At 62.5% G+C, this 57671-nt stretch carries 54 protein-coding genes (1 of these 54 running past the window's edge); 21 read left to right on the forward strand and 33 right to left on the reverse strand.

Annotated features, from left to right (window positions below; translation table 11 throughout):
* Positions 1-64 precede the first annotated feature (64 nt).
* The 3 genes from ACSBQT_RS14095 to ACSBQT_RS14105 all read right to left on the reverse strand — a co-directional run bounded on the left by ACSBQT_RS14095 (position 65) and on the right by ACSBQT_RS14105 (position 2447).
* A complete protein-coding gene (locus ACSBQT_RS14095) occupies positions 65-787 on the reverse strand; it encodes a class I SAM-dependent methyltransferase (RefSeq protein WP_410709288.1) in 723 nt (240 codons plus the stop codon).
* Positions 784-1221 carry a thioredoxin gene (gene trxA / locus ACSBQT_RS14100; RefSeq protein ID WP_039211761.1) on the reverse strand — a complete coding sequence of 146 codons (438 nt, stop codon included), beginning with the start codon at positions 1219-1221 and terminating at the stop codon, positions 784-786. The genes ACSBQT_RS14095 and trxA (ACSBQT_RS14100) overlap by 4 nt, the downstream gene beginning before the upstream one ends.
* Before the next feature lie 134 nt (positions 1222-1355).
* Positions 1356-2447 (reverse strand): LCP family protein, encoded by a 1092-nt coding sequence (locus tag ACSBQT_RS14105; protein ID WP_435001924.1) that lies wholly within the window; start codon positions 2445-2447, stop codon positions 1356-1358.
* Positions 2448-2996: 549 nt separating this feature from the next.
* On the opposite strand from ACSBQT_RS14105, the gene ACSBQT_RS14110 reads away from it, so the two are divergent.
* Positions 2997-3200: a cold-shock protein gene (locus ACSBQT_RS14110; protein WP_062240453.1), complete on the forward strand. Its 204-nt coding sequence runs from the start codon at positions 2997-2999 to the stop codon at positions 3198-3200.
* 488 nt (positions 3201-3688) lie between these two features.
* Positions 3689-4186, forward strand: coding sequence for a GNAT family N-acetyltransferase (locus tag ACSBQT_RS14115; RefSeq protein WP_410709291.1), 498 nt, complete (start codon positions 3689-3691; stop codon positions 4184-4186).
* A 71-nt stretch (positions 4187-4257) separates the two neighbouring features.
* On the opposite strand, the gene ACSBQT_RS14120 is transcribed toward ACSBQT_RS14115, so the two are convergent.
* Positions 4258-4902, reverse strand: a complete 645-nt coding sequence (locus ACSBQT_RS14120) for a GNAT family N-acetyltransferase (protein ID WP_410709292.1) — start codon at positions 4900-4902, stop codon at positions 4258-4260.
* A gap of 98 nt (positions 4903-5000) precedes the next feature.
* On the opposite strand from ACSBQT_RS14120, the gene ACSBQT_RS14125 reads away from it, so the two are divergent.
* Complete coding sequence (locus tag ACSBQT_RS14125) at positions 5001-5630, forward strand: HAD-IA family hydrolase (RefSeq protein ID WP_410709293.1); 630 nt, start codon at positions 5001-5003, stop codon at positions 5628-5630.
* Positions 5631-5696: 66 nt separating this feature from the next.
* Here the strand turns inward: ACSBQT_RS14125 and ACSBQT_RS14130 are convergent, their stop codons facing one another.
* Positions 5697-6539, reverse strand: a complete 843-nt coding sequence (locus ACSBQT_RS14130; RefSeq protein WP_410709294.1) for a MurR/RpiR family transcriptional regulator — start codon at positions 6537-6539, stop codon at positions 5697-5699.
* A 108-nt stretch (positions 6540-6647) separates the two neighbouring features.
* Here ACSBQT_RS14130 and ACSBQT_RS14135 point away from each other — a divergent pair, with 108 nt between their 5' ends.
* The 3 genes from ACSBQT_RS14135 (at position 6648) to ACSBQT_RS14145 (ending at position 10456) form a co-directional block, all read left to right on the forward strand.
* On the forward strand, positions 6648-7565 hold the full coding sequence (locus ACSBQT_RS14135) for an isoaspartyl peptidase/L-asparaginase family protein (RefSeq protein ID WP_410709295.1): 918 nt from the start codon (positions 6648-6650) through the stop codon (positions 7563-7565).
* A gap of 114 nt (positions 7566-7679) precedes the next feature.
* Positions 7680-9179: an AbgT family transporter gene (locus ACSBQT_RS14140; protein WP_435001925.1), complete on the forward strand. Its 1500-nt coding sequence runs from the start codon at positions 7680-7682 to the stop codon at positions 9177-9179.
* A gap of 242 nt (positions 9180-9421) precedes the next feature.
* The gene (locus tag ACSBQT_RS14145; RefSeq protein WP_435001926.1) at positions 9422-10456 is read left to right on the forward strand and encodes an amidohydrolase; all 1035 of its coding nucleotides are present in this window, start codon (positions 9422-9424) and stop codon (positions 10454-10456) included.
* On the opposite strand, the gene ACSBQT_RS14150 is transcribed toward ACSBQT_RS14145, so the two are convergent.
* Positions 10411-10872 carry an acyl-CoA thioesterase gene (locus ACSBQT_RS14150; RefSeq protein ID WP_435001927.1) on the reverse strand — a complete coding sequence of 154 codons (462 nt, stop codon included), beginning with the start codon at positions 10870-10872 and terminating at the stop codon, positions 10411-10413. The two genes, ACSBQT_RS14145 and ACSBQT_RS14150, sit on opposite strands and share 46 nt — an antisense overlap.
* A gap of 45 nt (positions 10873-10917) precedes the next feature.
* Entirely contained in the window at positions 10918-11418 is a 501-nt protein-coding gene (locus tag ACSBQT_RS14155) for an SRPBCC family protein (protein WP_173157459.1), read from the reverse strand.
* Between the two features lie 343 nt (positions 11419-11761).
* On the opposite strand from ACSBQT_RS14155, the gene ACSBQT_RS14160 reads away from it, so the two are divergent.
* Complete coding sequence (locus ACSBQT_RS14160; RefSeq protein ID WP_264800120.1) at positions 11762-11884, forward strand: hypothetical protein; 123 nt, start codon at positions 11762-11764, stop codon at positions 11882-11884.
* A 2-nt stretch (positions 11885-11886) separates the two neighbouring features.
* Here ACSBQT_RS14160 and ACSBQT_RS14165 read toward each other — a convergent pair whose 3' ends face one another.
* From ACSBQT_RS14165 to ACSBQT_RS14210, 10 genes are all read right to left on the reverse strand, one after another.
* A complete protein-coding gene (locus ACSBQT_RS14165; protein WP_039211752.1) occupies positions 11887-12717 on the reverse strand; it encodes a uroporphyrinogen-III synthase in 831 nt (276 codons plus the stop codon).
* A 23-nt stretch (positions 12718-12740) separates the two neighbouring features.
* On the reverse strand, positions 12741-13646 hold the full coding sequence (locus ACSBQT_RS14170; protein ID WP_410709299.1) for a LysR family transcriptional regulator: 906 nt from the start codon (positions 13644-13646) through the stop codon (positions 12741-12743).
* 24 nt (positions 13647-13670) lie between these two features.
* Positions 13671-14396 carry a cation diffusion facilitator family transporter gene (locus ACSBQT_RS14175; RefSeq protein ID WP_410709300.1) on the reverse strand — a complete coding sequence of 242 codons (726 nt, stop codon included), beginning with the start codon at positions 14394-14396 and terminating at the stop codon, positions 13671-13673.
* Positions 14393-14752, reverse strand: a complete 360-nt coding sequence (gene cmtR / locus ACSBQT_RS14180) for a Cd(II)/Pb(II)-sensing metalloregulatory transcriptional regulator CmtR (protein ID WP_410709301.1) — start codon at positions 14750-14752, stop codon at positions 14393-14395. Before cmtR ends, ACSBQT_RS14175 begins: the two co-directional genes overlap by 4 nt.
* 86 nt (positions 14753-14838) lie before the next feature.
* Positions 14839-15513 (reverse strand): hypothetical protein, encoded by a 675-nt coding sequence (locus ACSBQT_RS14185; RefSeq protein WP_435001928.1) that lies wholly within the window; start codon positions 15511-15513, stop codon positions 14839-14841.
* Entirely contained in the window at positions 15510-16847 is a 1338-nt protein-coding gene (dnaB, locus tag ACSBQT_RS14190) for a replicative DNA helicase (RefSeq protein ID WP_039211746.1), read from the reverse strand. The genes ACSBQT_RS14185 and dnaB overlap by 4 nt, the downstream gene beginning before the upstream one ends.
* Before the next feature lie 217 nt (positions 16848-17064).
* Complete coding sequence (locus ACSBQT_RS14195) at positions 17065-18447, reverse strand: FtsX-like permease family protein (RefSeq protein ID WP_435001929.1); 1383 nt, start codon at positions 18445-18447, stop codon at positions 17065-17067.
* Positions 18448-18458: 11 nt separating this feature from the next.
* Positions 18459-19877 carry an FtsX-like permease family protein gene (locus ACSBQT_RS14200; RefSeq protein ID WP_435001930.1) on the reverse strand — a complete coding sequence of 473 codons (1419 nt, stop codon included), beginning with the start codon at positions 19875-19877 and terminating at the stop codon, positions 18459-18461.
* Positions 19877-20632 (reverse strand): ABC transporter ATP-binding protein, encoded by a 756-nt coding sequence (locus ACSBQT_RS14205; RefSeq protein ID WP_435001931.1) that lies wholly within the window; start codon positions 20630-20632, stop codon positions 19877-19879. Before ACSBQT_RS14205 ends, ACSBQT_RS14200 begins: the two co-directional genes overlap by 1 nt.
* Positions 20633-20891: 259 nt before the next feature.
* Positions 20892-22208 (reverse strand): DUF445 domain-containing protein, encoded by a 1317-nt coding sequence (locus ACSBQT_RS14210; RefSeq protein WP_435001932.1) that lies wholly within the window; start codon positions 22206-22208, stop codon positions 20892-20894.
* A 286-nt stretch (positions 22209-22494) separates the two neighbouring features.
* On the opposite strand from ACSBQT_RS14210, the gene ACSBQT_RS14215 reads away from it, so the two are divergent.
* The 4 genes from ACSBQT_RS14215 (at position 22495) to ACSBQT_RS14230 (ending at position 25679) form a co-directional block, all read left to right on the forward strand.
* The gene (locus ACSBQT_RS14215) at positions 22495-23373 is read left to right on the forward strand and encodes a class I SAM-dependent methyltransferase (RefSeq protein WP_435001933.1); all 879 of its coding nucleotides are present in this window, start codon (positions 22495-22497) and stop codon (positions 23371-23373) included.
* A gap of 260 nt (positions 23374-23633) precedes the next feature.
* Complete coding sequence (gene argE / locus ACSBQT_RS14220) at positions 23634-24809, forward strand: acetylornithine deacetylase (RefSeq protein ID WP_410709307.1); 1176 nt, start codon at positions 23634-23636, stop codon at positions 24807-24809.
* Positions 24810-24870: 61 nt separating this feature from the next.
* Complete coding sequence (locus ACSBQT_RS14225; protein ID WP_410709308.1) at positions 24871-25089, forward strand: DUF2945 domain-containing protein; 219 nt, start codon at positions 24871-24873, stop codon at positions 25087-25089.
* On the forward strand, positions 25086-25679 hold the full coding sequence (locus tag ACSBQT_RS14230) for a DUF488 domain-containing protein (RefSeq protein WP_435001934.1): 594 nt from the start codon (positions 25086-25088) through the stop codon (positions 25677-25679). Before ACSBQT_RS14225 ends, ACSBQT_RS14230 begins: the two co-directional genes overlap by 4 nt.
* A 168-nt stretch (positions 25680-25847) precedes the next feature.
* Here ACSBQT_RS14230 and rplI read toward each other — a convergent pair whose 3' ends face one another.
* From rplI to ACSBQT_RS14270, 8 genes are all read right to left on the reverse strand, one after another.
* A complete protein-coding gene (gene rplI, locus ACSBQT_RS14235) occupies positions 25848-26291 on the reverse strand; it encodes a 50S ribosomal protein L9 (RefSeq protein WP_236853253.1) in 444 nt (147 codons plus the stop codon).
* Positions 26292-26322: 31 nt separating this feature from the next.
* The gene (gene rpsR / locus ACSBQT_RS14240; protein WP_025779604.1) at positions 26323-26562 is read right to left on the reverse strand and encodes a 30S ribosomal protein S18; all 240 of its coding nucleotides are present in this window, start codon (positions 26560-26562) and stop codon (positions 26323-26325) included.
* 47 nt (positions 26563-26609) lie between these two features.
* On the reverse strand, positions 26610-27239 hold the full coding sequence (locus tag ACSBQT_RS14245) for a single-stranded DNA-binding protein (protein WP_435001935.1): 630 nt from the start codon (positions 27237-27239) through the stop codon (positions 26610-26612).
* A 34-nt stretch (positions 27240-27273) separates the two neighbouring features.
* A complete protein-coding gene (gene rpsF / locus ACSBQT_RS14250; protein WP_025779601.1) occupies positions 27274-27564 on the reverse strand; it encodes a 30S ribosomal protein S6 in 291 nt (96 codons plus the stop codon).
* A 109-nt stretch (positions 27565-27673) separates the two neighbouring features.
* Entirely contained in the window at positions 27674-29047 is a 1374-nt protein-coding gene (locus ACSBQT_RS14255; protein ID WP_410709311.1) for a hypothetical protein, read from the reverse strand.
* 16 nt (positions 29048-29063) lie between these two features.
* Entirely contained in the window at positions 29064-31484 is a 2421-nt protein-coding gene (locus ACSBQT_RS14260) for a transglycosylase domain-containing protein (RefSeq protein ID WP_435001936.1), read from the reverse strand.
* 445 nt (positions 31485-31929) lie between these two features.
* Entirely contained in the window at positions 31930-33636 is a 1707-nt protein-coding gene (locus tag ACSBQT_RS14265) for an AMP-binding protein (RefSeq protein ID WP_435001937.1), read from the reverse strand.
* A 108-nt stretch (positions 33637-33744) separates the two neighbouring features.
* On the reverse strand, positions 33745-35220 hold the full coding sequence (locus tag ACSBQT_RS14270) for a CCA tRNA nucleotidyltransferase (RefSeq protein WP_435001938.1): 1476 nt from the start codon (positions 35218-35220) through the stop codon (positions 33745-33747).
* Between the two features lie 141 nt (positions 35221-35361).
* On the opposite strand from ACSBQT_RS14270, the gene ACSBQT_RS14275 reads away from it, so the two are divergent.
* From ACSBQT_RS14275 to ACSBQT_RS14305, 7 genes are all read left to right on the forward strand, one after another.
* Positions 35362-35850 (forward strand): NUDIX domain-containing protein, encoded by a 489-nt coding sequence (locus ACSBQT_RS14275; protein ID WP_135808011.1) that lies wholly within the window; start codon positions 35362-35364, stop codon positions 35848-35850.
* Positions 35847-38159, forward strand: a complete 2313-nt coding sequence (locus tag ACSBQT_RS14280) for a DUF6049 family protein (RefSeq protein WP_410709315.1) — start codon at positions 35847-35849, stop codon at positions 38157-38159. Before ACSBQT_RS14275 ends, ACSBQT_RS14280 begins: the two co-directional genes overlap by 4 nt.
* Before the next feature lie 3 nt (positions 38160-38162).
* Entirely contained in the window at positions 38163-39782 is a 1620-nt protein-coding gene (gene murJ / locus ACSBQT_RS14285) for a murein biosynthesis integral membrane protein MurJ (protein WP_410709316.1), read from the forward strand.
* A 22-nt stretch (positions 39783-39804) separates the two neighbouring features.
* Positions 39805-42324 (forward strand): virulence factor MviN, encoded by a 2520-nt coding sequence (locus tag ACSBQT_RS14290; RefSeq protein WP_410709317.1) that lies wholly within the window; start codon positions 39805-39807, stop codon positions 42322-42324.
* Positions 42325-42591: 267 nt separating this feature from the next.
* The gene (trxB, locus tag ACSBQT_RS14295; RefSeq protein WP_410709318.1) at positions 42592-43578 is read left to right on the forward strand and encodes a thioredoxin-disulfide reductase; all 987 of its coding nucleotides are present in this window, start codon (positions 42592-42594) and stop codon (positions 43576-43578) included.
* A gap of 123 nt (positions 43579-43701) precedes the next feature.
* A complete protein-coding gene (gene trxA / locus ACSBQT_RS14300; protein WP_039211718.1) occupies positions 43702-44019 on the forward strand; it encodes a thioredoxin in 318 nt (105 codons plus the stop codon).
* A 152-nt stretch (positions 44020-44171) separates the two neighbouring features.
* A complete protein-coding gene (locus ACSBQT_RS14305; RefSeq protein ID WP_410709319.1) occupies positions 44172-45260 on the forward strand; it encodes an N-acetylmuramoyl-L-alanine amidase in 1089 nt (362 codons plus the stop codon).
* 2913 nt (positions 45261-48173) lie between these two features.
* Here the strand turns inward: ACSBQT_RS14305 and ACSBQT_RS14310 are convergent.
* Positions 48174-49370, reverse strand: coding sequence for a ParB/RepB/Spo0J family partition protein (locus ACSBQT_RS14310; protein ID WP_435001939.1), 1197 nt, complete (start codon positions 49368-49370; stop codon positions 48174-48176).
* Here ACSBQT_RS14310 and ACSBQT_RS14315 point away from each other — a divergent pair.
* Complete coding sequence (locus ACSBQT_RS14315) at positions 49351-50259, forward strand: hypothetical protein (protein ID WP_435001940.1); 909 nt, start codon at positions 49351-49353, stop codon at positions 50257-50259. The genes ACSBQT_RS14310 and ACSBQT_RS14315 overlap by 20 nt on opposite strands.
* On the opposite strand, the gene ACSBQT_RS14320 is transcribed toward ACSBQT_RS14315, so the two are convergent.
* The 7 genes from ACSBQT_RS14320 to rpmH all read right to left on the reverse strand — a co-directional run bounded on the left by ACSBQT_RS14320 (position 50176) and on the right by rpmH (position 54308).
* A complete protein-coding gene (locus ACSBQT_RS14320) occupies positions 50176-51072 on the reverse strand; it encodes a ParA family protein (RefSeq protein ID WP_139467600.1) in 897 nt (298 codons plus the stop codon). The two genes, ACSBQT_RS14315 and ACSBQT_RS14320, sit on opposite strands and share 84 nt — an antisense overlap.
* 65 nt (positions 51073-51137) lie before the next feature.
* On the reverse strand, positions 51138-51818 hold the full coding sequence (gene rsmG, locus ACSBQT_RS14325; protein ID WP_410709322.1) for a 16S rRNA (guanine(527)-N(7))-methyltransferase RsmG: 681 nt from the start codon (positions 51816-51818) through the stop codon (positions 51138-51140).
* Positions 51811-52368, reverse strand: coding sequence for a protein jag (locus ACSBQT_RS14330; RefSeq protein ID WP_139909522.1), 558 nt, complete (start codon positions 52366-52368; stop codon positions 51811-51813). Before ACSBQT_RS14330 ends, rsmG begins: the two co-directional genes overlap by 8 nt.
* Positions 52369-52376: 8 nt before the next feature.
* Complete coding sequence (gene yidC, locus ACSBQT_RS14335; RefSeq protein ID WP_410709323.1) at positions 52377-53330, reverse strand: membrane protein insertase YidC; 954 nt, start codon at positions 53328-53330, stop codon at positions 52377-52379.
* 132 nt (positions 53331-53462) lie between these two features.
* Complete coding sequence (yidD, locus tag ACSBQT_RS14340; RefSeq protein ID WP_248283866.1) at positions 53463-53819, reverse strand: membrane protein insertion efficiency factor YidD; 357 nt, start codon at positions 53817-53819, stop codon at positions 53463-53465.
* Positions 53803-54168 (reverse strand): ribonuclease P protein component, encoded by a 366-nt coding sequence (gene rnpA, locus ACSBQT_RS14345; RefSeq protein ID WP_410709324.1) that lies wholly within the window; start codon positions 54166-54168, stop codon positions 53803-53805. The genes yidD and rnpA overlap by 17 nt, the downstream gene beginning before the upstream one ends.
* A gap of 2 nt (positions 54169-54170) precedes the next feature.
* Positions 54171-54308, reverse strand: coding sequence for a 50S ribosomal protein L34 (gene rpmH, locus ACSBQT_RS14350; protein ID WP_039211706.1), 138 nt, complete (start codon positions 54306-54308; stop codon positions 54171-54173).
* Between the two features lie 415 nt (positions 54309-54723).
* On the opposite strand from rpmH, the gene dnaA reads away from it, so the two are divergent.
* Positions 54724-56409 (forward strand): chromosomal replication initiator protein DnaA, encoded by a 1686-nt coding sequence (gene dnaA / locus ACSBQT_RS14355; protein WP_370035077.1) that lies wholly within the window; start codon positions 54724-54726, stop codon positions 56407-56409.
* 557 nt (positions 56410-56966) lie between these two features.
* On the forward strand, positions 56967-57671 hold the 5' portion of the coding sequence (dnaN, locus tag ACSBQT_RS14360; RefSeq protein ID WP_172173149.1) for a DNA polymerase III subunit beta. 435 nt of this gene lie beyond the right edge of the window; only the first 705 of its 1140 coding nucleotides appear in the window; the start codon lies at positions 56967-56969; its stop codon lies off the right edge, out of view.

Consider the following 57671-nt stretch of genomic DNA (forward strand, 5'->3'; position numbering starts at 1 on the left):
GTCACGATCGACCGCGCAGCCGCCTCGGTGCTGGGTTCCGGGTTCGGGTCCCCCGGTTCGGGCCTCAGACCCGGCGGGCCAGGAGGATCGCGTCCTCGAGTTCGGCCGGTTCACCCGACGGCGAGGTCACTTCTCGGATGCGGGTGTCGGCGAGTTCGATCTCCCACCGGTCGGGGCTGGCGCCGATGAGGAGGGCGAAGTCTCCGTTCGGGCTGACCAGTTCATGGTGGTGGTCCATGCCGTGTTCGAACTTCTCGCTGTGTTCGGCGGCCCACGGCGGCATCGTCGCATGGGAGACGAGCAGGAGGGCACCGCCCGGTGCCACGTGAGCGGCGACGCGGGTGAGGAGCTCTTCTCGGGTGTCGGGCAGCCGGGTGTGGAGGAAGGATCCGGTGACGAGGTCGAAGCCGCCTCGGCGATCTGGGTCTGCCGGTTCCCAGGTGGAGACGTCGGCGACGGCGAATTCGGCGGAGATTCCGCGGGATTCGGCGGCCCGGCGGGCTCGGTCGATGGCCGTGGTCGACAGATCGATGCCGGTGGCGTCCCAGCCGTTCTCGGCCATCCAGACGACGTCCGCGCCCTCACCGCAGCCGACGTCGAGGACGCTGCCGGAGGTCATCTCGGAGACGACGGCGACGAGGGATTCGTTCGGGTTTCCGGACCAGATTGCGTCGTCGGCCTCGGCGTAGCGCTCTTCCCAGGCGGCCACGGAATCGGGCACGCCGGAATTGCCTGCGGCGGCGCTGTCTGCGTGGGTGTGGTCGTTGTGGCTGCTGGTCGCGGTCACTTGTCGACGCCCGGGTCGGCAGGGATCGAATCGGGTGCGGCGCCGTCAGCGCCGTCGGTCTCTGCGGCAGCGGCCGCTTCCTGTTTGGCCAGTTCGGCACGGACTTCGTCCATGTCGAGTCCCTTGACGGCGGTGATGACCTGCTCGAGCTGCGGGGCGGCGAGCGCGCCGGGCTGGGCGAAGACGACGATGCCCTGGCGGAAGGCAACGAGGGTCGGGATCGAGGAGATCGCGAAGAGTCCGGCCAGCTGCTGCTGGGCTTCGGTGTCGATCTTGCCGAAGACGATGTCGGGGTTGGCCTCGGCGGCCTGTTCGAAGACCGGGGCGAACTGCTTGCAGGGGCCGCACCAATCGGCCCAGAAGTCGAGAAGGATGATCTCGTTGTCGTTGATGGTCGACTCGAAGTTGTCTTGCGTGATTTCGATCGTAGACATGCCATCCAGTCTAGGAGCCGCGGATGAATATCGCCTGGACGGAGGTCATCGACGGCTCCCTGCCGGCTTCAGCCGGGGCAACCAGCGCTGCAGCAGTCTGGGGTGGCGCGAGCCGGGTCAGCGGACGAGCCGGGTCAGCCGACGATGTCCGTGATCGGTTCGTCGTCGATGATGGAGGTGAACACGTCGTCCGCCTCGGCGGATTTGACCACCCGGTTGGGGTCCTCCGGTGCGGGTGCCCATGGCATGATCTCGAATGTGATGTCGTCCTCGGGCACGGAAGCCACCGTCGTGGCCAGGGAGGCGAGCGCTCGCATCGAGTCGAGTTCGTCGTCGACGCCGATCGTCGAGGTCACAGCGTCGAGGAATCCGTACAGGCGGTCGGGCCGGGTGAGGACCTGGCCGCTCTTGGCGCGGTCGATGATGGCCTCCATGACCATCTGCTGGTTGCCCATGCGGGAGATGTCGCTGCCGTCTCCCACGGCGTGCCGCGTCCGGGCCAGGGCGAGGGCGTCGTCACCGCCGATCGTCTGGTGCCCGGCGGGCAGATCGAGGTTCGCCTTCGGGTCCGTGAGAGGCTCGTCGAGGTCGACGGTGATTCCGTCGAGCGCGTCGACGATCGCTGAGAATCCGTCGAAGTCGACGTTGATGAAGTGGTCGACGCGCACCCCGGTGAGTTCCTCCGCCGCTGATACGGAGCAGGCCGGACCCGCATTGAGGGCCGAGTTGATCATCCCGTGCGTGGCCGCCGACGCGCCGTGGCCGGTATCGTCGCAGGCGGGAATGTCCATGATCGTGTCACGTGGGATCTGCACGGCGTCGATGCGGCCGCCGTCGGCGGCGACGTGAGCGAGGATCATCGCATCGCTGCGGGCACCCTCGGCACTGCCGAATCCTTGCCCCGAGGCGGCCCCGGAGTTCGCGCCTTCACCTGTGCCCAGGTCCTCGGAGGCATCCTTTGCCGAGGCGAGATCGCGAGTGTCGGATCCGATGATGAGGACGTTCGTCTCATCCGTGAGCTTCTCGGGGACGTCGCCGCCGTGGGCGCGCAGCGGCGACGAGGTGATATTCGCGCCGAGGTTGTGCACCGCCACCGCGATCGTGACGGGGGCGCCGATGATGAGGACCGCAGCCACGGCGACGAAGGTGCGCCGGCGCCGGTACTTCGCGGCGAGGCGTCGCTGTCGGCGGGGTCCTGGCTGCGGTGATGATTCTTCGTTGTCCACGGTTCGGGTGCTCCTGCGTCCGGGGTCACGGCGGATTGCATACAAAACGGAATGTATACAATCCTAGATGCCTGCGCGGTCGAGTGCACATCGCTGTGTTCCATCTCTCGACTGAAATCATTCGGCCGAAATCACCCGCAGAGCGATCACTCTGTTAAGCTGGACTTGTTCTCGCACAGAAATGTGCGGAGCAGATGGTGTCTGAAGAGCAGGTAGATTCGCTCGTCACCATGTGTTTGCCCGTCGGCGCGTGTCTGCCTTCCGCGCCCCTCATGATTTTTCCCAGTTCAGTCGTCTGACGACTTCCGTCCAGCACCTTCGAGTGCATCACCGAAACCGAGTATCCCCACGATTTCGTCTGAGACAGAGACCTCACATCAGAGAACTCATCCTCACCAGCGATTCCGAGTCCTCGGTTCACCCACAGATTTTCGTTGGATCTGCGTCTGAAGATCCAGTCCAGCCAGCGGGAAAGCCGGATCCAGCAATGGGTTCGACCATCACGATCGCAGCAGCGGTCATCAGTTAAAAAATAAGGATACAAAGATTATGGCAACAGGTACCGTGAAATGGTTCAACGCGGAAAAGGGTTTCGGATTCATCCAGCCTGACGACGGTTCGGCTGACGTGTTCACTCACTTCTCCGCGATCGAAGCCTCCGGCTACCGCGAGCTCACCGAGGGTCAGAACGTCGAGTTCGACTCGGAGATGGGCTCCAAGGGCCTGCAGGCGACTCGCGTCCGCGGCCTCTGAGACTCTTTGAGAGTCTCACCTAGAGACTTCTGAGATTCACCGGCGACCCTGCGTTCACACACTTGGTGTGAGCGCAGGGTCGCTGTCATCTCCTCCCCAATTACTACCTGACGGGGGCGCAGCAACCTGGCGCGAGGTTGCTGGGCCGCCCTCGGGTAGTTTCGGGAGAGCCAAGAGCTTCTATTGACAAGCTCCTTTGCTCTATCAAACGTCGGTGCCAACGATCATAGACCGTCACATCGGAGGAGCGATGCAGCACAAGGGACTCACCCGTTGGATCGTCGCGTACATCCTGCTCGCTGCTGCCTGCATACTGAGTTCCCAGGCGGCCCCGTTCCATGACTTTGCCGGGTTTCTGTGGCTCTTGGCCCTCGTTCTGCTGATCACCGCCACGACACTCGCGGTCATTCGTGATCGCCGGCGACGCCGATCAAGCTGAACACTCCGGCAGCCCCACGCACGTCGGCTCGCCCGGTTATCCTGAACTCATGCCGCCCCGCGACACTGCCCGTCTGCGCCTGCGGGAGATGACCGACGACGATCTCGACGATATGGCCGCCCTCCTCGGCGATCTGCGAGTGATGGAGTATTACCCTCACCCCAAAGACCGCACCGAGGCGGCTGAGTGGATCCGCTGGAATCGACGCAATTACGCCGAACACGGGTTCGGACTGTGGATCGTGGAAACACACAAAGGTGAGTTCCTCGGCGACTGCGGGCTGACGTGGCAGACCGTCAACGGCACACCACACCTTGAGGTCGGTTTTCATGTGAAGCCGTCCGCCCAAGGCAAGGGGTTCGCCACCGAGGCGGCTCTGGCCTGCGTCGATCACGCTCGAGAGCTCGAGGTCGCTGCAATGCTGACCGCCATCATCCACCGCGACAATCGACCGTCGCGGCGTGTGGCCGAGAAGCTCGGAATGCAGCGCAACCCCGAACTCCGACACAAGTCCCCGGTCCACGAGGTGTTCTCCCTGGACATGTGATCGCCCCTATTACTACCTGACGGGGGCCCAGATACCTCGCGCGAGGTTGCTGGGCCGCCGTCAGGTAGCAATTAGTGGTGGGCTAGGAAAGTGCAGAAGTCCTCGACTCCGGTGAGCTCGATGTCGTTCCGCCGCCGGGTCTCCCACGCCGAGCGGGTCAGGCGCCAGCGTTGGATGCGTCCCGGCTCGCCTCGGCGGATGTCCCAGTCGACGCCGTTGCGCTCGTATCCCAAGGCTTCAGACACCTTGTTCGATCCGATGCTGTCGACGAACGCATCGGAACCAGCTTCTCTCGCTCCGAGCCCCGCGAACGCGAGATGCAACAGAGCACTGCGCATCTCGGTACCGAGACCGCGACCGCGTACATCCGTCGACAGCCAGGAGAATGACGCGAACGTCCCGCAGGAGTCGAATTTCTCCGCAATGAGATCCTGCATCCCCACTGCCTCACCATCGACGAGGACAGCGAAGGCCAACCGGAAGTCAGAAGGAGAGAAGCGCCCCCGTCCACGCCATACGCTCTGGAGCCACCTGCTCACCCGCACGTCCGGGTCGGACTCGTAGAACGACATCGGATCGTCGTAGGGGGCGGGTTCCGCGAAAACCTTGCCGTCCCGCACGAGAGGGGCGAGCGCCGCGAGCATCTCATCCGCGGCACCGACGAGTTCGAGTCGGGGAGTCTTCACCCGGATCTGCAATGGCGGGTAGCCGATCATGCAACCAACCTAGGCCAGCCGGCCCGAATCCACAATGGTCCGGCAACTCCAGGTAGCGTGGGGTTCGACTCCAGGATGCCGATAGCAGGTGGTGGCCCATGACCGAACCCGATCGCCCGACCCCGACGACCGTCGTCTTCGACCTCGGCAATGTGCTCATCGGCTGGGACCAGACAGGGCCTATGGCCGATCGCATGAGTGCCGATGAATGGCATTCCTTCGCCGAAGCGGCCGACTTCCCCACGCTCAATACCGCAGCTGACTCCGGCGTTCCGATCACCGATATCGTCGCCCGAGCCGCCGAGGCGGACCCCCGCCACGGTGAGATCGTCGCCGGCTACTACGAGAACTTCGACAAGTCCCTGACCGGTCCGATCGACGGCATGGCCGAGATCGTCGCAGATCTCAAGACCGCCGGCATCCGCCTGGTCGGGCTGTCGAACTGGTCGGCCGAGACCATCCACCATGCCCCCGTCGTCGCCCCGGCGATCAGCGAACTCGAAGACATCGTCGTCTCGGGAAAGGTCGGCCTCGTCAAACCCGATTCGGCAATCTTCGAACTGACCCGGGACCGATTCGCCCTCGACCCGGCCCGGACTGTCTTCGTCGATGATCTGCCCGCCAACGTAGAGGCAGCCGAACGCCTCGGCTTCATCGGCCACGTGTTCTCAGGAGCCGCCTCACTGCGCACGGACCTGTCCGAACGAGGGCTGTTTAGGTCTTACTAAGACCTTGCATCCGGTTACTTATTGGACCTTCAGTCCGACTGAAGTGACAGTCTTAGATCCGAACCTTCACTTGAGTCTCTGCGAAGGTCGAAGGTCTTCCAGCGTCCGAAGTCGTTCTAGCGCACCGTCTATTTTGGTTGCGGCCTCGTGAACCACCGCCTCAACCAACGCCAGGCATCCCACTTGGCTATCAAAAAATGAAACGTCGACGGCGGCCTGCAGTACGACGTCGGAAATACCAGCGACCGGCGACAACCATTGGTCAGTGATCAACGCGACCGAAGCAGAGTTTCTCTTTGCGGCCTCAGAAACCTGGAAAAGATGCTCCTGATATCGCCTGACGTCAAGAACAAGCAAAACGTCTTGCCGCCGCAGATCGGTAACAACATGAAGGTCACGTCCCATCGGATCTTCCAAGAACGAGACGTTCGGCCTCACCTTCGATAGCTGCAGCTGAGCTACGCGGCCAACCAGCCCGCTGTAGTGTCCCCCAACAACCACCACGCGATTCGATACCTTTGTCAGCATCTTCACCAAGCGGTCGATTTCCGAACGTGGATTCTGCTGAAAAGTTCTAGTGATGAGATCCGCCCGGTCCGTCCCGCTCGAGGAGAACTCGTCTGAAAAACCTCGCCCAGCCGTCTCTGCCTCAGCCCGTATAAGCGGACTCGCCGATCTCGTCGTCAATTCGGTCCGCAGACGATCCTGCATTTCGACGAAGCTGTTGAATCCGAGCTGCGTACAGAAACGCACGACCGAAGCAGAACTCGAACTAGCCAAGGCCGCTAGTGACGATGTTGTCCCCAAACCAGCACTCGGATAGTCGGCCAGCAGAGCACGAGCAATCCGGCGACTGGCGGGACTGAGCGAATCAATCGACGAGTTGACCGTCTCCGCGACTGTTTCCATCGTATGACTCCCGAGAATGAAGCGTACATTTCAAATGTGATCCACATTGCAGTTATGAAACAACTATGCCAAGCTGATCTCGCTCAGCACAAATGAAAGGAACATCACATGACTGAAACCATCCTCCGATCGTTTGGCCAGAGTACCGAGCCGCTTCTCATCGTTCATGGCGGTGCCGGACATCGATCGACTCCCCTTACCTCGGATGGTACAGCCAGCGCGCATGTAGCGTTGGAGAAAATTCTCGAAGCAGGCTACTCAGTACTCAGCGCGGGCGGCTCTGCAGTCGACGCAGTCGTTGCCGCGGTCCGCGAACTCGAGGATGCCCCCGATTTCAATGCGGGCCACGGGGCCGCACTCACTGCGTCAGGAACCGTTGAACTCGACGCTTCGATCATGGCTGGTGACGGCCGCTCGGGGGCCGTCACCGGTGTATCTACCGCTCGCAACCCCATTTCGGTTGCTCGCGCGGTGATGGACAAAACCGACCACCTGTTATTCGCGACACCGACTCACGAACAGCTGAGTAAGTGGGACGTCGAAACAGTCGATCCCGAATACTTCATCACGGAGAAAAGGCGAGAGGAGCTCGCCGCCTTTCAGAAGCAGCCTGACGCCTTGCTCCAGCACGGCACAGTCGGTGCCGTCGCTCGCGATGCAGACGGGAATCTGGCAGCAGCAACTTCCACCGGTGGAATCGTCAATCAGCAGCCAGGCAGGGTAGGCGACACACCGCTGGTAGGTGCCGGGACATTCGCTGACGACGGAACAGTGGCTGTCTCTTGCACCGGCACGGGAGAAGTATTCATGACTGAAGTCGCAGCTCACAGCGTGCACGATCGAGTTTCTCTCGGAGGAGCCTCTCCAAATGAGGCGGCAGTCGCAGTCCTCGACCGAATCGCAATTCGCGGCGGGATGGGAGGAATGATCGTCATTCCGACGTCTGGTACGGGGCTCGCGGCTTACAACAGCGGCGATATGTTCTACGGGTCATTCGATTCCACAGGTACATACACGCACGTGTGAACGTCCAGCCCGGGGAAACCGGTAGCTGGAGTTGACGATTACTTGATTAGGAGAGATATGTCAGTTCAAGCACCCACTGACGAGGACAGGCAAAGTCGCTTGTCCCGAGGAGTGATGAAACTCCTCGAAGCAGTAGACCGTGCAGGCAACAAACTGCCTCACCCATTCTGGATCTTTGTGGGCCTTGCCGTCATCGTCGCCCTGCTCAGCGCACTGTTCGCTCGCTTGGATCTTTCTTCAGTTAATCCCACTGACGGCAAAACAGTGGCCGTCAAGAGTTTGCTCACGTCCGAAGGCATCCAGATGATGCTGGACGGTGCGATCGAGAACTTCGTGAACTTTCCCCCTCTGGGGTTGATTGTTGTGGTCGCACTTGGAGTGTCTATCGCAGACGCAACGGGGCTGTTGCCCTCCCTGATGCGGGGAATGCTTTCCAAGGTCAATCCCCGCTACGTGACCTTCATGATCGCAATCACCGCAATGGCCGCTCAGATTGCCGGAGACGCGGCCTTTGCTGTAATGATTCCACTGGCGATGATTGCCTACCGCGCGGTCGGGCGCAGTCCGATAATCGGAGCTGTCGTGGCATATGTTGCTGTAGGTGGAGCAAGCAGCGTTGGACTGATTCCCACCGGAACCGACGCGGTATTTGCCGGTCTGACGACCGCCGCGGCCCACACGATCGACCCGAGCTATAACGTCAATCCTCTATCTAACTACTATTTCTCGGCTTCATCGTCCATTGTGTTGGCTCTCTCCATCACTTTGGTTGTTGAACTGGTTGTGGCCAAACGAGTCGCGTCCCTCGAGGCGGCAGAACCTTCAATAGACGCAGATCCGCTACCGGACATGAAGCTCAAGCTTTCTGAGCAACGTGGCATGATCGGCGCGGGAATCGCCACGGTCCTGTTCTTCGGTCTCCTTATCCTGGCAACCGTGCCGGCGAGTTCGCCCCTCCGCGGAGAGGGTGGAAGTGTTGTCGATTCACCTCTGATGAACAATATCGCCGTCATCATGATGTTGTTCTTCAGCACTGTGGGCATCGTCTATGGTGTCATTGTCGGTTCAATCAAAAAGTTCAGCGACATCCCCGAGCTCATGGCTCCTGGCGTCTCTGCTCTCGTTCCAGTCGTGGTTCTCTTCTTCGCCGCTTCACAATTCTTGGCCTACTTCAAATGGACAAATATGGGGCAAGTCATTGCGATTGAGGGGGCAGGACTCCTCGACCGCATAGGTGCAGCTCCAATCGTCATTTTTGTCGTCGCCGTGCTGTTTATCAGCTGCCTCAATTTGGTGCTCACCTCGGGTTCGGCAATGTATGCATTCGTCGCACCTGTTCTCGTGCCGATGCTCATGCTCCTCGACATTGCACCAGAGACCACTCAGGCGATGTTCCGCATCGCTGATGCGCCGACAAACAGCTTGACCCCAATGAGCCCGTACTTCGTTCTTGCCCTCGGATTCATCCGGCAACATCGACCCACGGCTGGTGTCGGCACGTTGATGTCGCTGGTCCTTCCGATCGCCTTGGTCAATCTCGTCGTCTGGCTGGTCCTTTTCATCTTGTGGTACCTGGTGGGTCTCCCACTGGGGCCAGGAGTAGCCGCTCGGTAGCCTCGTGGTTGGTGCCGCGTTGGTCTTCTCGGCACCAACCGCGCACCGTTTGATCCGGCAGGTGCCCATCCTTGTGCACTTCCCGTCCGTCTCTGCATAGCTCTTCCACCCACCACCTGCAGTTGTCGCAGCGTTTCGCACAACTGAGAATTTGGTACCGTTCGAAGCGCCATCCACGCTGATCCTGTGAGAAATGTCCGCGCCTGGAGGGCCCACTCGCGGCCTGAGCACAGGAGCCCACGATGACGACACCTTCATTCCTCGACTCCATCGGTTCCCAGCTCGACTGGCAGCGCGAGGTCTACAAAGACCTTCACCGCGATCCTGAGGTCAGCTTCGACGAGCACAAGATCGCCGATCGTATCGCGGCCGAACTCACCGTTCTGGGGCTTGATGTCAGCCGCATCGGGGAGATAGGTCGCGTCGCGGTGATCGAGAATGCCGAAGGGCCCACCGTCCTAGCTCGAGCCGATATCGATGCTCTCCCAGTCACCGAGGACACCGGCCTCGACTTCGCGTCCGAGGTCGACGGAGTCATGCACGCCTGTGGACACGATATGCATGCTGCCGCCCTCCTCGGCGCGGTCCGACTGCTCAATGAGAATCGTGATGCCTGGTCAGGCACGTATATCGCGCTCTTCCAACCGGCAGAGGAGAACGCTGCCGGAGCAAAGGCGATGATCGACGACGGTCTGACGTCGAAGATTCCAGCACCTGATGTGGCCTTGGCTCAACACGTTATGCCGATGCCGGCGGGCAAAATCTATACCTCTGCGGGACCGGTGATGTCGGCCGGAGACTCGGTGAAGATCACTGTCTTCGGTCGCGGTGCCCACGGGTCGATGCCGCATCTGTCCGTCGACACTGTCGTGCTCGCGGCCGCGATTGTCCTGCGCCTGCAGACGATCGTGTCCCGGGAAACCGAACCCGGCGAGTTCGTCGTCGTCACCGTCGGTGCGTCGAACGCTGGGCCGAAGTCGAATATCATCCCTGATCGCGCCGAGCTGCTGCTCAACGTCCGCACCTACGACACTGCGGTACGCAAGAGAGTCATCGCGTCGATCGAGCGGATCGTCCGCGGCGAATGCGAGGCTGCCGGGACGCCGAAGGAACCGACCTTCGAGTACTTCGACCAGTTCCCGCTGACGGTCAACAGCGAGGCGGTCAATGACACCATCACCGAGGCGGTCCAGGAGGCGACACCTGCGACCGCGTCGGACCGCGATCTCTCCTACGAGAGCTTCCCGTGTGGTTCGGGCATTCGGTCTCGGTCATAGGTGATCGTCGTGTACCCGTGGGGAATCGGAGTGCCGTCCTCGTCGACTCCGACGAATACGATCTTGTCGATGCTGAGGATGGATCTGCGAGTGATCATATTGCGCACCCGGGCCCTCATCGTCAGTGAGGTGCGTCCGAAATGCGTGGCGAGGAGCCCCATCTCGATAAGATCGCCTTCCCTCGCCGAAGCCTGGAAGTCGATCTCGGAGATCAGCTTCGTCACAACTCGATGGTTGCCGAGCTGGATGATCGCGTAGATCGCGGCCTCCTCGTCGATCCACCTCAGTAGGCTGCCGCCGAAGAGGGAGCCGTTGGCGTTGAGGTCCTCAGGCCGCACCCATTTGCGGGTATAGAAGTTCATCCCCTCCACATCGTGGCGGGCGGAGCTCTCTGTGGGCTGTGCCGTCGCTGTCATGCGATCAGAGTAGCGAGGAGTTGTTTCGCCCTCGTTTCGTCCGTGTCACCGCTTTTCGACGTCATCCTTCATGGCGGTGAGGGTTTGCCGGATGTTCAATCGCTGGAAGTCCGCGAAGCTCCGGCCCCGTGTGACGATGTGGTCGAAGACCCAGGCCAGCCAGTCGGGCCAAGAGCGGCGATCGTCTGTCCACGACTCCGTCACTCGAGTCGCCTCGCCGAGGTCTTCGAACTCGTATGCCCAGCTCGCGTTCGGTCCTTCGATGCTGGGAGTTCGGGGCCCGATCCGGCGCACGGTGAAGGCGAACCGTTTGCCGGGCACAGATTCGGTGACGACGCATTCGGTCACCCACGTCGCCGGCCCGCGACGGTTCGTGCCTTCGAAGACATCGCCTGTCTGCAGCGGACCTGCAGTCGTGCGCGTGCTGGCTCCGGTGTTCTCCGGGCTCCATCGGGCCATCTGGGTCGGATCGGCGATCTGCTCCCAGAGCCCGGCGGCGTCGGCTTTGATCACCATACTGTCGCTGACCTGCATCGTTCGCGTCATCGTCGTCCCTTCTCGATGTGGTAGTGCACGCACCTGAAACCGGCCGTGCACATGGCCCCATTCAAACACGGGTCCTGAATTAGCCTGGGCACATAGCCGACTCTGCGATGAACGACGAGATCATCGCCTTCCGCCTCCGAGCTCATCACCTCGGTGAGCGACTCAGCCACAACTCACTTCTTGACGCCGCGGAAGCCTGCGGCATCCAGAACAGCCCACCGGGATCCGCTCTGACCGCACTCCATGCGCGGGGCGCCGACCGCATCCGACGACAGCGAAGGCGACCGGACCAGATCCGAACTGCTGCGCCGTTGACTGCACTGCTATCAACCGTCGACTGAGCATGACGATTGCAACCTTCGGCACCGTCTCGACGTCGGTGAAGAGCGCAGTGACCGCTGAGGCAGAGGCGATCGGCGCACTGCGCGAGTCAGACGCCGTCGACATCGAATTCGCGTCAGTTTGAGATCATTCGGCGAGTTCGCTGATCAGCACGCGAGCAAGGGCTCCGAGTCGGAATCGCTCGGGAATCACGGTTCTGATGCCCTGTTCATGCAGCGGTGCTGCGGTGACGTCGCCGACTGCTGCCGCCACCACCGATTCGTTGAACGCCTCGATCACGGCCGACAGCAGTCCCTGCTCCTCGGCCGCGGTGAGAAATGCTGCCGCCCCGGGTGCTGAGGTGAAGGCCACGGCATCGCACCTGCGCTCCGCGACGAGTCGGACCGCGTCGATCACGGCGGCCGGATCGGGTGCCGGACCCCAGCGGTAGATGACGAGGGAGCGGACATCGGCGCCAGCTGCGGCGAAGGCCTCATCAAGTCCGTCGGCGCCGGCACCGTGATGCTGTACGGCAATGCGCTCACCATCTACGCCCTCGCCGAGAAGGACCTGCTGGATCTCTGCGCTCGTCTCGGATTCCGCGACCCAGTGAGCGCTCAGTCCGGCCCCCTGAATCGCTCCGCGTGCCTTGGGGCCGCGGGCGTATATCCGTGCTCCGGCGAGCATCGAGTGCCATTCCTCGCGCAGACCCGCGGCTTCAGCCACGTCACCCCAGCCGGTGAATCCGACGCCGGTCGTGACCACGACGATGTCCGGCCTGTCCTCGATGAGTTCTCGGGTGCGGGTGACGAGTTCAGGGTCGTCGATATGCGGGATGACGGACAGGGTCGGGGCGTGCACGATCTTGGCACCGTGACGCTCGAGGGCGGAGGCGAGCTGTTCCGCGCGCCGCTGAGCTGTGAGCACGATGCGACGTCCGACCAGCTCGTCGCCGATGTCAGTTTGGGGCTGGTTCATGCTCATATCCTGGTCGCGCAGTCTCACCGGGGCAACTTCCGGCCTTCGAGAGCAGCCTGGTGGGCGAGCATCTCATCCTTGAGTCCCTGGACCACGGCGGCGATCGCCGGTCGCCGCATCGAATCGGGTCTGAGCACCATCCAGTAGGGCAGTCGCTCGGCCACCGAATCGGAGAAGAGTCGCACGAGGTCGGGGTGACGGTCGGCCATGAAACACGGGAGGAAGCCGATTCCGGCACCCGCACGCGTCGCTTCGACGTGAACGAAGACGTTCGTCGAGGTCAGTGCATCCTTCATCTCGGGAAACAGCCGCCTCGGCGCATCGAGGTCGTCGACCTGGAGCATTGAATCGACAAAATAGACGAGCCGGTGGTCGCTGACCTCCTCCACCGAGGCGGGGGTGCCGTTATCCGCGAGATAGTCACGCGAGGCGTAGAGACCGAGTTCGTAGTCACCGAGCTCGATCGCCTCTGCCCGATGCACGCGCGGTTCGCCGACGACGACCTCGATATCGAGACCGGACCGCTGCTGCAGGGCCTGCCTGGTGACGGTGACGATCTCGACGCTCAGCCCGGGATGCCGACGACGCAGCTTCGCGACCGCCGGGGAGGCGACATAGGCGCTGAACCCATCCGTCGCGGTCATCCGCACCACTCCGGACACCGTCTCCGGGCCCTGGCCGGGACTTTCGAGTTCAGCGACCGCGGTCTCCATCTGTTCGGCCACCGCAACGGCTCGTTCCCCGAGGTCGGTCAGCTCCCATCCGCCATCCGAGCGAGCCAGCACGCGTCCGCCCAAGGACTTCTCCAGGGCGGCGATGCGGCGGGAGACCGTCGAGTGGGTGAGACCGAGGTTGTGGGCCGCCGTCGTGAATTTGGCGGTGCGGGAGACGGCCAGCAGCACGAGCAGATCGTTGGGAGTGGTGTCCATGCCTGCCATAGTAGGCGGGCTTACTCAACGATCTGCGTCGGCAGCACAGCACGCGTTTCGGCACCCGTCGTCGACCGGATCATCTTCAGCACAGCACCCTTCTGCACGCTCACCGGTGAGAACCGCAGCCGGAACCGCGCAACAGGCGTCCCCTCGCCAGGCTTCGACTCCTTCCCGAACGGCGAAGACCGCGATGATGAGAGCTGCGACGGAATCGGCCCAGGCCCACCCGAACAGGCTGTTGAGCAGGACTCCGATCAGCACTGCGGCGCTGAGATAGGTGCAGATGAGGGTCTGCTTGGAATCAGCGACAGCCGTAGCAGATCCCAGTTCTCGTCCCGTCCTCCGCTCGAACCAGCTGAGGAACGGCATCACCAGCAGGCTGAGTGCGGCGATGATGATGCCGAGGGTCGAATGTTCCGGCTGGCGCGGGCCCACGATGGACAGAACAGCGTCCACGCTGACGTAGGCCGCGAGCGCGAAGAAGGATACTGCGATGACCCGCAGAGCGACCCGTTCCCGGCGCTGGGGTTCCGGTGCCGAGAACTGCCAGGCTACCGCTGCGGCAGAGAGGACCTCGACAATCGAATCGAGTCCGAACCCGATGAGGGCCGCCGAGGAGGCTGCTCCGCCTGCAGCAATGGCAACGAACGCTTCAATCACGTTCCAAGTGATGGTGATGGCAACGATGATTCGGATCCGCTTCCGCAGAACTGCCGCTCTGTCCCTTCGCAGCACCGTCTCGGTCATCGGCTCAGTCCAGCATCGCAGCAGCCGACCACCGTGCAGTCGGCATCGACACACGGAGCGTTCTCATCGACTGCCAGAGTCGTCTCGACAAGAGCAGTGAGGGCCGTTGCCAGATGAGGGTCGGCGATCTCATAACGCGTCCGCCGGCCTTCAGGTTCGGCCACCACGATTCCGCATCCCCGCAGGCAGGCGAGGTGGTTCGAGACGTTGGTGCGCGTCAGTCCCAGATCGCTTGCCAAGCGCGCAGGATAGCCAGGCTCGGACAGCAGCGACAGCAGCATCCGTGAGCGTGTGGGATCGGCCATCGCGCGGCCGAGGCGCTGCATGGCATCGACACGGGAAGCAATAGTCAGCATAGGCTGACTATACAGCGTGTGCTGACCTGTTGTCGCGGACCGCTCATGGCGGAATGAGTACTTCTCCGGCGTCTGCCGCCCGGTCGTCAGCGCACGTGCTGCTGTGACGGCGAACGCGTCCATCTCAGCAGTACGACGATGAGGCAGATGAGGAACACGATCCCCGAGGTGACCAGTCCGGTGACGAGGATTCCGATATCGGCGGGCAGATCGACGTCCTCGGCCGGCTTGGTCGGAGCCTTTCCTTCCGGATCGATGAGGACGGAGATCGTATCGCCCGTGTCGAAATCGTCGAATCCGTCCTTGCCGCGGTAGATCAGCGGTTCGGAGACTGGACCGCCGTCCGTATGCTGAAGCGTGTACGTGTGCGTATAGACCTTCCGGGCATGTCTGCCGTTCGAGTCATGCTCGGTCGTCACATCGACCTCGTGGTCCATGACGACCACCTCGGTGACCTCACCCGCCTGCGACAAGGCCACATCCTCGGCGAGCATCACCGTGCCGATGAGCGCAATGGCGACGAACGGCCCCGTGAACCAATACGCCCAGGCAGTGCCCATGATCGCTCTCATCGCCAGAGTGACACCGACGAAGAAGACGCACCCGAGGATGATGGTCACCAGCAGCACGGACGGGAACAGGTACCCGACGGCGAAGACCAGTCCGATGCCGACGAGGAACACAGCACCGGTGATGACAATGCTCAGCGGGTTCCGGCTGCCCTGATTCCAGCGGCTGCCGCTCGCACTGCCGCCCATCACTGCGGCATGTTGACGAACCGGGACTTCGCGCCCTGGAACGCCACGGGGATGTCCATCGTCGGACCGGCACGGTGCTTGGCGACGATGATGTCGGCCTCGCCGGCGCGTTCGTGTTCCTTGTCGTACATGTCCTCACGGTGGATGAGGAGGACCATATCCGCGTCCTGCTCGATCGATCCGGACTCACGCAGATCCGAGATCATCGGCCGCTTGTCCGTGCGCTGCTCGCTGCCTCGGTTGAGCTGGGACAGTGCGATGACCGGCACTTCGAGCTCCTTGGCCAGCAGCTTGAGCGAACGGGAGAACTCAGAGACCTCCTGCTGCCTCGATTCGACGCGTTTGCCCGAGGACATCAGCTGCAGGTAGTCGACGCAGACCATCTGCAGATTGTGCTGCTGTTTGAGCCGACGGCACTTTGCGCGGATCTCGGTCAACGCCATGTTCGGCGAATCGTCGACGAACAGCGGCGCATTGTTGATCCGGGCCTCGGTCGCGGCCAGTGTCGTCCAGTCGTGCGGGCTGAGTTCGCCGCGGCGCAGGTTCTGCAGCGGGATCTCCGACTCGGCCGAGAGCAGACGCATGACGAGTTCGTTCTTGCCCATCTCGAGCGAGAAGAACACAGCGGCCGCATCGTTGTGGATCGCGGCCGAACGGATGAAGTCGAGCGCCAGAGTCGACTTGCCGACACCGGGACGCGCGGCGATGACGATCATCGTGCCCGGGTGCAGACCGTTGGTGAGGTTGTCGAACTCGGTGAAGCCGGTGGGCACACCCGCGGTCTGCCCGTCGGTGTTGCCGTTGCGTTCGATCTCCTGGGCCACCTCGCCGAGGATGTCGGAGAGGATGACGTAATCTTCTGTCGTATGGCGTTCGGTGACCTTGTAGATCTCCGCCTGCGCGGAGTTCACGACGTCGTCGGTATCGCCTTCGGCGTCGTAGCCCATCTGCACGATGCGGGTGCCGGCCTCGACGAGGCGGCGCAGCACGGCCTGTTCGCTGACGATCGCGGCATAGTAGCCGGCGTTGGCCGCCGTCGGAACCGACGAGATGAGGGTGTGCAGGTAGGCGGCACCGCCGACGCGGGCGAGGTCGCCGGTCTTCGTCAGATAGTTCGCGACCGTCACCGAGTCCGCGGGCTCTCCACGGGAGTAGAGGTCGAGAACCGCTTCATAGATGGTTTCGTGAGCGGGCTTGTAGAAGTCGTCGCCCTTCATCGTCTCGACGCAGTCGGCGATGGCATCCTTCGACAGAAGCATCGCGCCGAGCACGCTCTGTTCGGCTTCGACGTCCTGCGGAGGGGTCCTCAGACCGTCATAGCCCTGGTCGTTGCTCACTTCAGTTCCTCTTCCTACACAGCCGCGTCGACGCGCACCCGCAGATGGTGCGCTCCAACTGTACCCGGAGACCCGAGGAGGGTCCCATCGGCCCGGTCACTCCCACCGAACCGGTGCCGACAATCCTAGGAGACGCCACTGACGCGAAACCGAGGCGGCCGACCCTGCGCGGGCAGCCGCCTCGGCGACGGTGCAGGTCACAGCATCGACAGGTGACCTATTCCCGCGCCCTCCCGGCCGTGGCCACGGAGTGCAGAATCGGCTTCGTCAGCTGCAGCCCGGCGCGGACGATGCCGATGCCGATGACCACTGTGAGCAGGATCGTGAGGAAGGTGACGGGCTTGAACACGAGCGCGGCTCCGGCCAGTGGCAGGACGAGCAGCAACCCGAGGCCTCCGGCCAGCAGGGACACCCAGATCGCCGGGGCCATGACGGCCCGCACCAGTACTCGGTGCAGCAGCCGGGTATCGGCGCCGGCGGCATAGAGGTCGGAGAAGGTGTCGGCTCGGTCGTAGATGTCGGCGACCTGGTTGATCACTGCGGACACCGCGATGAGCACGATCGCGATGCCCATGACGAGCAGTACCCCGGTGAACATATCGTGGAAGAGGTTGATATCGGAAGTGCCCATCGTCGCCGGGTCGTCCTCGGCGGCGTCGAGGCCGAGCTGCATCAGCGCCACCCCCGACCCGCAGACGGCCGCGGTGAACGAAGCCATCGCGAGTCCGGACACGCGTCGCCAGAACCGTTTGGGTTCGTCGGAGACCAGGCGAGCCGCGGTGAGGCGCTCCGGGGTGGCGGCCCGCCGACCGGACAGGTGAGCGAACCAGCGGACGAGGAGCCCGCCGAGGAGGTCGACGACGACCAGCGCGAGAGCGAAGAATCCGACCACCGCGCCGAGCACGATCCCCACGCCGAGACCGCCGCTCTGGGTGAGCGCGTACACGACCGGCAGCAGGCAGATCACGAGCACCGTGACGATGATCTTGGCCACGGGAAGCTTCCGCTCCAGACTCTTCGTCCGCACCCCCAACGGAGAGACCGCGACCTTGCGCAGACCCAGCAGGGCCGATCCCGCGCAGACCAGGGCCAGGAAGACGACCACGACGAGGATGAGCCACGCGGGCATGAGCATGTTCGCGTACCCGATGGGTTCGCCCATGAAGTGGATGAAGCTGACCGGCAGCGCCAGTCCGAGATACCCGAGCACCCCGAGGACGATGCCGGCCAGGGCCGGGATCAGCGGTTCGGCCACGGCGAGCGCAGTGATCTGGGAGCGTTGGGCCCCAAGCAGCGACATCGTCGACAGCCGTTCGTCCTGCCGGCGTGCCGACAGGGTCGCCGAGGCCGATGCCAGGGTGGAGGCGGGGATGATCAGCAGAGCCGTGGCCAGGGCCGCGAGGGTCTTGTACACGATGTCGAGGCCCTCGTCCGCGGGATCGGGGCTCGGTGGGATCTGGAAGAACATCCAGGTCCCCGCCGCCACGGTGAGGAACAGCGTGGCACACGCGAAGAACGCGGCGGCCACGAGCACGGAGCTCGCCGAGGTCAGCGATCTCCGTCCGAGGACGAGGGGAACTGCTGCGAAGGACGTGGACATCGGGTCTCCTCTCAGGCCACGGTCGCCTCGGCGGTAGCCCGGTTCTCGGGTGCCGCCTCGGCGAGGGTGCGGTTGTGGGGATCGATCTCGGTGACCCGGCGGACGAGCGGGCGGGTGACCTGCAGCCCCAGCCACACCATGGCAACCCCGGCCACGAGGACGGCGGCGACGGTTCCGATGGTGAACGGATCTCCGAGGTCGCTCACCGAAGCCATGAGCCAGGCGAGGATTCCGCCGAGGAACAGGGAGACGACGGTGACCAGCAGGATCGGCGACATCACGGCGTTGACGGTCACCCGGTGCATCATCTGCTGGGTCATTCCGGCGGCGTGGAGCTCGCGGTAGGTCGTGGCACGGTCGAGGATGTCAGCGGCCTGGTTGATCGTGGCCGAGACGATGACGAGGACGAAGGCGATGACCAGGGTGAGGATGAGTCCGGTGAAGATATCGTCGCCGAGGTGGACGTACGGACCCATGACCGCGCGGTCCTCGGCTGAGAAATCCTCCTGACCGCTGCGCATCATCGCCGTTCCCGCCCCGCCGACGACGGCGATGAACGTGATCATCGCCAGCCCGGCGACCCGGCGCCAGTACTGTCCGGGAGCGTCGGCGATCATTCCCGCCGCCATCACCGAGGCAGGACCGCGGGCGATTCTGCCGGCGATGCCGGCGTGGACACGGATGCACAGGACGCCGATGACGCTGATGAGCAGGAGGGTGATGCCGATCGTGGCGATGCTGTACATGATCGTCACCGCCACCGGCAGCTCCATCTGGGTGGAGATATAGGTCGCGATGGCCACGACGAGGATGAGCAGGATGGCCGTGATGACGCGGGCCAGGGGGAATCTCCGGGGCAGCGACCGGGTGCGCACGCCCAGCGGGGAGATCGTGATCTTGCGCAGGCCGATGAGTGAGGCGATCAGGCAGACGGCCAGGAGGCCGGCGACGACCGCGGCGAGCAGCCAGACCGGCATGAGCAGTGCCTGGTAGCCCAGGGGTTCGCCGACGAACGTGATGAAGCTCAGCGGCCAGGCGACCAGCAGGTAGCCGCCGATTCCGGCAAAGATGCCCAGCGATGCGGGGATGAAGGGTTCGGCGACGGCGATGAGGCGGATCGTGCTGGGTTGCGCCCCGAGCAGGGACAGGGTCGAGAGTCGTTCGTCCTGACGGCGGGCGCTCAATTTCGCCGAGGCGACCCCGAGGCTGGTCGCGGGCACGATGAGGAAGACCGTGGCGAGGACGGCGAGGAGGTGGTAGAGCTCGGCCACCTCGGCGTATCTGGAGACCTCGGGGCGATCGATGAATGCCCAGGCGCCGGCGGCCACGGTGAGGAAGATCGTCGCGCAGGAGAAGAAGGCGATCCCTACAAGGCGCGACGTCATCGAAGTCAGGGACTGTTTGGACAGGAGAAGGGGAAGGATGTTCATCACTGGGCGGCTTCCTGCATTGCCGAATCGGCGACGATGCGGCCGTCGGCGAGTCGGACGACACGGGAGCAGCGGGCGGCGACGTTCTCATCGTGGGTGACGACGACCAGGGTGGAGCCGCGGCCGACGGTGGAGCCCAGCAGCTCGGTGAGAACCTCGTTCGAGGTTCGGGAGTCGAGGGCGCCGGTCGGTTCGTCGGCGAAGGTGACGACGGGCTGGGTGACCTGGGCGCGGGCAATTGCCACCCGTTGCGCCTGACCTCCGGAGAGCTGTCCGATCCGCTTGTGTCCGTGCTCGCTCAGACCGAGACGGTCGAGCCAGGCCCGGGCGTGCTGGGTGGCGTCCGAGCGGTTCATGCCTGCGAGCATGGCGGCGAGCGCGACGTTGTCGATGGCGGTGAGCTCGGGCAGGAGCAGTCCCTGTTGGAAGACGAAGCCGAAGACCTCGCGGCGCAGAGCGGTGCGGCCGGATTCCTTGAGGGAGGTGATCTCGGCGGCGGCGCTGCGGTCGGTCGGCGAGAGTCGGATGCGGCCGCTGTCGGGACTGATGATGCCGGCCAGGCAGTGCAGGAGGGTGGTCTTGCCGGAGCCGGACGGTCCCATGATGGCCAGGGATTCTCCGAGGCCGATCGTGAGGTCGACTCCGGCGAGAGCATACGTCTGATTGAAGTGCTTCGTGACGTTTCCGGCGGTGATGATGGCGGGGTGCTGTTGGACGGGCTGCTGCGCTGCGGCAGGATGCTGTGAAGACGTCATGTCTCTATGTTTTCGCCCAATGGGCCTTGGCACTATGCGGTCAGCCCGTCAGCCGGTGCGGGATTTCCCAACCTCCGTTGACGGAAAACCGAGTTCGGGGCACCGGGCTTGACAGTCTTCCGACACCACCTCATCGACATGCGAGATCCGGGCTGGCTGCCCGTGGTCCCGCCCGACCAACCGAACAGGTCGACTCCTTCGACGTCTGGATCGTCTCCGCCGCAGAGGACCGGGCCACCTCGGTGCGCGTCTGCCGATCTTACCCAGGCAGCAACACGATGACGGTGTGGATCACGAGACCGACCAGCGCGCCGATGACGGTGCCGTTGATGCGGATGTACTGGAGGTCGCGGCCGACGTAGAGCTCGATGCGCTCGGCGGCTTCCTTCGCGTCCCAGCGCTCGATGGTGTCGGAGATGACGCTGGCGATCTCGGGGCCGAAGCTCTCGGCCAGATCACCGGCGGTGGTGGCGATCCGGTCATCGATGCGGCGGGAGAATTCCGAGTCCGCCTGCAGCCGTTCGGCGAACTCGCCGATGAGCTGCCAGATGCGGGCGCGGACTTCGCCGCCTTCGTCGATGATGGCCTCGCGCAGCAGCTGTTTGAGCGAACCCCAGATCTCGAGGACGGAGTCGACGACTCCCTCCTGGCTGAGCAGGTCGTTGAAGATCTCTTCGGCCCGCTGGGACAGAGATGAGTCGGATTCGAGGTCGTCGGAGAGGTCGACGAGCCACGCATCCAGCGCCTGTCGCGCCTTGTGGTATTCGTTGTCGCGGACGTCGGCGACCCAGCCGAGCACTTCGCGCTGCAGTCGGTTGGCCAGCTGTTCGTTGACGAAATCGGGGACCCAGGAGGGTGCCCGGTTGTGGACGATCTCATCGATGACCTGCGGATTGTCACCCAGCCAGCTGTAGGCCTCCGCGACGATGAGGTCGACGAGTCTGTGGTGAGCCCCGTCGAGCACGATCTGACGAAGCAGCTGAGCGAGCACCGGTGTCTTTCGGGTGGCCACGAGGCGAGGAATGATGACGTTCCTGGTCAGCGCCTTGATGGAGTCGTCATCGATGCGCGCGAGCACATATTCGAGGCCCCCTGCAGCACGGTCGACGACTATATCTCGGTTGGCGGGCTTGGCCAGCCATTTCCCGGCTCGATGGGAGATCTCGGCGGATCGGATCTTCGTCGACACCGCCTCGGCGTGGAGGAAATTCGCGGCGACGAAGGCCGACAGACTCGCACCGAGGGTGTCCTTCTTGCGCGGGATGATCGCGGTGTGCGGAATCGGCAGCCCGAGAGGGTGGCGGAAGAGCGCGGTGACGGCGAACCAGTCGGCGATCGCGCCGATCATCGCGGCCTCCGAGGCGCGGGAGACGAACCCCCAGACGCCGGTGTTGTCGGTGAAGAGGTGGGTGGAGAGGAAGATGAGCGTGGCGAGGATGAGCAGCGAGAGCGCGAGCGTGCGCATCTTCTTCAGCCCGCGAGCGCGCTCTTGATCCTCCGGCGTGAGCTCGGCCGGCCCGCCGGTTCCGCCGCCGGCACCGAAGCGCGGCACGGATGGTGTCTTCTCGATCGACATCGTTACCCCCTGCTCCACGACTTTAGCGAAACCCTGCGGCTCCACACGCATCCGCAGACGGGTTCGCACCTGGGAATTCCGCAGAGAGCCCCGCCGTCCGGGCCGCCGCATTTCCCACGAGCATCCCTCACCGTTGCTCTTGCTTCCCCGCGCTGCCCGCTATCCGCCCCGTCGCTCTCATATCTCCCCGGTGCACCGGGTGGAGATGCCACGACTCATGAGAGATGCGCCGTCGTGACAGTCGCCGAGGCGGCCCTGCCCGAACGTGGAACGTTAGGCTTCGTGGATGGAATACTTCGAGAATCGTGAACGTGCTGAATCCTTCGGCGAGGTAGCCCAGGACTACGACGCCTTCCGACCGAAGTACCCGTCCGCGCTCATCACAGCGATCATGGAAGCAGCCGCAGTTGGCACCGACTCCCGAACGCATGCCTCACTGCCGCCCACCAGCGATCGAACCTTGGGTGCCCCGCGCATCCTCGACGTCGGTGCCGGCACCGGCATTCTCGCGTCCCAGCTTCGATCAGCAGGCGCTGAGATACTAGCCGTCGAACCAGATCCCGCAATGGCCGCAATCGCTCAAGCCAAAGGCCTCGATGTAGACGTTTCGACGTTCGAGGACTGGGACCCGCAGGGCCGGACCTTCGATCTCGTCAGCTTCGGTCAGTCCTTCCACTGGGTCGATCCTCTGGTTGCTCTGCCGAAAGTTCGCACGGTGCTCCGCCCCGGTGGAATTCTGGCTCTGGCCTGGAACGATATCGAACCCATCAGTGAGCTGAAGACCCGGCTCGATGCGGTCATCGCTCGCTTTCATTCCGACGGCAGGCCCGCGAGTCTCGGTTCGAGAGCGAGCTGGGGCACCGAAGCGAGCCAAGAGGCGTGGGCGGGCAGCGGTACGACTGAACCCTCACTGACGGTTGAACCCGTCGAACATCCGGCGCTCACGCAACTGCAGGATGCCGGTTTCGCCCCGAATGAGACCACTTTCGTCGAAGACCTCCACTATTCGAGGCACGACTGGCTGTCGATGGTCTTCACCTACTCGGCTCAGCTGACGATGGACCCGGTGAAGAGAGCGGTCATGCGCGAGGAGATGTCCGCCGAAATCACCGACGACGGGCTCGATGCGCGGAATGAGGCCCTTCTCGTCCTCGCTGGGGCCTGAATATGGGACCCTCATGGTTAAAACGCTGCGCGTTCAATGCTGAGCAGTGCCCACCCACTGGGCCGGTCCCACACGGCACGAGTCCGACCCGTAGAGTGAAGGCGTATGGTCACCGCTGTCCTGCACGGGGACCACGTCCCCGCTGGGACCGCCACTCCGCGGAGACGTCCGACGTCCCCGCTGGGACCACCGCGTCCCTCCCGCAGATGCAGCGATCTGACCGAACCGAGACCACCCGCATCCGAGAGTCAGGAGCAGTCGTGCCAGCGACACCCGCCGAGGCCACCATCACCGAGATCACGAATCTCATCACCTTCGACACGACGAGTCGGGACACGAACCTCCCGCTCATCGACCACGTCGAAGTTCGCCTGCATGCCGCCGGCATCGAATCACGCCGGATCCCGAACCCGGAGGGCACGAAGGCGAACCTGCTCGCAACCATCCCCGCAGCCGACGGCACGACCACCGGAGGCATCGTCCTGTCTGGACACACCGACGTCGTCCCTGTCGACGGCCAGGACTGGTCCTCCGACCCGTTCACCCCCGAGATCCGCGACGGAAAGTACTTCGCCCGCGGCAGCGCCGACATGAAATCATTCATCGGCGTCATCCTCTCCCGCCTCGAAGCGTTCAAATCCGCGAAACTCAGCGAACCCATCCACCTCGCCTTCTCCTATGACGAAGAGATCGGCTGCGTGGGCGCCATCTCCCTCGTCGAGGCCATCACCGAGGAGGGCCTGGCGCCCCGCGGCTGCATCGTCGGCGAACCCTCGAGCATGCGGGCCATCCGCGGCCACAAATCGATGAACGTCTTCCGCGTCGACTTCCATGGCGTCGCCGCCCACTCCTCGCTCACCCCCGAAGGTGTCAATGCCATCGCCTATGCCTCCGAATTCGTCGCCTTCGTTCACGCCGTCGCAGCCGAATTCCGCACCGAAGGGCCCTTCGACGAGGCCTATGTCGTGCCCTTCACCTCGGTCACGGCGAACACGTTCAACGGCGGCATCGCCGTGAACACCATCCCCGCCGAGGCGGCCGTCCAGTTCGAGTTCCGATCGCTCGGTTCTGTGGACCGCGAGGCCCTCATCGAACGCTTCCGCGCCGAAGCCGAACGCCTCGGTCGAGCGATGGCCGCCGAGAACGAGGCCGCCGGTGTCGACTTCACGATCGAAGCCGAAGCTCCCGGCTGCGAGACCCCGGCCGATGCGGACATCGTCTCGCTCGCCTCGAGCTGGGGCGCAATCGCCACCGATGACAAGGTCACCTACGGCACCGAGGCGGGGCTGTTCTCCGAAGCCGGCATCCCGACCGTCGTCTGCGGTCCCGGAGACATCGCCCAAGCTCACGCTCCCGACGAGTTCATCGAACTCGAACAGATCGCCGCCTGCGAATCGTTCATCGACGCCCTCATCTCCGACCTCTCCGAGAGCTGAGGACGCGGGTTCAGGGGTCGTACACTGCAGATAGGATCACAGACCCAGGCAGGGAGGAAGCATGGCAACCGAATTCTCGGTCGGTGACCACGTGGGCTGGAACTCCGAGGCCGGGCAGGTCTCCGGTCGCATCACGAAGGTCCACACTGCCGACTTCGACTACAAGGCACACCGTCGCCGCGCCTCGGCAGAGGACCCGCAGTACGAGATCAAGAGCGACAAGACCGATCACATCGCCGCCCACAAAGGCAGCGCTCTGCATCTCATCGACGACGAATGACGGGACTGGACAGGGCGAAATCCCCCGCCGCGTCGGCCGGCCCTGCGGACGCCGCTCTGCCGCGTCTGCTGACAGTCGGGCATTCGAATCGTGAACTGAACGAGTTCGTCGAACTGCTCATGGATACCGGCACCGAGGTGGTCGTCGACGTCCGGAAGCTGCCTGGTTCGACGAAGAACCCCTGGTTCAACGCCGACACCCTTGAGAGCGACCTCGCCGAAGTGGGGATCGAATTGCGACGCCTCGAGGCGCTGACCGGTCGCCGACCGGTCAGCCGGACGGTGCCCTTCGACGTCAACGCATGGTGGCAGAACCGCAGCTTCCACAACTATGCCGACCACTGCCTCTCATCGGCATTCCGCACGGACCTCGAAACTCTCATCGGCTGGAGTACGGAGGCGCGCTGCGCGATCATGTGCTCGGAGGCCGTGTGGTGGCGGTGTCACCGGAGGATCATCGTCGATCAGCTTCTCGCCCGGGATCTCCCCGTCGCGCACATCCTCGGCGAAGGTCACATCGATCGGGCGAAGCTGAGCGAGGGTGCCCGGATCGAGGCGGACGGCACCCTTACCTATCCCGCTGACAGCTGACCCTTTCCGCGACCCGAGTCCGCACCTCCTCCTGAAACACCCAACCGGACGAACGACGCCGAGGCGGCACCTGAACTCAGGTGCCGCCTCGGCGGTGGTGTGGTGGGGCCGTTCAGACCCTCACCACGTCCGAATCATCCGGACTGGGACGCCCGGACAAGGCCTAGATCAGGCCTTGCCGATGACCTCGAACTTGATCTTCGCGGTGATCTCGTCGCCGACGCGCACGACAGCGTTGTAGCTGCCGGGGGTCTTGACGTGACCGGTCAGGGCGACCTGACGGCGATCGAACTCGCGTCCGGTCGCGGTCTGCAGGGCCTCGGCCACGAGGGCAGGGGTGACGGCGCCGAAGAGGCGACCGTTCTTGCCGGCCTTCATGTCGATGCGAGCCGTGGTCGACTCGAGTTCGCCCTTGACCTTGATGGCTTCGTCGTGATCGGCGATCTGCTTGGCCTGACGGGCCTTGCGCAGAGCCTCGATGTGCTTCTCAGCGCCGGCGGACCAGGCCGAAGCCCAGCCACGAGGCAGAAGCAGGTTGCGTGCGTATCCGGCACGAACCTCGACGACGTCGCCGGCGGCACCGAGGCCGTCGACTTCCTGGTTCAGAATCACTTTGCGGTTAGGCATTATTCTTTCCCTCCGATCAGCGAGCTGAGCTCGAGTAGGGCAGAAGTGCCATCTCGCGGGCGTTCTTGACGGCCTTTGCGATGACGCGCTGTTCCTGCACGGTCACACCGGTGACGCGACGTGCACGGATCTTGCCGCGGTCGGAAATGAACTTACGGAGCGTAGCGGTGTCCTTGTAGTGGATGTTCGCCGCTTCGCCCTTCTTGAGCGGATTAGCCTTCTTCTTGATAGGCTTCCGGATCTCTGGCTTTGCCATGAGTATCTCCTGTTAACGAATGTCTCGAAATGTCGTGAAGACGTGGATCAGAACGGGGGTTCATCGGCGCCGGGGTTGCCCCAGCCGCCGTTGCCGCTCTGCGGGTTCGATGATGCCCACGGGTCATTGGCGGGTGCGTTGTTGCCGCCCTGGCTGTAGCCCTGGCGCTGACCACCCTGCTGGCCGCCCTGCTGAGGATTGTTGCCCCAGCCGGAGGACTGCTGGTTGCCGAAGCCGCCCTGCTGGCCGCCTCCGCCCTGGTTGCCGCCACCGAAGTTGCCGCCGCCACCGCCGAAGCTTCCTCCGCCGCTGGGGTTGTTCTTCGAGACCTGAGCGGTGGCGCGTCGCAGGCTGGGGCCGACTTCGTCGACGTCCAGCTCCATGACCGTGCGCTTCTCGCCTTCCTTGGTCTCGAAGGACCGGGACTTCAGTCGGCCCTGAACGATGACCCGCGTACCGCGCTGCAGAGATTCGGCGACGTTCTCTCCCATTTCACGCCACACCGAGCAGCGGAGGAAGAGAGTCTCTCCGTCCTTGAACTCGTTGGCCTGACGGTCGAAGATACGCGGCGTCGAGGCCACGGTGAAGTTTGCGACTGCCGCACCGTTCGGTGTGAAGCGCAGTTCGGGATCGCTGGTGAGGTTCCCGACGACCGTGATGACTGTTTCGCCTGCCATTGAATCTCCTAGAAGCGAGGTAGCTTAAGATGCCTTACTTGGCGTCCGGGCGGAGGATCTTCGTACGCAGAACGGACTCGTTGAGTCCGAGCTGACGATCGAGTTCCTTGGTCGTTGCAGGCTCGGCGTGGAAATCAACCACGACGTAGTAGCCTTCGGACTTCTTCTGGATCTCGTACGCGAAGCGACGACGTCCCCAGATATCCACGTTGTCGACGGTGCCGTTCTCAGCCGGGACAACCTTGATCAGGTTGTTCACGGTGTCAGCCAGCGTCCGCTCTTCGAGGTCGTTATCAAGAATGAGCATGAGCTCGTACTTACGCATATGTCACCCACCTCCTCTGGTCTTTGCGGCCATGGTCGGTCCATGGCAGGAGGGTATATGCACGTCCGCTCCCGTTCCCGTGATGGTCACGAAATGGGAACAGACCTCACTAGTCTAATCGACCGGTGCGCTGGCTGTCATGTCCGGATTCGTGCTCTTCCTTACGTCCAGCAGCCCGATGTTCCAGTGCGTCCCCAGGATCGTCGATCTCTTTTCGCCGAGGCGGCGCTGACGCAGCCGTGCGACCGCGGATACCGCGCCGGTAGAGGTTCTCACCGGCCATGATCACGACGAGGACGAGAGCGAGCAGCCGCAGCAGGGTGAACAGGGCGACGAAGGTGGAGTCGAGTCCCTCATCGGCTTCGAATCCCGACACATCGCCGAGTTGGACGGCGACGGCGAAGACCGCCTCGGCGAGGGTCCAGACGATGAGCACCCACCAGCGGCGGATGGACAGGGCGATGAAGGGCAGCAGCCACAGGCTGTCCCAGGGCATGAGGCCCGGTGCCAGCAGCAGGCAGCCGCCGATGAGCAGGCATGCGGCTACGGCCGGGTCGAGACCCGTGCGGCGGACCATGTAGAGGGAGACGGTCACGGCGAGGACCACTCCGGCGCTGACGATGATCCACAGCGGGACCCAGACGGAGACGTCGCCGAGTTCGGCCATGAGCAGGATCGACGCGAAGGATCCGCCGTCGACGGCATCGGAGTACCAGTGGATGATCCGGTCGATCGCGCTGAGGTCGACGACGAGGAGCACCGCCGAGGTGACCGTGGCCGCGGCGAGCATCATCCGCGGATTGCGCGGCTTGAGTCCCCGTGCCGGGTTCGGCCCGGTCACGGTCAGGGCGAGGAGGACGAGGAGGGCGAGCGGGTTGATGAACGTCGCGATGCCCAGCAGCACACCGGCCAACCACCCGCGCGGGCGCAGCGGTGGGGTTCCGAAGAAGATGACCATCGACCACACCGCCAGTGCGAGGGCGATGGGGTCGAGAGTGGAGCCGAGGGTGAAGAGGATGAGCGGGGAGGCGAAGACTGCAACCAGCCACCCCCGATAGCGGGCGAGGACGAGGAGTCCGGCGCCGAGAGCCGCGATCCCTGCGGTGTTGAGCAGGAGCACGACGACCATGAAGAGGGAGACGTCGTTGGTGAACAGCTGGAACAGGTCGACCAGGCGAGCTTCGAGCGGGGCCAGGGCCGCGGCTCCGCCGTGTGCGCGCCCGAGCACGTCGGGGTTGGTGTCACCGAGAAAGGCCGTGGACAGCGGCCCTGCGCACATCCTCGCCGAGGCGGCCGGCTGTTCGTATCCCGAGCTCAGACACGGACCCTGCAGAGCCAGAGCGAGGAAGGTGGTGACGCCGAGGACCGCAGCCAGCGCAGAGGCCTGCGCGCTGCGGTACCGGCGACCGGCAGCACCGAGGTGAATGCCGACCGGACCGCCGAGCAGAGGCTCGGCGATCCGGGTGCTGGACTTCGAGGGCATGGCTCGAGGTTACCGGTCAGCCACCGACACCAAGAGGACCATCATCACCATCTATGCTGCCGCCTCCATCACCGCCGGTGATTTCGCCGCCACCGTTCTTGCTGTCGCCACCACCGGTGGAGTCGCCCCCACCGCCGGTGTCGCTGCCGTTTCCGTTGTCCGAACCGTTCTTTCCGCCGCCGGTGTCGCCACCGCCGCCGTCTTCGGACCCGCCGTCCTTACCGTCGGAGTCCTTCGAACCCTCATCGGAGCCGTCCTTCGAGCCTTCTTCCTTGCCCTTCTCGTCTCCGTCGGAATCCTTGTCCTTGTCCTCGTCGTCCTTGGGAGTCTCGATCGGAGCCTTGGGCTCCTCCTTCTCCTCGTCCCCATCGCTGCCGTCGTTGCTGCCGGCAGGCGCCTTGGGTTCAGGCTTCGGAGCCGGGGCCGGGTTGGAGTTCTTCGGCTTCGGCTTCTCAGGCAGCTCACCGCGCGCCGGGAACTGTTCGACCTTCTCACCCTGGAGGGCCTTCTGCATGTAGTCGGTCCACACCTGCACGGGGAACGAACCACCGGTGACCTCACCGCGACCGCCGAAGGAGCCGATAGACACGGACTTTCCGTCGACCTCGCGATAGAGCACGACCGAGGTGGCGAGGTTCGGTGTGTAACCGGAGAACCATGCGGCCTTGTTCTCGTTCGTCGTACCGGTCTTGCCGGCGGCAGGACGACCGAGGTTCTGGGCGTAGCTGCCCGAACCACCCTGAACGACCTGGCTCAGGGCGTACGAGGTCTCGGCACCAACTGCCTTGTCGAAGACGCGCTTGCCCTTGGTTTCGGCCTTGTACACTTCCTCGTCCTCGGCACCCTTCGTGACCTTCTTGATCGAGTGGGTCTCGTGGTGGACGCCGTTTGCCGCAAAGGTCGCGTACGCCGAAGCCATATCGATGGGCTTGACGCTGGGCGTACCGAGCACATTGGAGGGGTTCGGGGTCAGACCGATCGAGCAGCCGCCGGTATCGCCGGCTTTCATCTCCTTGTCGGTGCAGTTCTCACTCAGTCCCGCACGTTCGGCGACGTCGACGGTCTTGTCCGGCCCGACCTGCACATTGAGTGCCGCGTAGGCGGTGTTGATCGAGGACTGCGTCGCCTTGAGCAGGCTGACGGGCCCGTAACTCGAGCCGCCGAAATTGTTGACCGTCCACGGCGTGCCGTCATTGTTCAGCGTCGTCGGGCTGGCACCCGGATACGAGTCGGTCAGTCGAACACCGTTCTCCAGACCCGCGACGAGAGCGAAGGGCTTGAATGTCGATCCGGCCTGCACATGACTCTGCGTCGAGGCGTTGAACGCCTGATCGAGGTAGTTCTTGCCGCCGTAGAAGGCTTCGATTCCGCCGTTGTCCGGGTCGATCGAGACGAGTCCGGCCTGCATGCCTTCGGGCTGATCCTGTGGGAGCGTCTTGATGGCCTGTTCGGCAGCCTTCATCCGATCTTTGTCGAAGGTGGTGACGATATTGTAGCCGCCGCGATCAAGCTGGGCTTCGTCGATGTCGAGCTTCCGCAGCGCCTCACGGCGGACGAAGTCCCACATGTAGCCCTTCTGCCCGGACAGCGAGGATTCCTTGTTCTGCTTCTTCACCTCGGGCATCTCGACCTTGGCGGCCTGCTCCTCGGTGATGAAGCCTTCGTCGACCATGTTCTTGACCACGTAGTCGAAGCGGTCCTGGTAGGCCTCGGGGTTGTCCGAAGGATCGGCAGCACCTGGGCGCTGGATCATCGCGGCCAGCAGAGCGGACTCGCTGACATTGAGTTCCGAAGCCGGTTTGTCGAAATAGTTCTGAGATGCCACTTCGATGCCGTACGAGCGACGGCCGAGGTAGATGGTATTGAGGTAGTTCGCGAGGATCTCGTCCTTCGACTGCTGCTGGTCGATCTTGAGCGAGATGAACATCTCCTTGACCTTGCGATCAAGCGAGTGCTCGTTCGTGAGGTAGAAGTTCTTCACGTACTGCTGGGTGATCGTCGAACCGCCGCCCGCGTACTGGTTGGTCGCCACGCCGACGACAGCACGGGAGAGTCCCTTGATCGAAATACCGCGGTTCTCGTAGAACGAGGTGTCCTCGGCGGCGATCGCGGCCTTCTGCATAGGTTCGGAGATCTCGTCGATCTCCACGGACTTGCGGTCCTCGACCTTGTACTGACCGATCGGCGTCTTGCCGTCGCTGTAGTAGATCGTCGAGGTCTGGCCGGTGGCTTCGAGGTTCGGCTCGGGGATGTCCGTTGCGGCATAGCCGATGGCGAACGCCACGCACAGGGCGATGACGAGGCTGAGCCCGCCGACGACGAGTACGCGGATGCTCGGCAGGAAACGGGTCCATCCGCTCACACCCGCTCGCGGGTAGTTGAGCAGGTTCTTCGTATTCCTGCCGATGTTCTTGGCTGTGTGTTGTCCCTTAGCCACCCAAGGTCCTCCAGGTCAGTCAGCCTGCCGCAATGCGTGGCGACGAGGTCCGAAAAAGGTCAAAGACGCCAATCAGTCTCGCACGCATTCATTAGTAGAGGATGAAAAAGTGCTGAGCCTGACGCCCTGCAGACACGCCAGGTTACCGAACCGTTCTCAGAGTAACCCCGCATTCGGCATCTCACCAGGCATTTTACTTGACTGCGGGAGAATCAACCATGACGAGTGCGTGTTTGCTCACATTCAAACGTCTGCCCGCAGATCAGTGCTCGGCGTCGCCAGCCGGGGCACCTCGACCATGCGCGCGTACCTTCTCGTTCAAGCGTGCCCGCACTTTTCCGCAGATGCCGCCAGCCGCGACGCCTCGTTCAAGCCGCCCAGCGCTTTGCCACAGGTATACGGGCTGAAAAGTGCTGGGCCGCTTGAACGAGAGTCGCGGCACCGCTCAGCTCTTGAGGTCGAAGTCCGTATCGGCGTACTCGTTGCCCTCGACGACGGGTTCGCCGCTGAACGGATGCAGCTGGTCTTCGCGGGTGCGCAGCTCGACGCGACGGATCTTTCCGGAGATCGTCTTCGGCAGCTCGGCGAACTCGAGTCGGCGGATGCGCTTGTACGGAGCCAGATTCTCACGGCAGTAGGCGAGGATCGACCGCGCCGTCTCGGCATCGGCCTCGAACTTGCTCGACACCACGACATACGCCTTGGGCACAGCCAGTCGCACCGGATCCGGCGAGGGCACGACTGCCGCCTCGGCGACGGCCTCGTGTTCGATGAGCACGCTTTCGAGCTCGAAGGGGGAGAGCCGGTAGTCGCTGGCCTTGAACACGTCATCGGCGCGACCGACGTAGGTGATGTATCCGTCCTCGTCACGGGAGGCCACATCGCCGGTGTGATAGACACCGCCTTCGAAGGCCTCTGCGGTCTTCTCCGGGTTGCTCCAGTATCCGGTGGTCAATCCGACGGGGCGAGGATCGAGGCGCAGGCAGATCTCACCCTCGTCGCCTTCCTCACCGGTCGCCGGGTCGATGAGCACGACGTCGAATCCGGGCAGGGCCTTGCCCATCGAACCGTATTTGAGCTCCTGATCGGGCGAGTTCCCGATCTGCAGGGTCGACTCGGTCTGACCGAAGCCGTCGCGGATGAGCACACCCCATTCGCTGTGAACGCGGTCGATGATCTCGGGATTGAGGGGTTCACCGGCGCCCAGAGCCTTCGTCGGAGGGTTCTTCAGGTGGCTGAGGTCGGCCTGGATGAGCATGCGCCACACGGTCGGCGGGGCGCAGAAGCTCGTCACTCCCACGCGGTCCATGGTCTCCATGAGGGCGTTGGCGTCGAAGCGCGAGTAGTTGTAGAGGAAGACGCAGGCTTCGGCGATCCACGGGGTGAAGATGTTCGACCAGGCGTGCTTGGCCCAGCCGGGCGAGGCGACATTGAGGTGGACGTCGCCGGGTGTCAATCCCATCCAGTACATCGTCGAGAGGTGACCGACCGGGTAGGAGACATGGGTGTGGGCGACCATCTTCGCCTTCGAGGTGGTGCCCGAAGTGAAGTAGAGGAGCATCAGGTCATCGGCGCGCGAGCTGCCCTGAGGGTCGAATTCGGTGCTCTCATCATCGGCATCGGAGTAGCTGTAGTCCTGCTGGCGAGTGGGTTCCCCGCCGACGACGATGCGGACGACTTCGACATCGACGTCATCGAACTTCGCGGCATCCTCGGCGCCGGCGACGACGAACTCGGCTTGACCGCGCTCGGCACGGTCGGTGAGATCGATGGGACCCAGCTGCGTGGTGGCCGGCATGAGCACGGCACCGAGCTTGATGCCGGCGAGCATCGTCTCCCACAGCTCCACCTGGTTGTTGAGCATGACCATGACATGGTCGCCGCGCTTGATCCCGGCACGGCGGAAGTGATTCGCCACCTGGTTCGACCGCGCGGAGAGCTCCGCGAAGCTCCACTTGCCCTCAGTTCCGTCCTGTTCGACGATCCACAGAGCCGGCTTGTCGTTGTTCTCGGCGATCTTGTCGAACCAGTCGAGTGCGAAGTTGAAGTGCGTGAGACGCAGCCATTCGAACTGGTCGCGCGCGGCCTCGTAATCGCTGCGGAGCTCGATCAGCTTGTCTCGGGCAGCGCGGAACTCCTCGGTCACTGTCATTGTGGTCTCCTCACCTTTCGCCACCGTCACATCATGTGACGTCACACACAAATCTAAACGATTACGAAGCTATCAGCACTGATCAGCCGGTGAGCAGGCGGGGGTCGGTCACTGACCGTGGGATTCCCACCAGGAGCGCAACTCCGCCTCGGCGCGTTCGCGTCCGAGCGGCCCGTGCTCCATCCGCAGCTCGAGCAGATGCTTGTACGCCTTGCCCACCAGCGGTGATGGTTCGATATCGAGGATCGCCATGATCTGCTTGCCGTCGAGGTCCGGGCGGATCGAATCGAGTTCTTCCTGTTTCGCCAGGGACTCGATGCGCTCTTCCAGGTCGTCATAGGCGAACGCGAGCCGATCGGCCTTCCGCTTGTTCCGGGTGGTCACGTCCGCACGGGTGAGAATGTGCAGCCGCGAGAGCAGCCGTCCCGCGTCGGTGACATAGCGGCGCACCGCCGAGTCCGTCCACCCGGCATCGCCGTAGCCGTAGAAGCGCAGATGCAGTTCGACGAGGCGGCCGACCGCCTTCGTCGTGTCCTTGTCGAAGCGCAGCGCCTTCATCCGCTTGGCCGTGAGCTTCGCACCGACCGCGTCGTGATGGTAGAACGTCACGGCACCGCCGGGCTGGAAGCGCCGAGTGGCGGGTTTGCCGACATCGTGCATGAGCGCGGCGAAACGCACGACGAAGTCCGGCACGCGCAGGCGCTGCGGATCATCGTCGGCCATTCCGGCCTTCTCTTGAGCCGCGGCATACCGGCTCTCGAGTTCGACGGCCTGACGCAGCACGGTCAGCGAATGCTGGTAGACGTCCTTGTGCCGATGATGCTCATCGGTCTCGAGCTGCAGTCCGGACACCTCGGGGAGCACATGGTCGGCGATTCCGGTGCGTACGAGCAGGTCGACTCCGGCGACCGGATCGATGCCGGTGATGAGCTTGACGAGTTCGACCTGGACGCGTTCGGCGGAGATGATCTCGATCCGATCAGCCATCGCCGTCATCGCCTCTTCCACCTCAGGCACGGGGTCGAGCCCGAGCTGAGAGGTGAACCGGGCCGCGCGCATCATCCGCAGCGGATCATCGGAGAACGAGTCCGCGGCGGCCCCGGGGGTGCGGATGCGACCGGCGATGAGGTCGTCGAATCCATGATGCGGGTCGACGAACGTCTTCGAGGGCAGCCGGATCGCCATCGCCCCGATCGTGAAGTCGCGGCGCACGAGGTCGGCGTCGAGGTCAGTGCCGAAGGCGACCACAGGTTTGCGCGAGTCCTCTTCATAGGCTTCGGCACGGTATGTCGTGATCTCGATCTGGACTCCGGACTTCACGGCTCCGATGGTGCCGAATTCGCGTCCGATGTCCCAGTGCGTGTCGACCCAGTCGGTGATCAGTCCGAGGATGTCGTCGGGGTGGGCATCGGTGGTGAAGTCGAGGTCGGGCATGGGGCGACCGAGCAGCGCGTCACGGACGGAACCGCCGACGAGGGCGAGCTCGAAACCGGCTGAGGAGAACCTCTGACCCAGCGGGCCGAGGATGTGCTCGAGTTCGTCGAGCTTGTCGTGTAGTCGGTTGTGCGCGGTCTGCGGATCCACCGAGCTCCTTCAATTCTTAAAGATCTCTGCTCTTGCCCATGGGAACTCGTCTCCCGCCTCCAGGCGTGAGTTCCGGTCTCCATAAGCCTACCGGGAGCAGATGACACGAAACTTCCAAGCTTCGCCTACTAAGGTAGGAGAATGACCACACCGATGCCCAAGCCGGGACCCCGCACGTCCCGCCGCACCACAGTGGAGGAGATCTCCGCCGGTGGCATCGTTGTCGACTTCTCTCACCCGTTGCTGGCCGTGGCCGTCATCGCGCGCATCAATCGCGCCGGCCGGATCGAATGGTGCCTTCCCAAGGGGCATCTCGAAGGAACGGAGACCCCCGCCGAGGCGGCCCGCCGTGAGGTCGAAGAGGAGACCGGGATCGCGGGGCAGATCATCTGCCCGCTGGGAACCGTCGACTACTGGTTCACCGTGACCGGAATCCGGATCCACAAACTCGTCCACCATTTCCTGCTGCGTGCACAGTCGGGGACTCTGACAGTGGATAATGATCCTGACCAAGAAGCGATCGATGCGGCGTGGGTGCCCTTCAATGACCTGCGTTCGCGACTGTCGTTCGCCAATGAGCGCCGAATCGTCGCCGCCGCCCGACCAATGGTGTCCCGACTGGAGCAGTGAAACCCATTCCCATCCGCCGACTGCGATTCCTCACCGCCCTGCTGAGCACGCTCCTGCTGCTCGCAGGGCCGGTTTTCGCATATCCGCTGCTCGATGCCGCCCCGGCCGCAGCCAGCACCGATGCGAAGACCGACGCGGACACCGATGCGAAGAAGGATGAGGTCTCGATCACCCTCGACGAGGTGACTCCGTGGATCGATGACAAGGGCACGCTGACCGTGCGGGGAACGATCTCGAACACGACGAAGAAGGCGGTCGAGAAGCCGAGCCTGAGCCTGCAGATGTCGACTCGCAAGCTCGATTCCGAATCCCGCCTGACCTCCTGGAAGCAGGGACAGGCACAGCACCGCACCGTCGCCGATCTCGAACATGATGGAACCGAAGCGAGGAAGAAGGCGAAGAAGGACAAGGACTCAGGTTCCGATGACAGCTCGGGAATCACCCTCGACACCTCGTTCGACGACACCATCGATCCCGGCACCTCCGCGGAATTCACCTTCCGCGTGCCCGCCGATGACCTCGACCTGAGCACGTCCTCACCCGTGAGTTCCTGGGGCCCGCGGGGGCTGGCGGTTCAGCTCGGCGACGACACCGGTCTGCGGGCCTCTGCGCTCGGCTTCACCACGTGGTACCCGGATCCGGAGTTCGATCAGACGAAGATCAGCCTGCTCGCTCCCGTCACTCTGCCCGGCCATTCCGAGGGCGGACTCATCCCTTCCGACCGGCTCGATGCCGCCATTGCCGAAGGCGGTTCGCTCGACACGATCGCAAAGCTGCTGGAACACAAAGAGCTCGCTCTGGCGATCGACCCGCGAATCATCGCATCCTTCGAAGCCGCGATCGCCGAACCGCCTCCCGCCGACGCACCAGAGGAGACCGAAGAACCCGACGGGGGAAGCGGTGAGGAGACTCAGTCGCCACCGGTCGGAGCGCCGGAGAACGATGACGCCGATTCCAGCGGTGCCGAACTCGAAGCCGCAGAGAAGCAGCGCAAACGCCTCGATTCCTGGTATCAGGACTTCGTGGAGGCGGCACAGAAGCACACGGTCGTCGCTCTGCCCTATGGCGATCCCGATCTCAGTGCTCTGCGCGGGACGAAGATCGACCGACTGAGCTCCTTCGCTCAGAAGCAGCGCGAGATCGTGGGGGACGTCTTCCCCGATGCCCGCACGGACATCGCTTGGCCGGTTGCCGGAAGTGCCACGAAGAACGGGCTGCGGGCACTGAAGAAGTCGGGCAATTCCACCGCGATCCTCAGCGATGGTCAGCAGCCTTCGATCACCGGCATCCACGATGATGCGCATTCGCAGACGACGATCACTGACGATGGCGAGTCGACGATCGACACTCTCATCTCGGATACGAAGCTCACTGACATGAGCGCCGAGGCGATCGCCGAGGACAACCCGGCCGGGGCACTGTCCGAGCTCGTCGCGGAGTCTGCGGTGATCCAATCCGAGGCTCCCTACCGCACCCGCAGCCTGTTCGTTCCGCTCCCACGTGCGGCCGCCTCGGCGAATTGGGAACAGACCGTCGAGGAGCTGAGCTCGGCACCGTGGATCGCTCCCACCGGGGTCGACAAGATCCTCGATTCCAGTACCGAGGCGCGCGGACTGCTGCGCACGGATTCCGACGCTCCGCACATCCGGAAGAGGGCCGTGAAGTCGCTGGCCGAGACCCGGGCGAACCAAGAGGACTTCAACAGCGTCTTCAGTGACCGTGACAGTGCCGATATCCGGCTCGACCGCGAGCTCCTCACCTGCACCTCGGCGGCGTGGACCCTGGGCCGGAACGCGAACATCTGCGCCGGTCAGGCCCGCGAGCAGAGCGAGAACCTCATGGACAGCCTGCACCTGCGCAAGGGTTCGTCCGTCCTCCTCGTCACCGGCGAGAAGACGACGATTCCGGTCACGATCGTCAATGATTCCCCCGCCGAGGCGACCCTCCGGATCCGGATGAAGCCGAACACTCCGCAGCTGCGGGCGCAGGAGACGGAGACCGTGAAGGTGCCGGCCGCGGAGACGATGCGTGTGGACGTGCCCGTCGAAGGCCTCGCCAACGCCGATGTGCCGACGACGATCGAGATGGTCACCGCCGACGAGGTGGTCCTGCCCAAGCAGGAATCACTCATGGTTCGGGTCCGCGCCGATTGGGAGAACATCGGCACCGCAGTGATCGGATTGGCCCTGGCCGTCGTGTTCGTGATCGGCTTGATCAAGACCATTTCGCGCGGGCGCCCGAAGATCCCCGAACAGCAGCTGGCCGATGCGATGGCCCGCGCCAAGACCGACGACCCCGAAAAGAGGTAGAGCGTGTCCAGCTTCTCATCCCTGGCCCGGTCCTCGGCGATCATGACCGCCGGCACCATGACCTCGCGTGTGCTCGGCTTCGTCAAAGCCTCGATGCTGGCCATGGCGATCGGAGTCACGGCGGTCCAGGCCGATGCCTTCGATATCGCCAACAAGGTGCCGAACACCCTCTACATGCTGCTGGCCGGCGGCGTGGTCAATGCCGTCCTCGTCCCGCAGATCGTGCGTGCCTCCAAACGGGAGGACGGCGGCGAGGACTTCACGAACCGGCTGCTGACGCTGTCGTTCATGCTCCTGGCCGCCGTGAGCATCATCGCCACAGCTGCTGCCCCGCTGCTCGTCTGGCTCTACTCGTCGGGGTGGAGCGATGAACAGATGGCGCTGGCTACGGCTTTCGCCTTCTGGTGTCTGCCCCAGCTGTTCTTCTACGGCCTCTACACGCTGCTGGGCCAGGTGCTCAATGCGAAGTCGTCGTTCGGTCCCTATATGTGGGCACCGGTGCTCAACAACGTCGTCGCGATCGCCGGTCTCGCCGTCTTCATCCTCATCTTCGGCACGAACAATGCGTCTCCGCATGGGCTCGATACCTGGACCCCGGACAAGATCGCTCTCATCGCCGGAACGGCGACCCTCGGCGTTGCGGCTCAGGCGCTCATCCTCATCTGGCCGCTCAAGCGGATCGGCTTCAAGTACAGGCCGAAGTTCGGATTCCGCGGAGTCGGCCTCGGCTCGGCCGGCAAGGTCGCCTTCTGGACGTTCGCAGCCATGCTCATCGGTCAGATCGGGTTCCTCATCATCTCCCGCGTCGCCTCGGGGGCGTCTATCCCCGGCGACGGAAACGCCTCGAACGCCGCTTACACGACCGCCTACCTTGTGTTCATGCTCCCGCATTCACTCATCGCGGTGTCTCTGGCCACGGCGCTGTTCACCTCTCTGGCCAAGAACGCGGCCGATGAGGACACCGAAGCCGTCGTCGGCGACTTCTCGATGGGTGTGCGGATGGTCGGGATGGTCAACACCTTCGCCCTCGCCGCCCTCGTCGTCCTCGCCTCTCCAGTGGCCATGATCATCGCCGGTGAGGGACGGGAACAGGCCATGGCCATCGGTCTGGTCATCATCACGATGGTCTTCGGACTCGTTCCCTTCAGCGCGAACTATCTCGCGCAGCGAGTCTTCTACGCCTACGGGGATGCGAAGACCCCGTTCCTCATCCAGCTGCCGCAGATCATCTTCCAGTCCCTGGCGGTGCTCTCGGTATCGATCTTCCCGAAGTCGGTGACGGTGGCGATCATCGGTCTCGTCATGAGCCTCGGATATCTGATGGCGATGATCATCTCGTTTGCGGTCCTGAAGAAGCGCCTCGGCGCCATCGACCTGCGCGGAATCCTCACCTCGCACATGAAGTTCCTTCTCTCAGCGATCGTCGCCGCAGGCGCTGGGTTCGGTCTGCTCTACTTCTTCCCGGACTTCTCCCTGGCAGGACGCTGGCAGGCGTTCATCACCACGGCTGCCGTCGGCGTCGTGATGCTCCTGTTCTTCATCGGAGCTTGTTATTTGCTCAGAGTCAGAGAGTTGCATTCGATTATTGGCGTGGTAGCTGGAAAACTAAGGAAAACAGCCTGAGCCCCGTCAATCCCCACCGGAGGTGGTCGCCCTGATCGATATCGAACCCGGCATGGTGGTGGCCGGCCGTTATGTCGTATCGACCGTCGACCGCCGATGGCTTCCCGAAAAACCCGAGGTCGGTGCGGTCTGCACTGGGCTCGATGCGATCCTCGACGAACCCGTGCTCATCCTCGTCGCCGATGCCGACGGTTCCAACGACGTCCTCGAAGCCGCCCGTCGTGTATCGATCCTCGGTGACCCGCGCATCGCCCCGACCCTCGACGTCGGCCATTCCAACGGGCTGGACTACATCGTCATCAAGCGCATCGCGGTGACGCCGTTCAACCAGATCCTGCCCCGTTCGCCGCTGCCCGTCGACGCCGCCTGCGCGCTCATCGGCGAGGTCGGCTCGGCGCTCGTGACCTCGGCCAGGCGGGGACTGTTCCATATGTTCCTGCGTCCGAGCCTCGTCGGTCTGACGTCGAAGGGTGCGGTGGTCATCGCAGGCATCGGCATCGATGCGGCATTGGCGCTGGACACCGGGCTCGTCGAGCAGAAGGACTACACGCCGACCAAGGCCTCACGGCGAGACGCCCTCGCTCTCGTCCAGCTCTTCTACACTGCTCTGACCGGATACTGGCCCGGTGAAGAGGCATTCGACGGCATTCCTCCTGCGGAGAAGGAGAACGCCCGAATCGCCCGGGCGCAGGCGCTCAACCCCGATGTCCCTGACAGACTCGATGACTTCGTCAGTGGAATCATCACGGGTTCGGATCCCGGTCCGGGTTCGGTCGCCGAGGTTCTCGGCTACATCGACGAGTGGGACCCGGAACTGCTGCGCTACGTCAATCGTGCTCCGGTGGCGGAGAACGAGAATCTGTTCGATCAGTCGCCGCGCAGCTTCGATGAAGCCACCAGCCTGCCCGCTCCACGGTCGAAGACCATCGGACCCGGTCCCGGCAGTTCGACCAGCGCCAGCGAAGATCAGGTGCAGGCCGCCCTGGTGCGCATCGGAATCACCCGTCCGGGAACCCGGGGACTGGCCGCCGGAGTGGTCGGAAGCACCACGGGCCGCTATGCCGACAGGATGCAGATGCGCGAGGCCTCGAGCTTCCCGATCGCGAAGGAACAGCTCGACAGTGCCGCCCAGGACTGGGAGGAGTGGCAGCCGGAGCAGACGTATTCGGAGTATTCGGAGTACGCGGAGCACGAATACGACGAGAACCTCACGACCCCGATCATGAGTCGGGAAGACGATTCGGATCCCGACACTCAGGCACTTGAGATCGTCCCCGAGAACGATGACGACGGCGATGAGAACGATACGCGCGTGATCATGGACGGCGAGGACGAAGACGACGGTTCCTGGTTCCTCGGCGGCATGTTCGAAACCAATGAACAGCAGCGCGAGCATCAGCGACGTGAATATGAGCGTGAACGGCGGATCGCGAAGGCCAAGGAGGACGAGGCGCGCAGGCGGCTTGCCGCCTTCGAGGCGAGTTCGGCCGCCCGTCAGCAGGAAGCCAATGCTGCCGCACCGCCGAAGGAGATGCGCCGGCTGTCCCCGGACTCCGTGGACGAGCGAAGTGCAGGCGACGATCGTAAAGCCGTCGGAGAGCCCAGCGCCGAGGCGGCCGAGAACTCCTCAACTGTGCGTCCGGCCGAGCGCAAGGCCGGGAAACCTCGCCAACAGCACAGCGATTCGACCGATGCATCCCAGGCTGCGTCTGTGAAGAACCGAAACAAGGCTGCCGGGGCAGGAGGAGCCGCGGCTGCAGGCGTTGCCGGCGCTGCCGCGGCGGCGGGCGCTGCAGCCAAGTCCTCCGGTTCAGCGGCTTCGAGCTCCGCACCCGCAGCTGCCTCGGCCACGGCAGAGGGTGCCGGCGCTCGTGGCAGCACGGCTTCCGGCGGTGCAGGCAGCGGTTCCGGTGGAACAGGTCCCGACGAGCGTGATCCAGCTGCCACTCGGAAACCCTTCCTGTGGCTGGTTCTCGGCCTCGCGGTCGTTGCCGCAATCGTGCTCGGCATCGTCATCATCGGCTTCAACTCGGGAGACGAGGAGTCCACTCCGGTCTCCGAGACGTCCGCAGCGAGCGAGCAGCCGACGAAGAAGGAAGAGAAGAAGACTCCGAAAGCCGATCCTCCGAAGATCAAGACGGTCGAATCCCTCGACCCCGAAGGCGACGGATCGGAACACGACAGTGAAACCGAGAACGTCATTCCCAAGACCGAAGGGTCCTGGAACACCGACCGGTACAACTCGGCGAGCTTCGGCAATCTCAAATCCGGTGTCGGTCTGCTCTTCGAGTTCGAGGACGAGACCACCATGAGCAAGGTGAAGGTGGCGTCGGGGAACTCCGGAGGCAAGTTCGAGATCCGTGACGGTGAAGACCCCGAGGACGCGAAGGTCATCGGCGAAGGCGTGTTCGATGCCGACGGCGCCGTCACCGTGAAGTTCGATGAAGAGGTCAAGACGGACAAACTCATCCTCTGGGTCACCGAACTGCCGCAGACCGATGGCGGCTATAAGGCCACCATCAGCTCTGTGAAGTTCTTCTGAACCGACCAGCAGTTCCTCGCGCCCTGGTAGAAGGATCCCGGCGTCTTTCACGGCCTCCAGGGGAGCAACTGGGCTGGGTTCGACCGGCGGCTTCAATCCGGGATCCGGCTTCACTCACGGTCCCGTTGCAGGGAAGGGAGCCGGATGCCGGACAGGATGCGGGTGCGGAATAGTCCGCGGCACCGTACCGTTATAGATACGAACGTCATTTCGCGCGGCACTCCGCGGCGCGCTGAGCACAGCAGATAGAAGCAGGGAACTTTTCACATGACTGATACTCAACTGGTGATCATCGGATCGGGGCCGGCCGGTTACACCGCGGCCGTCTACGCGGCCCGTGCGAACCTCTCGCCGGTCGTCATCGCAGGATCGGTGACCGCAGGCGGCGAACTGATGAACACCACAGACGTCGAGAACTTCCCCGGATTCCCCGCCGGCGTACAGGGGCCCGAACTCATGGAGAGCATGCGCGAGCAGGCCGAGAAGTTCGGTGCCGAGGTCATCTACGACGATGTCGAGACCCTCAAACTCAACCCGGGTGCTCACGAGATCGAGACCGCTTTGGGGTCGCGTTACACAGCAAAGGCCGTGATCCTGGCGACCGGCTCGGCATACCGCGAACTCGGACTGCCCAATGAGAAGAAGCTCTCCGGGCACGGAGTCAGCTGGTGCGCCACCTGTGACGGATTCTTCTTCCGTGATCAGCACATCGCTGTCATCGGCGGTGGTGACTCGGCGCTTGAAGAGGCCACCTTCCTCACCCGCTTCGCCTCCAAGGTCACGCTGGTCCACCGCCGCCAGGAGCTGCGTGCTTCGCAGGCCATGCAGGACCGCGCGAACGCCGATGAGAAGCTCGAGTTCCTCCTCGACTCCGAGGTCGCCGAAGTCCACGGCGAAGATTCCCTCACCGGGCTGACCATCCGCAACACCGAGACCGGGGAGACCTCAGAACTGCCGGTGACCGGCATGTTCGTGGCTATCGGTTCCGACCCCCGCACAAGCCTGTTCGCCGATCAGCTTGAGATGCGCGCCGACGGGTACCTCAGCGTCGATGGTCGCACTTCGAAGACGTCTGTCGAGGGCGTCTTCGCTGCCGGCGACGTCATCGATTCGGTCTACCGTCAGGCCATCACTGCTGCCGGTTCGGGCTGCTCGGCCGCGCTGGACGCCGAACATTACCTCGGTGATCTCGAGGCTGCTTCTAAGCCCGCCGTGGCGGAGGCAGCAGTCGCCGAAGCCCCAGTCGCTTCCTGATCCCGAAACGTCCGTTCGTATAGCTGCTCGTGACAGCACATCGGGCCGAGCGAATAGACCCGGGAATGAAAGATCCAGCTCCACTGTTCCGATAGAGACATTCGTTGTGAAGGAAGGTTACTCATGTCGACAGAAGTCACTGATGCCACGTTCGAAGAGAACGTACTGAAGTCCGACAAGCCCGTACTCGTCGATTTCTGGGCTCCTTGGTGCGGCCCCTGCCGTATGGTCAGCCCTATCGTCGACCAGATCGCCGAAGAGCACGGAGACAAGCTCAACGTGGTCAAGGTCAACACTGACGAGAACCTCGAGACCGCAAGCACCTATGGAATCACCTCGATTCCGGCGCTCTACGTCTTCAAGGACGGCGAAGTCGCCAAGACCATCATCGGCGCACGTCCGAAGCCCGCACTCGAGGATGAGCTCTCCGACTTCATCTGATCGAGTTCTAAGGCGCCTGTTGTAGTATCAACGGGCGCCTTAGGCATTTCTGAGCGCCACTGAACACTGACCCTCGAAACGTATCACCGACGATTGGCACCGCATTGACGAACCCGAACTTACCGCGCTACTCGCGCGGCGACATTTCCGAAATGCTGCCCAATATCAAAGCTCAGATGGCCCGTTTGGGGCTCCATGTCGGTGATACCGAGACCGCGGACTTCGATCGAGCTTTCGAGTTGGGTGTCCGCCAGTTCCAGCAAGATCGGGGGATCCTCTGCGACGGTGTGTTGGGCCCTGAGACATTTTCTGCGCTGGAGCAGGCTCGATATCAGTTGGGCGACCGTGTGCTCCGATTCGACCCCGTGAGAGTGCTGACAGGCGATGATGTCGTCGACCTCCAGACCAAGCTCGCAGGCCTGGGCTTCTATCCGGGTCGTATCGATTCCGAGTACGCGTCACTGACCGAGACAGCGGTCAAGGAACTGCAGATGAGTTTGGGCACCAAGGTAGACGGAGTCACTGGACCGCAGACTCTCCGCGGTCTCAACGCGATCGACCGCAACCAGGACACCGGCAATCTTTTCGCGCTTCAGGAGCGTGCACGCGTGGCGGCTTCGGGTACGTCCCTCGTCGGCCGAACTTTCGTCATCGAGGCAGCAACTACAGTTGTAGATTTCCAGACGCTGCCGATGACGGATGAACAGTCGGCTCTCGAGCGTCAGATCACTCTCGATATCGCAAGTCGCCTTGTCGGTCGTTTGGAAGCCATCGGGGCAGGAGCTCTACTCCTCGAAGGCGATGCCGTCGAAGTCAATCGCGCGGATACCCTCGGCGCATCTGCGGTCATCACCGTCACAGCGGATGTCAGCAAATCCAAGGATGCCAACGGATTGGCGACCTTCTACTTCGGTCACGAACGTCAGTCGGACCTCAATTCGCCGACGGGGCAGAAGCTGGCAGAGCTCATCCAAGGAGAACTGGTCGCACGGACCGGAATGCTCGACTGCCGCACGCATGCACGCACGTGGTTATCACTCAAGCGACTGAAGACACCGAAGGTCCATGTCGTCAGCGGTTACCTCACCAACCAAGACGATCTCGAGAACCTCCAGGATCCGCACGTGCGAGACGCGATCGCCGACGGCATAGCCGCTGCACTGCAGCGCCTCTACATTGTGGAGGACAAGGATCCTCAGACAGGCACTCTCAGTCTCGATGCCATCAAAGCGCTGAACTAGTCAGCCAGCTTCTACGAACATCTTTGCAGAGCCGTGTTCCTTGAATAGGAGCACGGTTCTTCTCACTTCAGTCTTGAACCTCAGAGAACGGAACACCCGCCGACTGAAGACCGACACAAGGCGCTCTATACAAGCATCGAGGACGGGTTGATACAACCCCGAAAGAACACATACCACGACTCCCGGTCGATCCGCTCGTCCGCTGCGCAGTGGGCGAGACGAACTTAGTCGAGCTCGCACCCCGTGCCCGCGAGCCAGCACCGTGGGCCCGCGACTTAGCACAATGAGCCCCGCCACGATATGTTTCACGTGAAACGGCGCCCGTAGCAAACTTCAACCAGACACATCACCCGGATCAAATTGGGCTTCCGCTGAGAAGCGAGCCACTTTGAAGCCAACCTACTATTTGAAACCATCGGCCCCGCCCTCGTGTGACTTCGCAGCGACCATTCGCTCAGGCGGGTTCGCAGTCTCACCACGACCGACAGAGAATAGTTCCAATACAGTTGCTTCGTTTCACGTGAAACCATTTGGACTCTCCGCCGGAATAGGGCAAAAGAAAGCACCAACACCACGTAAGAGACCTGGCGGACACCAGCGCATCCGTATGGAAGCACAATAACCCTGCCATGCGCTCCTAAACCAATTTCGGTGGCACCTGCCGAGCACCTGTGGCAGCGCCACCTCTGCGAATGAGCGACCTAATCACCCAACCGAAAGCCGCAGCCGAATATGCTCTCACTCGGCACATCGAGACGACATGCATACGAGTGTAAAAGCACTCTGCTTCACACCTAACCCTAGAGACCTCGCTTGAATGCTCGCTCAACTACAAAGCGGCGGCGGAATTGCCTCCACCCTCTCCTGGGGAGTGGGTCGTTTCACGTGGAACATCGGTATCAAGATTCAGCCAGTGCCGGCAGTTGCCCCCTGCGTGAAAGAAGAGAGAACGTCCTCGCCTCTGATCGGTCGGTAGCAGCGACAAACGACCTAATTCACCCGTATATGTTCACTACGAAATGAACAGGCATTCTCCCGTCAGCCGGCTCCAATAGCCGGTGAAGATACGTTCTTCGACAGAAAACGTTTCACGTGAAACGGAATCTCCACTTGAAAGCCGTCGAAAGCAGTTCACCGCCACGGGTGGTCATCGCTGAGACTGAGTCAGACTGATCATAGACCAGACAACGACAAAATGAACATCTCTTCGTCTCGCCACGTATGACGAAGGCCAAGCCCACAGACAACGCCCGACGGCGTTACAGTCACGAAAGCGTTACAACTTGGTACGACAGACCAGGCAATACAAAATAGCCGAAGCACCGGCAACAGTGAAGGATTGAACACCCAAGCGCCGTAATAGCGACGCAGAACCGCTCTTTTCAAATATTTCCCATCAACATACAAAACGTCTGAGCTTGCTCGGGCAAACCCAGTTTCACGTGAAACATTTGCCATAGAACCGCTGCATCACGTGCCGAAGTACGCTGAATACGTCGATATCGTCTGAGGCACCATCCTATTCGCCACCTCCTGGATTCAGCTCGTCATTCCAAACACGCTCACCGGGTTGCCGGGTACGTCGGGCCCGAGGAATGATGCTCTTGACGATTGTCCGTGGACACTACGACAGCGATCAACTGCAGTCAGCCATTGAATCGACATTAGATTGCAGACAGCAGCATTGAGCCGTAGAAGACCGTTCGATTCTCCAATGACGCCCAAAGAGAGGCTCCGATCTACGAATTCCATTCCATCCAGACTTGTTTCACATGAAACGCCACTCCCGCTCTCGTCGATCCAATTCGACTAGCCAGCAGAATCACCGGAACACACTTACCGCAATATAGGGTGTGTACCCACGATGATGCGCTATCCGGCGGAACCCAGACGCTCGAATTCGTCAGTTCATACCGCGCCGACCAACGGCGCTCGATCCGCAGGGCGTTAAATCACGGAGGCGGAAGGGGTGTTCCTGAAACCGTTCATTAGCGTCTGAAGGGTGGATCGGCCATTCTCAGGAGGCGAAAGTCGAAAGCTGATAAACCGAAATCCCTAACCAATTGGACGCGTAGAGAGCTGTCCGAATCGTTGTCCTGTTGGGGGTCCGGTAAGGGCATCGCGGGCGCAGTCACCTCTGTCTACGCAAGGCATTAACAACGGTTTCACGTGAAACATCGACTCGTCCGATATTGAAGCAGAGAACGACCTAGGCACATTAGCACCAACGTACCTCGTTTGAATTTGACGAGATTCTGTAGGGATATGACATAAGTTCCGATTCGCACGCCCCCTATTTCGTTAGAATAGCTGCCGCGCGTTTCACGTGAGACAGCGACATCTACTCAGTTTCGACCTACCTTCAGCAAGTACTCCTACTTGTCTCGAACCAGAGTATGGCCGCTCCAGTCGAAGCTACGGCGGCCGATCTGACCGTCCCGTTTCACGTGAAACAGCGCCTTAGGCAACGCACTCCTGATAGGTGACCAGCATAAAGACGCTTTCAGACTTTCTACCCACATCTACTAGAAGATGCATTCCTGAAACCCGCAGACTAACAGTGGGCCTCCTCGTCTCACCAGCGCACACCTAACGGGTGCAGAACTCACCACTAGAAACGTTCATACTAGCGATCTAATCCATGCTTCGAGGTGATTGGACGGAACAGGGATGAATACTTCCGACGACCTCGTTGGTCGGTCGACGAGTCGAACGGCAGCCAGCATCCCCACCGTTTCACGTGAAACGGTGGGGCCGTCGACGCATCAGCGAAAACCCACCTGGAGAATGTCGATAGTGACGTTCCAGCGCCTTGCCCGTGGAAACTCACACACTGTTTCAGGCAGCGTCCGCGACAAAAGAATGGGCTTCAGGGAAACATCCCAAAGCCCATCTTCACCTATTGCATTCTGTTCAGAGTGCGTCCTCATTCGAGATTCCCAACAGACCGAGAATACGGTCGAGATCCTCTTGATTCGCAAACTCCACACTCAGCTTGCCTTTGCGTTTGCCAACGGAGATGTTCACTTTGGTGTCGAGACGATCGCCCAAACGTTCAGCTACCGCGAGGAACTCCGGGGCCACCTTTGTCGTTGCACGTGAAACATTGATCGAATCACCTCGGTTGAGCAGAACGACAGCTTCTTCCGATGCCCTGACGGATAGACCCTCAGCAACGATTCGCTGCGCTAGCACTTCCATATGCTCCGGATCGCGCAGGCCGAGAATCGCCCGGGCATGACCAGCCGAAATGACGCCGGCAGCCACCCTCCTCTGCACGAGAGGAGGCAGGCGCAACAGACGCAGGGTATTGGAGATCTGTGGCCGAGAACGCCCAATACGCTCGGACAGCTCTTCCTGCGTGCACCCGAAGTCTTCGAGCAGCTGGCCATAAGCCGCTGCCTCTTCTAGTGGATTGAGCTCTGCACGGTGCAGGTTCTCCAGAAGCGCGTCACGGAGGAGGTCTGTGTCTTCGACATACCGGATGATTGCCGGAATCGTCGACAGACCAGCGTCCTTCGTCGCGCGAAGACGCCTCTCACCCATGATGAGCTCGAAGCGCGAGCGGTCGCTCGGCTTCTGCCTGACGACGACAGGCTGAAGGACGCCGATCTCACGAATGCTGTGGACCAATTCCGCCAGCAGATCTTCGTCAAAGACCGTTCGCGGCTGCCTGGGATTCGCATCGATCAGATCGACGTCAATCTCACCGAACTCGGTATCCGGAATCGATTCGACGCCTTCATAATCTTCGAGATCGCCCTCATCGGCGGTCTCCGAGGCGTCGGAGTCTGCCGATTCTTCGGTCGAGGATGAAGTACTCTTCCCTGCATTGGATTCAGTAGCTGTTGAAGTATCTGAATCCGAGGTCTCCGCCAGTCGAGACTCACCTTCGGAATCTTCTGACTCAGCATTCACTACATGCGTAGTGGCTGCTTGTTCATGAACTTCGGTGCCCTCGGACCGAACCTCTTCATCCGCCTCGTTGTCGTCATGGCTTCGACCAGACGACGTGTAAACGCCCGGATGCGTTTCGCGAACATCGTCCTCGGTCGACGCTGCTGCGGCGGACTCTGAGGACTGAGAGTCATTGATAAGGTCAGAGCTCACGTCGACCGACTCATTGCCGGTCGGCTCAGCCGAACTGGATTCAGCAGACGATCTCGCCGCTGGAGTCTCCATTTCGCCTGAGCTCGCCGCGGAGCCAGAAACCGCGGCGGAGGACGATGTCTTCCGCGTCGTATTCTTCGGCGCTGCAGACGCCTTCTCTGCGCTCTCCGCTGGGGTAGCAGAGGACGGACCGGACGCCGGCCGAGCAGAAGACCCAGCCTTCGTCTTCGTTGACGTCGATTCGGCGCCAGCAGAAGTTCTGGAGGAACCGCTCCCGGTGGCCTTCGATGCACTGGCCTTCGATGCGCTCGACTTCGCCGTCGAGGCCTTCGTTCCCGTCGTCTTGGAGGTCGCCGTCTTCGTCCCTGTCGACTTAGACGCAGTGGACTTAGAAGCGGTCGATTCAGAGGCGGTCGATTCAGAGGCGGTCGACTTCGAACCCGCGGGCTTGGACGCAGAGGTCTTGGACCCAGAGGTCTTGGACGACGCAGCCTTGGTCGTTCCCGATTTTGTCGACCCGGCCTCCGAGGACGCTGTCTTCGAGGCAGCAGTCTCAGTCTCGGTATCTGCCCCGGAAGTCGCGGAGGTCGATCGAGTTGTCCCGGAAGCCTTCGGCTTGCGTCGTCGGGACGACTGCATAGACGCAGCTGGGTCCGTGCGCGCAGTACGTGACGTCTTCGTCTCGCTCTCGCGTTTGCCGTCTTCCGCGTTCCCGCCGGAGAAGAACACATCCACCGGACGATCATTGGAGTTCGCGTCGGGGATCAATGCTCCGAGGCCCCGCCCCAGGCCCCTCTTTTTGCGTTCAACCACGACTTACTCCTCGATTCGCAATTTCTTCGGCGGCTTCCCGATAAGACAGGGCACCGCTGGAATGTGGGTCATATGAGATCACGGTCTGGCCGTAGCTCGGTGCCTCAGAGATCCTCACCGAGCGCGGAATGGCGGTACCGAGGACCTGCTCCGGGAAGTGAGTACGCACATCTTCAGCGACCTGAGCACTGAGGTTCGTCCGTCCGTCATACATCGTCAGCAGAATCGTCGTGATCGCCAATTCGGGATTGAGATGCTTCTGGATGAGCTGGATGTTCTTCAGCAGCTGGCTGAGGCCCTCGAGTGCATAGTATTCGCACTGGATCGGGATGAGGACTTCGCGAGCGGCCACGAAAGCGTTCACCGTCAGCAGACCGAGGCTGGGCGGGCAGTCGATGATGATGTAGTCGACGCGATCTCCCGCTGCTTCCTCCTCCTTGAGGTAGATGCCCAAGGCACGCTGCAGTCGCTGTTCACGTGCGACGAGGGACACGAGTTCGATCTCCGCGCCGGCGAGATCGATGGTGGCCGGCACGCACTTGAGAGTGTCGAAATCCGGACACTGCGCCACCGCCTCGCGCATCGGAACGTCATCGATGAGGACGTCGTAGATGCTCGTGACCTCGGAATAGTGGTCGATACCCAGCGCGGTGCTCGCGTTTCCCTGCGGATCGATGTCAATGAGCAGGACGTTGAGCCCCTGATTGGCCAGGGCCGCTGCGATGTTCACCGCCGTCGTGGTCTTTCCGACGCCACCCTTCTGGTTCGCGATCGTAAAGATACGGGTCGAGTCCGGCCGTGGAAAGGTTGTCTGCGACAGTCGATCCGCACGCCGGTTGTCCCGTGCAATCGCGGCACCAATGGGAGACGACTCATCCATGATCGGCATAGGGCGCACTCCATCATCCATCGGTTTCACAAGGCTCTTCCAGCCTAGACCAACTCTACTTCGTACTATTTCTTGACGATCTCGACGACACGACTCGGGACCTCGAGGATGCCGCCGCCATCGACGACGTGGATCTGAGGTTGGGACAGTCGATACCGTTTGATCAGTTTCTTCGCCTTGACCAGCTCGCCTTCGACGGAAGCTCCCTTTAGGGCGAGGATCCGGCCCCCGGGGCTGATGACCTCGCGGGTCCATTCGATCAGAGTCGTCATCGCCTTGACCGCGCGTGCGGTGACGACCGTGAACATCTCCTCGTCGACGAGCTCCTCGACGCGAGCACGCACGATCCGCACGTTCTCGAGTCCCAGATCGTCGACGACCATGTTCAGCCATTCGACACGGCGCTCCATCGGTTCGATGAGAACGATCTTCGCCTCGGGGCGCATCAGTGCGATCGGAATACCCGGCAGTCCGGCGCCGCTGCCGACATCACCGACGACATCATTTTCATTGATGTATTCGGCAACAACAGCGCAGTTGAGGATGTGCCGGGTCCACAGTCGATCGACCTCGCGCGGTCCGATGAGACCCCACTCTATTCCGGTGGTGGCCAGGTGTTCGGCATACCGCTGCGCGGCAGGATAAGCCGCACCGAAGTACTCTTCGGTGCCGGACGGAGGCGACTCGATCTCCGCCGGCGTCGACTCGTTCGAGAGCTCGGTGTCGTTCTCGGGCTGATCAGTCATCGGCGAGCCGGATGACGACATGACGACCGTCGCCCTCACCCTCGGACTCCGAAACCAGACCGGCGCGGGCAGCCTGGTCGTGGATGATCTTGCGCTCGAAGCTGTTCATCGGCTTGAACGCGAACTCCTCGCCGCCGTCCTTGACTTCGGCGATCGCGCGTTTGGCCTTCTTGATCAGCTCTTCGCGACGACTGTTGCGGAAACCGTCGATATCGAGCATCAGCCACGACCGCTGACCGGTCTGAGTCTGCACCGCCAGACGGCTGAGTTCCTGAAGCGCACCGAGGGTGCGGCCCTCACGGCCGACCAGGGTGCCCAGGTTGGAGTCCTCGTCGTCCTCGCAGACGATGGACAGCTGTGCACGGCCGTCGGCGACATCGATATCGATATCGCCGTCGATATCGGCCAGATCCATCAGCTCTTCGAGGTAGTCCGCGGCGATCTCGCCCTCTTCTTCGAGGAGTTCGGCACGGCTCGGCTTCGGCGAGGTCTCCTCCGGAGTCTCTTCCGGTGTCTGTTCGGAGGTCTCGTCGATCTTCTCTTCGGTCATGTCTGTCCTCAGCGCTTCTTGTTCTTCTTACGGTTCTTGCTCACAGGCTGCTGCCGCTGGCCGCTCTTCTTCGGGGCCTCCTCGGTGACGGTCGATCCCTTGAGCTCGTCCTGCTTCACAGTCTTGCCCCTGCGAGCCTTGCGCTCAAGCATCTCCTTCTCGGCCTTCGAGCCGGGAGCGGGCATATTGCGGATGACCATGTGCTGCTGGGCCATCGTCCAAGTGTTCGAGACCAGCCAGTAGATGAGGACACCGAGCGGGAAGTAGATTCCGCCGATGCCGAAGACGAGAGGCATCACGTAGAGCAGCATCTTCTGCGACTGCATCATCGGGTTGGCCATTGCCGACTCCGACATGTTCTTCGCCATCATCTGCTTCTGCGTGATGAACATGGTGGCGGCCATGATGACGATGAGGACACCTGTCAGCAGCTTGACCGCAAAGCCCGGGTCGGTGAAGACCGCCGAAAGGCTGATGCCGAAGATCGAGGACTGCTCGGCCTGAATCGCCAGCTGCTGCGTGAAACCGCCGATGGCTCCGACGTCACCGGAGGCGACCTTCGGCATATTGTGGATGACGCGGAAGAGCGAGAAGAAGATGGGCATCTGCACGAGCAGCGGCAGACACGATGCCCACGGGCTCGTCTTGTTGTCGCGGAACAGCGCCATCTGCTCTTCGGCCATGGCCTGGCGGGAGTACTGGTCCTTCTTGCCCTTGTACTTCGCCTGCAGGCGCTGGATCTCCGGCTGCAGCAGCTGCATCTTGCGCTGCGACTTGATCTGGTAGACGAAGAGGGGGATGAGGAGAGCACGGATGACCACGGTCAGTCCGGCGATCGAGAGGACCCAGGTCCAACCGCTGGCGGCCTCGAGACCGATTGCGGTGAAGATCTCGTGGAAGATCGCGAGGATCCAAGCAACTACCCACTGCAGCGGGTAGAGCAGCTTGTCCATCCAGTCCATTCAGTTCTCCTCGTTACACCGATTCTTGCGCGAAGTTCATTTTGCCATTGTTCACAGGTCTGCGCGACACGACGTGTGCCCCGAGGCAGTCCGCATCTTCACGCTCGTGCGCGGACTGCAAGTTCAATATGTTCAGGTGTGTGCCTGACCGCGGTGGATGGTCTTCGACCTGGCCTCCCGCGCCGAGCCCGGCACGTGGTCGACACCTCCGTGCGACCACGGATTGCAGCGCAGTATTCGCCACCCAGTTAACACCACGCCCTTGAGAACTCCGTGTATCTCGAACGCCTCGAGACCGTACATGGAGCAGCTGGGGTAGTAGCGACACACTTGGCCGTAGAGAGGTGAGATCACGATCCGATAGGCGCGGATGAACCAGACGAACGGCATCCTCGGTCCGATCAGGACGATCCAGCCGAGTGTCGGCCAGAAACCTGCCGGCCGGCGGGGCACCTCGGAGACATGCTTCAGATCATGCTCGGCGTCCACGACGTTCCAGCTTCTTCTCTGCCTTGACCAGCAGCTCGTCGACCTCGGCGGACAGTACGGCGAAGTCGACCTGTCCGGCATGCGGCAGCGCCCGGATGACGAACAGATCTCCTGATCTCAGCTTACCGAGCCGCGCACGCATGATCTCGCGCAGGCGGCGTTTGGTGCGGTTGCGCACCACGGCATTTCCGACGGCCTTGGATACGATGAAACCCACGCGTGCAGCGTGGGTATCATCGGTGTCTCTCAGGCTGTGCGCCATGAGATGCTCTGTGCGCACCCGGACCCCGGCTCTGAAGATTCGTCTGAAGTCTTCGCCGCTGCGGATCCGATGTGCCGCGTCAAGCATGCTCAGGCCGAAATGTCGGAACGTCCCTTGCGACGACGTGCAGCCAGGATCGAGCGGCCCGCGCGGGTGCGCATACGCAGACGGAAGCCGTGCTTCTTGGCGCGCTTACGGTTGTTGGGCTGGAATGTACGCTTGCTCACTTCAGTCTCCGATTTCTAGGTTGCGGGTGAACGCCGGTGCGTTCTCACAAAAAACGGCGGTGCGAGTCTCGACCGCCGAGCACTCCTGTGCATAAGAGCCAAAAGATAATCAGGATAATCGGATGAAGCCCGGTACACAGGACACTCCATCTTAGCGAGGCGGAATCGGACCGGTCAAACGGGATCCGCATGTTTCACGTCACGCTCGCCCGAAATTCATCGCCGTTCGCGTTCGCGTCATCAAGGCCCATCCACAAGTCACACCCATGTAGTTTTCCACAAGCTTATCCACGAGTGTGGAGATTCACTGGGCTGAGTCGGCACTAGTCCACATTCTGTGGAAAACTATGTGGAAGTCATGCACAGGTGTGGATCACGCCAGAACGAATTTTTTGAAAGCTGAGGAAATGTGACGGTGTCGAATTCCAAGAATGAGCTCATCGGCCGCTGGCACACGGTGGTCTCAAACCTGGAACAGGACCCAGACCTCACGTCGCATCAGAAGGGATTCCTCTCCCTCGCGTTGCCGAAGGCCCTCGTCGACAATGCGCTCATCCTTCTCGCCGTGCGTGACGAACACACCCGCCGCACCATCGAGACCCGACTGCTCGGCCCTCTGACCAGGGAGTTCTCAAAGGTGCTCGGTTTCGAGGTGACCTTCGGCTTCGTCGTCGATCCTGAACTCGACGTGCCGATCCGCTTCGAAGACCTCATTGGAGAGTCGACCCCTGGAACCCAGGTTCCCATCGATCCGGTCACCTCCACCTCGGCGACGGGATCCCCTGAACCCACCCCCACCGAGGCGACCGAACCGGTCCGGCCGGCACCCGCCGATCATTCGACGCCCGAATTCGCTCAGCCGCACCAGGGCCAGCCGGCTGCGCAGACCTCGGGTACCCAGATGCCACAGGCTCAGGCATCGGCGCTTCCGGCAACGCAGACGCCCGCCTCGCAGCCGCAGGCTCCCGACGATTCCGGCATGACTGACCGTGAGATGAAGATCGCCGAGGCGACAGCCGCCCCGATGGGCCCGCCCGTCGATGCTCCCGGCGTCGCTCAGCTCAACCCGAAATACACCTTCGACACCTTCGTCATCGGCGCTTCCAACAGGTTCGCCCATGCAGCGGCCTTCGCTGTCGCCGAGGCACCGGCCAAGGCCTACAATCCTCTGTTCATCTATGGGGACTCGGGATTGGGCAAGACCCACCTGCTCCACGCGATCGGCTACTACGCGACACAGCTGTTCCCAGAGATCCGAGTGAAGTACGTCTCCAGCGAAGAGTTCGTCAACGACTTCATCAATACGATCGGCTCATCGAAGACCTCGAATGCTCTGCGTCCCGCCTTCCAGCGCCGCTACCGCGAGGTCGACATCCTCATGATCGACGACATCCAGTTCCTACAGGGCAAGGATGCGACCGTCGAAGAGTTCTTCCATACATTCAACGCCCTGCACAATGAGGCCAAACAGGTCGTCATCACCTCCGATCAGCCGCCGAAGATGCTCAAGGGCTTCGAAGAGCGGCTGCGCTCCCGATTCGAATGGGGTCTGCTCACGGACGTGCAGCCTCCGGACATGGAGACTCGGTTCGCGATTCTGCGCCGCAAGGCCGCAGCCGAGCAGCTCGATGTTCCCGACGATGTCCTCGAATACATCGCCTCCCGTGTGTCCTCGAACATCCGCGAACTCGAAGGCGCCCTCATCCGGGTCACGGCATTCGCCAACCTCAACGATCAGCAGATCGACGTCTCCTTGGCCGAGACCGTTCTCAAGGACTTCATCACCCCCGATGACACCCCCGCGGTCACGGCCGCGGACATCATGGGCCAGACCGCTGCCTACTTCAGCCTCACCCTCGACGACCTGTGCGGAACCTCCCGGTCCAGGACTCTGACGACGGCCAGGCAGATCGCCATGTATCTGTGCCGTGAGCTCACCGACCTCTCCCTGCCGAAGATCGGACAGGCGTTCGGTGGACGCGATCACACCACCGTGATGCACGCGAACAAGAAGATTCGAACTCAGATGGCTGAACGACGGGCCGTCTACACCCAGGTCACCGAACTCACAAACCGCATTAAACAACAGCACCGCCTATAGAAGACGTCATACACATCTGTGGATAACCCTGGGGACAATTGCTCACAGCTTGGGGAAAGAGCGGTGGACAAAACTGGTCCACGGGTGGAAAGATGTGAACTACATGCTTGTGTTTACCCAAGCGCCCACCGACGTCTCGGTCGCGGTGCACATGGCATCCACAAGCTCATAATGGATCAGAACCCTTGATTACTCTGGGGTAAGCGGCACTTGTCCACAGTCTCCACAAGTGCTGATACTTCTACCAAGTGAATTCAACTCCTAAGAGGGCGACCGCCACCGACTGCTGCGGGGGATGAGCTTCGAGCTCATGAGCTCGAGGTCGAGAGAGTCATGGACCTGCAGAATATTCGAACACAGGATCCCGGCCGATTCTCGAATGCGAGATTCGGTCGCTGAGCACCCTCGGCATCCCTTTTCGGCCGGCACTCCTGAGGTGGGCACAAATCGGATAGGCTGTGTAAAGTTTTCCGAGCAGTATCGAGCCTGTGACTCGCAACCCGGAATCTCGTGCCAGATGCCCAGTGCAGGTCGGGTGGCCACCCCGAAGGAGTAAAGTGAACGCGGAAGCATCCCCCTTGAAGTTCAAAGTCAATCGCGACGTTCTCGCTGACGCTGTTGCCTGGGCGACCAAGACTCTGCCCAACCGTCCTTCCGCTCCGGTCCTCACCGGTATTCTCATCACCGCCGAAGCCGGCGGCACAGTGCGTCTGGCCGTCTTCGACTACGAAGTCTCATCCCGCGTCGAGATCGTCGCCGACGTCGCCTCCGCAGGAACGGTCCTCGTCTCCGGACGTCTGCTCGCCGACATCTCCAAGGCTCTGCCGAACCAAGAGGTCACCCTCGAACAGATCGATGCGAAGGTCGACGTCACCTGCGGATCCTCGCGCTTCTCACTCATGACGATGCCCGTGGCCGAATACCCCGCGCTGCCGCAGATCCCCGATGACTCCGGCACCGTTTCGGCCGGTGAGTTCCAAAACGCCGTCTCGCAGGTCACGATCGCGACCTCGAAGGACGACACCCTGCCGATCCTCACCAGCGTGAGAGTCGAGATCGAGGGCGAGAAGGTCACTATGCTCGCCACCGACCGCTACCGTCTGGCCGTTCGCGAGTTCACCTGGAACCCGGGTCGCCCCGACGTCTCGGCCGTGGCCCTGCTGCGCGGACGTACGCTCTCCGATGTCTCGAAGTCCCTCGGCGGCGATGTCACGATCGGTCTGAGCACCGATGCCGGCAAGGACCTCATCTCCTTCACCTCG

Origin of the sequence: Brevibacterium sp. H602, from assembly GCF_051172395.1 — a bacterium.
In the GTDB taxonomy this organism is placed as follows: Bacteria; Actinomycetota; Actinomycetes; order Actinomycetales; family Brevibacteriaceae; genus Brevibacterium.

Bases quoted from the DNA above. Each gene is read 5' to 3' on its own strand.
- ACSBQT_RS14200 (WP_435001930.1), bottom strand. From the start codon at position 19,877: ATGAACATCCTTCCCCTTCTCCTGTCCAAACAGTCCCTGACTTCGATG.
- ACSBQT_RS14210 (WP_435001932.1), bottom strand. From the start codon at position 22,208: ATGTCGATCGAGAAGACACCATCCGTGCCGCGCTTCGGTGCCGGCGGC.
- ACSBQT_RS14305 (WP_410709319.1), top strand. From the start codon at position 44,172: ATGCTGCCCAATATCAAAGCTCAGATGGCCCGTTTGGGGCTCCATGTC.
- ACSBQT_RS14215 (WP_435001933.1), top strand. From the start codon at position 22,495: ATGGAATACTTCGAGAATCGTGAACGTGCTGAATCCTTCGGCGAGGTA.
- rpsR (WP_025779604.1), bottom strand. From the start codon at position 26,562: ATGGCAAAGCCAGAGATCCGGAAGCCTATCAAGAAGAAGGCTAATCCG.
- yidC (WP_410709323.1), bottom strand. From the start codon at position 53,330: ATGGACTGGATGGACAAGCTGCTCTACCCGCTGCAGTGGGTAGTTGCT.
- ACSBQT_RS14165 (WP_039211752.1), bottom strand. From the start codon at position 12,717: ATGAACCAGCCCCAAACTGACATCGGCGACGAGCTGGTCGGACGTCGC.
- ACSBQT_RS14115 (WP_410709291.1), top strand. From the start codon at position 3,689: ATGCCGCCCCGCGACACTGCCCGTCTGCGCCTGCGGGAGATGACCGAC.
- trxA (WP_039211761.1), bottom strand. From the start codon at position 1,221: ATGTCTACGATCGAAATCACGCAAGACAACTTCGAGTCGACCATCAAC.
- ACSBQT_RS14320 (WP_139467600.1), bottom strand. From the start codon at position 51,072: ATGCCGATCATGGATGAGTCGTCTCCCATTGGTGCCGCGATTGCACGG.
- ACSBQT_RS14135 (WP_410709295.1), top strand. From the start codon at position 6,648: ATGACTGAAACCATCCTCCGATCGTTTGGCCAGAGTACCGAGCCGCTT.
- trxB (WP_410709318.1), top strand. From the start codon at position 42,592: ATGACTGATACTCAACTGGTGATCATCGGATCGGGGCCGGCCGGTTAC.
- ACSBQT_RS14175 (WP_410709300.1), bottom strand. From the start codon at position 14,396: ATGACCGAGACGGTGCTGCGAAGGGACAGAGCGGCAGTTCTGCGGAAG.
- ACSBQT_RS14140 (WP_435001925.1), top strand. From the start codon at position 7,680: ATGAAACTCCTCGAAGCAGTAGACCGTGCAGGCAACAAACTGCCTCAC.
- rnpA (WP_410709324.1), bottom strand. From the start codon at position 54,168: ATGCTTGACGCGGCACATCGGATCCGCAGCGGCGAAGACTTCAGACGA.
- ACSBQT_RS14225 (WP_410709308.1), top strand. From the start codon at position 24,871: ATGGCAACCGAATTCTCGGTCGGTGACCACGTGGGCTGGAACTCCGAG.
- ACSBQT_RS14170 (WP_410709299.1), bottom strand. From the start codon at position 13,646: ATGGACACCACTCCCAACGATCTGCTCGTGCTGCTGGCCGTCTCCCGC.
- ACSBQT_RS14230 (WP_435001934.1), top strand. From the start codon at position 25,086: ATGACGGGACTGGACAGGGCGAAATCCCCCGCCGCGTCGGCCGGCCCT.
- ACSBQT_RS14265 (WP_435001937.1), bottom strand. From the start codon at position 33,636: ATGACAGTGACCGAGGAGTTCCGCGCTGCCCGAGACAAGCTGATCGAG.
- rsmG (WP_410709322.1), bottom strand. From the start codon at position 51,818: ATGACTGATCAGCCCGAGAACGACACCGAGCTCTCGAACGAGTCGACG.
- ACSBQT_RS14275 (WP_135808011.1), top strand. From the start codon at position 35,362: ATGACCACACCGATGCCCAAGCCGGGACCCCGCACGTCCCGCCGCACC.
- ACSBQT_RS14120 (WP_410709292.1), bottom strand. From the start codon at position 4,902: ATGATCGGCTACCCGCCATTGCAGATCCGGGTGAAGACTCCCCGACTC.
- ACSBQT_RS14155 (WP_173157459.1), bottom strand. From the start codon at position 11,418: ATGACGCGAACGATGCAGGTCAGCGACAGTATGGTGATCAAAGCCGAC.
- ACSBQT_RS14330 (WP_139909522.1), bottom strand. From the start codon at position 52,368: ATGACCGAAGAGAAGATCGACGAGACCTCCGAACAGACACCGGAAGAG.
- ACSBQT_RS14130 (WP_410709294.1), bottom strand. From the start codon at position 6,539: ATGGAAACAGTCGCGGAGACGGTCAACTCGTCGATTGATTCGCTCAGT.
- ACSBQT_RS14125 (WP_410709293.1), top strand. From the start codon at position 5,001: ATGACCGAACCCGATCGCCCGACCCCGACGACCGTCGTCTTCGACCTC.
- ACSBQT_RS14195 (WP_435001929.1), bottom strand. From the start codon at position 18,447: ATGTCCACGTCCTTCGCAGCAGTTCCCCTCGTCCTCGGACGGAGATCG.
- trxA (WP_039211718.1), top strand. From the start codon at position 43,702: ATGTCGACAGAAGTCACTGATGCCACGTTCGAAGAGAACGTACTGAAG.
- ACSBQT_RS14145 (WP_435001926.1), top strand. From the start codon at position 9,422: ATGACGACACCTTCATTCCTCGACTCCATCGGTTCCCAGCTCGACTGG.
- ACSBQT_RS14150 (WP_435001927.1), bottom strand. From the start codon at position 10,872: ATGACAGCGACGGCACAGCCCACAGAGAGCTCCGCCCGCCACGATGTG.
- ACSBQT_RS14110 (WP_062240453.1), top strand. From the start codon at position 2,997: ATGGCAACAGGTACCGTGAAATGGTTCAACGCGGAAAAGGGTTTCGGA.
- cmtR (WP_410709301.1), bottom strand. From the start codon at position 14,752: ATGCTGACTATTGCTTCCCGTGTCGATGCCATGCAGCGCCTCGGCCGC.
- ACSBQT_RS14245 (WP_435001935.1), bottom strand. From the start codon at position 27,239: ATGGCAGGCGAAACAGTCATCACGGTCGTCGGGAACCTCACCAGCGAT.
- ACSBQT_RS14255 (WP_410709311.1), bottom strand. From the start codon at position 29,047: ATGCCCTCGAAGTCCAGCACCCGGATCGCCGAGCCTCTGCTCGGCGGT.
- ACSBQT_RS14160 (WP_264800120.1), top strand. From the start codon at position 11,762: ATGACGATTGCAACCTTCGGCACCGTCTCGACGTCGGTGAAGAGCGCA.
- ACSBQT_RS14205 (WP_435001931.1), bottom strand. From the start codon at position 20,632: ATGACGTCTTCACAGCATCCTGCCGCAGCGCAGCAGCCCGTCCAACAG.
- rpsF (WP_025779601.1), bottom strand. From the start codon at position 27,564: ATGCGTAAGTACGAGCTCATGCTCATTCTTGATAACGACCTCGAAGAG.